Below are 53,298 nucleotides of genomic sequence, written 5' to 3'. Positions count from 1 at the left end.
TTATTCTACTGAAGGATGAATTTTCTGACAAGAGTATTCTTTTTTTCGCAGTTTACTCCAAATTCTATAAAAAACAAGCACTTAAAGTATTCATTATTATCACCATTCTTAAGATTTATTTTAGTTCAAAAAATTAAGAAATGCGACACAATATTGTAATCAAAAATGCCTTATCCTTACCAAAATATTAGGTTTGTCTTCATAGATTTACACTTTTATTTTACGGTTTCTTGACATCTGCGAAAGCCTATTGATTTACCTTTATTTATGCATTAATATGCATACACGGAAAGGAGTCCATATACCAATGATAGGATGTCAAAACAAAAAATTTTTCCAGTTTAAAAATACAATTTCGGAGAATTCCTCCGTCGAAATAGATCAAACTATAGAACTTACAAATCAGATTTCAGAAACAGAAGACATTTCAAAAACAGAAGTCGTTTCAGAAAACCCATTTCAAACTCCGGTAAGTTCCAGGCATAAATTCATGGCCAAGTTTCTCATGGCCATTTCTGTTGCCTTCCTGCTTTCCGCTATTCCAACATTTTCCGTAGGCTTTACCAAAGGAACTTCCAGGGATGCCTGGTGGTACGATTTAGGAAATGAAAATTATTTACGCTCTACATGGCAATGGATTGATACCGACAATGACGGCGTTGCTGAGTGCTATTACTTTGATGCCAATGGTTGGATGTATACCAATACCACCACTCCCGACGGCTATACCGTAGATGAGAATGGCGCTTGGACTGTAGATTCCGTTGTACAAACAAGGGATGTGCAGAAAGAATATACGGAAGAGGACGATACTACTTCCGTTCAAGACAGTTCCTCCTACAAGCAAGAAACATTGGATAGAATCAACCAATTCAGAGCAGGGCAAAACTTACACGCCTTAGAAGAAAGTGAACGCTTAAGCTCTATTGCAGATATCAGAGCCAAGGAATGTGCTGCAAGCTTTTCCCATACAAGACCCCAGGGGGGCTCCATTTTGGATGAAGCGGATGTGTACGGAGAAATTCTTGCCCACAACAACGAAACTCCTGACAGAACCGTAAATGCCTGGATATCCAGCGCCGGACATAATCACATTATGAGTAAGGGAGAATTTCAGCACTTTGGTGCCGGCTATTATATGGACGAAAAAGGAAACGATTACTGGGTAGTCTTGTTTGGATATTAAACATCCTAGGAATAAATGTTTCCAGAAAGGGACTTCAAAAATCAATATAATTTTCTAAGCAATATAGGTCTAAATTTGGGGCACGCTCTCGCTAGCTTCGCCACGTATCGGATACTAAGCGAAAAACTGCGATTCTCTTGTTTTTCGCAAGTACCGACGGGCTCAGACTACCCCTTATTTAGACCTATATTGCCGAAAATCTATTTATTATTTTACAGTCCCTTTTGCATATAAACATTATTCCAGTACTTATAATAACCATACCGGAACAATAAAGTTTTCCTGATTAAAGGCTGATAACTCCATTTTCATACAGATAACGGCGCCTTTTCCTCTATTCAAGCCGGTCTTTTCCAGAACAGAAAAACTTCTCAGAATTTCCGGAGCAGGATTTGCAGACTTTTTGATTTCAATGGGATTCAGTTCTCCGTTTTGTTCCAATATAATATCTATTTCTCTGGCATCCTTATCTCTGTAATAATACATAAAGGGTGCTTTTCCACTATTTAGATAACTTTTCCTAATTTCAGATACCACATAGTTTTCTAAAATTGCCCCGTTCATGGCACCATTTTCCAAAGTTTCCGGACTGCTCCATTTTGTCAGATAGGCAACTAAGCCAGTATCATAAAAATAGTATTTAGGAGTTTTCACAAGTCGCTTTAGCATATTGTTGGAGAAGGGATGAAGATAAAATATGATCCCCAAGGTTTCCAAAATCCCCATCCAGTCCTTCGCCTGCTTTAAATTAATATCCGCATCTCTGGCTATTTCGTTGACATTCAACATTTGACTGCATCTGGCAGCCACAGCTGTAAGAAAACGTAAAAACTTTAGGGAATCAATAGCATCGGAGAGATTTCGTACGTCTCTTTCAATATAGGTACTTAGATAGCTACCATAAAAAATACTGTTGTTACTTACTTCATTACTCACAATAGCAGGCATTGATCCCTGAAATATTCTGCGAAAAATCTCTTGCAAATCTGCGCTTGTTCTTCCTTCCTTTCGCTCCGTTAAATGCTTTAGATCCAGCTGAAAAGGACTATCTTCGCCCCCATAGATCTCCGTCTGAGATAAAGAAGAAAGAGATAGTACCGCCACCCTTCCCGCTAAAGACTCCTGTACTCCCTTCATTAAGTCAAAAATTTGAGAACCTGTGAGCCAAAAATCGCCCTTTCTATGCTCTTTATCCACAATCAGTTTAATCATGCTGAATAATTCCGGAGCATATTGGACTTCATCGATAAGGACAGGCGGCTTATGCAACTGTAAAAACATCTCCGGATCATTCTTAGCCAGTGCTCTTTCCTGTAAGTCATCTAAAGTCACATAGTTTCTATCTGTACCTTCCATTAGTTTTTTTAACATGGTAGTTTTCCCCACCTGTCTGGGACCGGATATTAAGACAACCGGATACTCCTTGCTGACTTGCAAAACGACTTTTTCTAAGCTTCTTTTGATATAAGGCATACTCTCCTCCTATTCCGCGACAAAGATAGTTTTTCTATATAAAAATATTATCTTGATATTTTATCTAGATATCTTTTCTTGATGTCTTTTTTCGAAGTATTTTTTTGATGTATTTTCGGCTATTTGTTACTTCAATTCTATTTTAGCCGATATTAAGCGAATAAACAAGGAGCTGTAGAAATCAAAAGCTTTTTTATTGCCCTCGGCGAAAAGCTATGATTCTTACAGCCCCTTGTTTATTTTACTTTTAAAATACTTTTATAACTCCCTATCTGTCCATTATTGTGGGGGACTCAAACCTTCTCTGTCCACTGATATGGGTACAGTAAAATTCAAGCTTTTGAATGGCTTTGCAGAAAAGCGATATCCACAATTAGAATCGACTTATTCCGTACTGATACCGATCTGTACCTTCTCATCCTGTGTCAATGTTCTTCCCGCAAGAATCTTATCCACCTCTGTAGAAACCTCCTCATCGCTCAGGATATGGTACACCGCCGCAGTCATATAGTCCTGAACTCCGGAGTTGTCCGTTGCGGTAATGGTATTAAAGCTCTGATCCACCATAATCACATTTCCCTCCGGCGAGATATGGCCATTGACAAGATAGCGCTTTACAGAAGGGGTAAAGCTCATCATCAGGTGTCCCGTGGCAAAATCCACCACATAGGCCTTTCGCTCCGTATCATTATTTCGAATTAGAAGAAGCAGATTTTCCTTTTCATTATACAGATTTACATCATCGAAGCTTACCGGCGTCTGGGTGAGCGCTTCATCCATGTCCAGACTCTTAAGACCGGTCTTACTGCTCCAAATAAAGGCCGTATTGTTCTGTATGCCTTTTAGGATGATTTCCTCCTCTTGATGCTTAAGGTTCAGTACCTCCCCCGGAATGTCCTCTAAATGCTGCTTATTTTCCAAATCGTACAGAGAGGCCGTTCCTGAAAAACGGTTAACAAGAATTATATTGTCGTCTTCGGAAACCAAGATATTCAAGGAAGAATCCGTAATTTCCGGGATAGTATCCAGCAGGCTTAAATCCTCTACGCTATAGATCTTTAATCCTTCCTTCTTATCCTGCAAATAGATTTTCTTTCCATCATCGGAAAAGCGAAGAGCCGGATAGGCAGAAGGGATTTCCACGGTTTTGGATTCCTTACTTTCCACATTGTAAAGTACCAGTCCGGGATTTCCGCTATCCATTTGCCCGACATAGGCATAGTATTTTCCATCGTTGGACAGGACGTTTTGTTTTGTACTGGTCATCAAGCCATAAATCACCGTGTTCTCATTGGTGATGGTTTTCCCGGTCTTCCCGTTATCCGTGGAGAGCAGGAAATCCGTCCCGTTAAAGAGAAGAAGCTTGGAGGAATCATTGGAGGATGCAATAATTCTGCCCTGCACCGGCTCCGAGGAAATTCTGGACTTGGTATCAATAATCTTAATGCTTTGGCCTTCATGGGAATTGGTCAAAATCTTGCTGCCATCCCTTAAGAAGTATATTTCAGAAGGTGCTATCCCCCCCAGATACAGCCTGTCATCCGTAATCACCTTATCCTTCCAAATGGAGTAAATCCCTGCTTCTCCAAAGCCTGCAACCATGTTTTGTTCTGTATTATACGCAAAATATTTTAAATCCAAGTCACCAAAAGATACTTCATCTATACTTTCTCCGGTTTCTCCATTGAGAATCAGGATCTTGCCATAGCTGTTTATAGCAATTTTTTCCCCATTCTCACTTTCCACTAAGGGCTTATTCAAGGTAGTTGCAGTGCTGATCTTCTCACTGAAGAGAACTTGATGATCCTCCAAAGAAATTTTTTGAAGCTCGTCATCCGTTAACAAAATAATAGACTTCCCGTCATTGGAATAAAAGGCGGATTTGTAAGGAAGCATAAAATTGGATCCATCGAGAGAAGTTCTTCCTATCCGATCAATAGTAGAAATAACACTGCCATCCTTAAGGCGTCTCCTTGTCAGTTGATTTTCATCATTGTTGCCTAAAGTGATCAGCACCTCTGAACCATCACTCTTAATATCCGCATATTTTACCGTTTCCTGGATAGAAAATGTACTAAGCTGTTGCCAGGTATTGGCATCAAAAACGTAAAAGTCCGCAGAAGTATTGGTAAAGCTTACATAGAAAAACTGTGAATTATCCCCGGAAAAACGCCCCAGCATAGGGACTCCAGGAATCTCCAGCTTTGCCTTCTCCTCTCCGCTTTCTACGTCATAGACAATGATACTATTGTCGAAAGCAGCGGAAACCAACAGCTTATCATCCTTGGAAAATGTTAAAAGCTTTACCTGTTGGCTATGTCCCGGTAATCTCTTGATAATTTCTCCATTTTCCACCTTGGCAATAGCGGTTTCATCATTTCCTAAACCGAAGGCCACCAGCTTTTCATCATTGCTGAGAGCCATAAAAGTCAACTTATTTTTTGTAGAAATGGAAGTCAAAGTCGAAGCACCGCTGTGATAAATCACATCATTGAAAATGCTCATCTTCTCAGATTGGAGCTGCGGATACGCTTTCATGCCCTTTCCAATAGGCTTCATCGCTTCCTTCGCCACTAAAGCGGCCTTTAAGTAATCCCCTTCCTTGGCCATATCTTGGGAGCTTTTCATTAAAATACCGGCATTGGACTGCACCGCCTCCTGTCTGGCCTGCTCTGCCTTTTGGTAGGCATTAAACATAAAGATACCAAAGAGCAGGAAGATTGTGCCGGAAAGAGAGGATATGGTCAGAATAAGCCTATTCTTCCTCTCCTTATCCCTCTGCTTAAGGTCTCCAAAGGTACAACCTAAGATGGTTGCCATAATACGGTACTTTTCGGTTTTCAGCAAATGAAGGGCCTGCTTTGTCAGGTTTTGCAGCTTAGCGCTGTCCTTCTTCTGAACTTCCTCATAGCCGGGAAAATTCTTATGTAAAACTTCATCCGGACGGATGTCCGCCGCCAATACATCCGCAAGACTCTGATCCGCCCCTCTTTTTAATTGTTTCAAGGGTGCAGGAAAGGCTTCATCCGGCTCTCCTTCAATCAGCACCGGAATAATGCGCTCATCTCCGTGAAGCTGTCTGAAGGTACGAATTTCCTTCTCACACCACTCGGACAGGGGCGTTCTCTTGGAACAAAGAACAATCAGATAGCGACTTTCCGCCAAGGCCTCTTCAATGGAGCTGCTTAGGTCTCTTGCCGCAAGCTCCTCTCTGTCACGGAAGACTCGGAAGGTGGTTTTCTTCCCCTCCTTATTAAATTCCTTGGGAGGCTTAAAACTTTCAATCATCTGATGCAGCTGCTTCGCAATACTCTGATCCGGCTCCACATGACGGTAACTGATAAAGGCATCAAACTTATATTCCTTTTCCTTAAACTCCTTCGCCGCCTTTTCCATTTCCTCTGCATCATCATCTTTTCTGTAGTTTTGCAGCTTTTCTTCCTCAACGATTGGAGCATTTTGTTCCAATTCTTTTTCCATTCTTACCCCTCTTTTCTGTATGGTTTATTTAATTCTGATAGTACCCCAGAGGTCTCGTCCTCTTATTCCTCTTCTCGAAAGAGGGTAAAGACAGAGAGCAAGTCATATTCCGGATGACAAATGTCAAACTTCTCCCCGATAACCTCTCCCCAATCCTCGATTAGGCAGGGATGAGTCTTTAGATTTTCATCCTTCTTTTCTCCGTAGCGGAAGTTCATGGCATAGTAGCTGTTACACCATCTCTTATGCTCCAGTCTGGAAAGAAAATCCAATAATGGGTTTTCGGAAAGGAATCGTCTAAAGTTTTGTTGAAACTCTTCTTTTCTATTTTCTCCCCCAAGCTTTTGGGCTTCCTGAAGCTTTTTAAACTCTTCCAGCTTTTCCGATAAATAGGCAGAAATCTCCTGTTCCGATTTCCCGAAAAGTACTCTACGAATAATTTCCTCTTTGATACCGGCGTGTGTGGCAGACTGTCTGGAGGAGTTCTTCTTTACATAAGACAACTCATTCCAAGCTGTTCCCTCTCCCATACCGGCTGCTCTCGAGGCCTTATTGTAAGCCTCATTAAACTGCTTTGCCCGATTGTCCAGAGCTTCCCGAATCAATATCTCCCCGGTCATAATCTCCGAAAGATCCCCGAAAACCTTGATCTTATCCTTGCTTTTGGGAAGCACATGGGTCAAATCTACATTGGAAATATTCCTAAGAACCTTTGGAACCTGCCCGAAGTACCGATTCATCAGCTTAAGCGCCTTTAGGCTCTTCACCACATCCTCCTGCATCAGGAAAATAAGACTTGGACTTTCTTCCTTTCCCAGTCCCTTAAGATAATTTTGTAAATTCCTTTGTTCATGGCCTAAGTCTATGCATTCTATCTCCAAAGCTCTTAGCAAGCCTTCCCTTTCCGGAGCGTTTAAATCCAAAAGCTCCTGCATTCTTTGGGAAGCATTTTCCTCTAAAATGCTGATTTTCGGATTTCTCGCTAAGGAAGTGGTGGCATCGTTGGCCAGCTGCTTCAGTAACGGCAGGGTCAAATCATTTACGGAAAAAAGCAATACATGGAGAGGCTTGATGCTGTTCTCTATGGAGTCCACTGCATGATGACTGTTCTCTGTGGAATCCGTCATATGATGACTGTCCTCTATGGAATCCGCTATTTGGCTATCCTCTGAAATCCCCTCCAGACTTTTTAAAATACTACGCTTCACAGCGGGCTCAGCCAAAAGCATCCGTACGGTCAAATCCTTTTGGTTAAAATGCACCGTGTCTATCTTCTTGAGAAGCTCTTCCCCCTTTCTTTCCTCGGAAAGCAGCTCTTCCATATAGCCCACCACCGTATTGGAACTACAGTTGGCATAGCAAGTAATAGGTCTTCTCGGTTTAATGCGCTTAATCACATTGGCATAGAGGGCATAGTTTTCCAAATCATTGTCAGAGCAGAAAAAGATATACTTGGCATGATGGATATGCAAAGCCGAAAAAAGCTCCCTAATTTCATTTTCATCGCAATGCTCAAAATCAATCTGATAGGTGGCAATCCCCTTCTTCTCATATTTGTTTTTCAAACGGTCATCCAAAAAATTCTTGGTAATCAAAGAAATCTTATAGGGCGTCCTCTCCTTCATCAGATTGCCAATCAAAGTCTCCCCCATCTCCGTGTTTTCAAAAATCAGTACATGATACATACTGGTTCTGTTCAGAAGCATATTTTTCACATGGAGTAAAATGTTGGAAATCTGGGTAAAGATGAAGGCGGAAGTAAGAATCGGCGCCATCCACTTGGCAAACTCATAAAAAATGCTGGATTTTTCCTCCGCAGAAATGGGAGAAACGAATAAGAACAGCTTGATTGTGCCGTATAAAACCGCGGAAAGAAGCTGCAAAGGGTCGGAAATCTTGGCACTGTAATAGGTATAAAGGGTTTGAAGTCCGAAAATCACGGTAATAACAAACAACGCCAGTACGATTTTCTTTTTATAGTAAGTTCTATTTTCCTGCATAGTTCCATCCTTATAAAATAAAATTTGTTAGCTTTTTTTAATGGTTATTATCGCAATTTTTACTGAAACTTGCAAGGAGTATTGCATAAAAGGGATGGTAAATTAAATATGAAAACGCATTTACGCAGGATAGGTCTCAAAGCGAGGCACGCTCTCGCTGACTTCGCCCTTTGTCATAGTGAAGGACTATAATTATATAAGATACGCTTTGATGCAGCCTATCCCTGTAAGTGGGGCACGCTTTCGCTAACCTCGCCTCGTAGCGGATACGACTGCTGCCTCCGAGAAAATGAAATAATTATAAAGTCTCTTCCCTTTCTATTTCATTTATTTATCTCCCTGCTATAATAAATTTTATACAATTTAATTTCAAACATCTTTTAACATTGAAATGGAGGTCATTATGAGTTTTAGAAATATTACTGTTGCAGGTGGTGGAGTTTTAGGATCCCAAATTGCTTTTCAAACTGCATTTTCCGGATTTTCCGTAAAGATTTGGCTAAGAAGTGAGGACTCTATCCAGAGAACCAAGCCCAAGCTGGAAAGACTTTACACGATTTATAAGAACGAGCTGACAGAGGCAAAAAAGAACCTGGGAAAGGGACTGAGCTTCTCCAGAGGTTTGATTCCTGATTCTTCCTCCGTGACAGAGGCGGATATCGACAAGCTTTTGGAAAATGTGGAAAGAGCCCACAAAGAAATACAACTTACCACCGATTTTGCCGTTGCCTGCAAAGACGCAGATTTCATTATCGAAAGCATGGCGGAAAATCCTGAGGCAAAGAGGGAATTCTATAAAGCTATCGATCCTTTCCTTTCAGAAAATACTATCATCGCCACAAATTCTTCCAGCATGGTGCCCAGCCAGTTTAGAGACTGCCTCTCCAGACCGGAAAACTATCTGGCTATCCATTTTGCCAACAATATCTGGAAGAGTAATACGGCAGAAATCATGGGACATGACGGCACCTCCAAGGAGGCTTATGAGGCGGTAGCAAACTTCGCTTCAGAAATTAAAATGATTCCCCTTCGTTTGCATAAGGAACAGCCCGGTTATATCCTTAACTCCATGCTGATTCCCTTCTTAAGTGCAGGAGAAATGCTTTTGGCCAAGGAAGTGGCAGACCCTGCCACCATTGACCTGACTTGGAGACTGGGCACCGGCTCTCCCCTTGGCCCTTTCCAGATTCTGGATATCGTAGGCTTAAATACTGCTTTAAATATTGTATCCAATAATCCCCAGTCCCAGGATCCTGAAAGCGTTCCCGGAAAGATTAAGGCTATCTTGGAAAAGTATGTTGCAGAAGGTAAAATCGGTGTAAATGCAGGGGAAGGATTTTATAAGTATAAATAACTTTTGATTTGAAGATTGTTTTGCAAAATTTTAATTCAAAGCTTGTTTTTCAAACTTTTTTAAAGCTTATTTTTCAAATTCTTTTCTCTAAAAAATATAGAAAATAGCTCCGCTTTGGGATATTTTTTCCCAAAAACGAAGCTATTTTTTCTTTATTATATTCTCTCAAGCTCATAAGCCTGATAGGAATCCACCTTGCCTCCGTCATACATGGATACCATGTAGTGACTTCCGTTTATATCGATAATCCGACCTTCCGTCTGGCTATATCGTACCAAGACCGGATCTCCAATATAAAATTTCTCCGGCTTTTTTCCGGTAAAAAGCCTAGATAGCCGAAAGAGTTTCAGAAGACTATTCAGTCCTAATATCTTAAAAAGCAAAACAACAGGAAATGCCACAATCCCAAAAAGTACAGGCAAAAGGGAGATGCCGGATCCTTCCGTACTATCATTGGAAGACAAGGTATTGCGCTCATGGACTGATTTTTTCGTCCATGCCTTTTTAAAAGTATTTTTTCCTTTTCCGGACTTTATCTTCTTATACTCTCCGTCCACTTCATAGAAACCGTTTTTTTCACAAAGTTCTCGGTGCACTCGAGGGCTCAGTACATCCTCCAGATCCCCCATATCCTCTCCGGAAAATTGCAGTTTCGAAGCCAGAGCAGCCCGATCTATCACCGCCTTGGATACCACGCCATCTAAGTCAAGTAAATCCTCCGCGTTAAGAGAAATCTTTCGATTCACCATGGAATGAAGCAGCATATCCAAGGTGTCCTGATCTACGATTCCTTCAAATCCCAATATTTCATCTGCACTTATGCTTTCTCCATTATTCAGGGCATAGTCTATCATTTGACAAATCATCTCTTTAGACACCAAGCCTTCAAAGCTCACAATATCCTCAAAGGGAAATTTCGCTCCTAAGGACATCGCTTTTTTAATCAGCTTCGCATTTAATTCCTGATCCTTGATGAGTTCGGCAATATCAGAAATCTCCCAAGCTTCTCCAATCGTTTTCAAAGAAGAAATTCTTTGGCTCAAAGTGGATTTGCTCCAGTTTTCAGCCCTTTCATAAAAATCATCCCATTCCATAAGCAGCTACCTTTTTTCGTACAATACAGATATTTTGAAAACCAATACTGTTTTACGTCCAAGTAACGGCAAAGGTTTCTTATTCCACTTTCAGCTCTATTCCCATTTCCAAGGCACGCTCCTGATAGACTTCGTTAATCTCCGATGTCACCACCAGTCGCTTCTTGGCATATTTCCCCCCAAAACGATTCGCTACAGTATCCAGTTCATAAAGGGCATGCAGGCACTGCTGGGGAGAAAGCTTTCCGCTCTTGCAGGAAATAAAGCTGGGGATATAGCCCTGAAGAGACAAAACATCGATTTCATTTAAAACATCAATTCCGGAAGGTCCTTCCAGCACCCCATCCCAATCCAGATGCACTCCTACCCGACACTCATCACTATGCTCCTTTTCCTGTAAATAACTATAGAGCTCCAAGATGCTACCTCCATCCCAAAGATATCCTTTAATAGCCTTGTTTTTAAAGCGAAATTGGTATTTTCCCTCGGAATGTTTTAAATCAAGAATCGCTCCTGCCCGAGCCAAATCCTCCATGATTTGATAAAACTTATGGGCAGACTTTAGCTTATTGGAAGAATCCGCCAATGCCTTCAGCACCGTACTTTCTTTTCGATACACTCTCCCCTCTTCATCAGGGTTCATGTTTTCTCTTAAAAACTCGGAAAAGGGATTCCAATGCTCCGAATGAAGCTTCATCACCTTCCGGATTTTTAAAATGTCTTCTCGACTCTCCTCGTCCGGAACATCTTTAATATCTTTTTGTAATTTGTAGTTAATGACACCGCCATGCATTTCAATCAGTTTGTCCAAAGTCATGGGAACAGGTCGTTTGGTCGCAATGCTACTGATACTTAGGTGTTGTTTCTCATTGGGAGACGCTAAAGCTGAGTCATCAGCATTCCAATTATCTTTGTTGATAGCCTCTGTATTCCTTTCATCGTAATGCAAAGATTCCGCATTCAATTCCAAAAGCTTTCCCTTGTATATGTCGTACATGTGCATGGGAGTTTCGTACTCTCGGGACAGCATCCCAAAGGCCACAAGCATCAGGCTTTCTCCCCCGGTAATATCGAAAAAGAGCTTGGCATTTTTGCTAAGTTCCAACTCGATTTCCTTTCGCATGGTTTGTAAAACCGACTGCAAATTGCTTCCCGACAATGGCAGAAAGATAATGCTTTGTACAGCACAGTATTTTCTCAGAAAATTCTCCGTCCTTTCCTTCTGAGAAATAATGTCCTCATGATTTCCGAAAAATACCAGCCTATCCACCTGAAAGTTCATTGCGGTAATGACATTTTCAATAGGCTCTCGGCTAAGAAATTCAAAAACAACTACCATGCTGTCGCTCCTTATGCTTATATTTCTATTCCATTATTTCTCTGGCCTTTGGAAGCCACTCTCCCCTTGCTTTTTCCTCGGTATCCTCCCGTTCATCATAGGCATCATAGGGTGCCATGGGGTCATGGGGCTTTTGCTTCTTTAAGGAGTTACAAATCTGATCCTTATGCCGAAACGCAAATTCCAAATCATCTGTCCAGCCGGTATGTCCGCTAATAATTTTCGGAGAAATTCCTCTCTCCTTCAAGATCTTTTCCAGCTTCACAAGGGAGCTTTTTGCCAGTTCATTATCCTCTGCCAAAGAATTTAAGAAGCTATAGCCCCCATCCGGTCCAAACCAGATGGTATCTCCTGTGAAAAGATAGGCATCATCAATTAGATACACCAGATGCCCGAAGGTATGCCCCGGCACCAGGATAGCTTCCACTTTGATGTCTTCGATATAGAAAACTTCTCCATCTTTCAGGAGTCTTTTCTCATTGTCCGTCTTCACCATGGGAATCTTATAATGCCCAAAGAGGACTCTTCTTCGAGCCTCTCCGGTCAAATATTTATTCTCTATCTCTCCAAGGTAGATCTTGGCATTTTGAAAAAGGCCCCCGCTATCCCTTTCCACCGCCCCCACATGATCCGTGTCCAAATGGGTAAGAAGGATATGCTGAATGGAAGCCGGCTCTATGTCTAACCACTTCATCTTCTCCGCCAGACGCTCATAGTTATAGCCCGCATCAATCATGACAGTCTTGCCATTTTTCGTATAGAAAAAGACATTTGCCACCCACTCCCTTACAACACTTACTCTTTCATCAATACGCCCGGTGTTTAAGGGCTTGAAAATTTCCTTTCCCCGATAGGAAAATGACATCAATACCTTCTGAAATTTAGAAGCAAATTTTGACATAGGAAACCTCCTATAATGCTAACTTTTCCTCCAGTCCGCAATCTGTAACTTTGCAAAGGGCTCCGTCCCTAAGCAAAAAGACAACTCTGGCTTTCGCCTTATCTCCAATCTTATCATACAGTCTTCCGGCACTCATGGACTCTCCCTTCACTGTATAAGGGCTGTTTGCCACATAGCCAATCTTCCCTAGGCCCTTCAGCTTCACCAAAATGGCCTCGGAATCGAATTTATTGTCCGGTTCCTTTTCCAGCTTTAGCTTCATGCCCTCCTTCAAAAACTCCGTACCAAAATAATGATTGCATCCCGTAATTGTAAAATACATCTCTTCCATGGCAAATACCATCCTTTCTATTTCAGCAATGGGATTTATGCTTCGCTTACTCTAAAATGTATTTTACGCAGGATAGAGTCCGTTAAAACTGACTAGATTATGGTTTATACCCCCTCATAGTTATCTTTTGAAATTTCTTAGATTGTTTTTAATTGTACTCCCCTGCACCTAGCTAAGCAAGCTAAACTCAGTAGCGACTACAAAGTACATATTGTTCCTTCTTCCATCCTCCTAATAGAACATAATTGACAAGTCTACTCTTTAAAAGTACTATCAGACTAAGACTGTCTAAAGCATATATGGCAAACAATTAATAAGCCGGAATAATCTGTTTAGAGGTGTTAAATGACAAATCGGGAATATAAAGAACTTCTCCGGGAGAATTATAAATCCTAGAAAGAAGAGAAAATTGGCGTACGAATCCTTTCAAAAGAGGAAGTCGAAGAACTTAAAAAGAAAGGGATTATTAAAGATAAAAGGGAGAAAAATGAATTATACAGTGAATTTATTATGGGATCCTGATGCAAGTGTATGGGTAGCTACTAGCGACGATATAAAAGGACTTGTCCTCGAAAGCGGGTCGCTTGATGTACTCATTGAGAGGGTACGCATGACTGTCCCAGACCTATTAAAATTAAATAATCAGCCATTAGAGCACGCAAAAATTGTCTTTTTGACTGAAAGAGTGGAAGAAGTTTGTGCGTAATGGCTGAGTATGAAAAGAGAGAGTAAGAAAATTATTAGCCGAAAACGGATGTTTCCTTGTTCGCCACGGTAAGGGCGACCATGATATTTGGCATAGTCCTATAAATAACAACAATTTCACGGTTGACGGAAAAATAAAATCCAGGCACACAGCAAACGCAATTCTAAAGCAGAGCGGCATAGATTATCATTTTTAAAGCGTAAGAGAAAAAACGTATTTTAGAGGGCGGAGACGGAGCGGTAGCATAGCAAGGAAGCCATGCACAGCATGAAAGCCAAAAAGAAAAAGCTAGGGCGGTATACCCTAGCTTTTATAGTGTTTAAAAATATTTAATCCTCTTTCTTTTCCATGCCTGCTGCCTTTGCATACTCAACCATATAAGCAGAAAGAACGCTTGCTTGCGATACGCCATTACTTTCGCAGGCTTCTCGAAAAGCTGCTATTATTGTGTCATATGTTCTAAAGGTATACGCCTTAAGACCTACTTTTTTTGCCATCTATTCTGTGCAGAATATTTATCCTTGTATTCCATACTTCCCCTCTTTTCTTTTGAAAATATATTTATAAATCAAGCATTCTTCATCTTGCCTTCCCGTCAAAATTCTTTACTGAGAAGAAAATCTCGTATATTCAAATGTTTTATGCCATTACGGCTCATATCAAATTCATCCAAAGAAAGGACATACTTAGGATAATGATCCCGAACCGAATCGTAGATGCCAAATTCTCGTTCAATAGTCTCAGAACCCGCAAGAAGATAAGCCACTTGAATATACAATTTGTCTTTATTTTTTGATGCTATAAAATCAATTTCCTTCTCCCCATTTTTTCCAATTGTAACTGTATAGCCTCGTCTAAGCAATTCCATACAGACAATATTTTCAAGAACTTGGTCGATATTTCTCGTGTTCGTTCCTAAAATAGATTCCCGAAGTCCATGATCTACCGAATAATACTTTTCATTTGCACTAAGTATTTTCTTTCCCTGAATATCTTCCCGCCTAAGTTTTATAAAAAGGTAGGCATCACAGCATGCTTTTATATAATTCAAAATAGTTTCAGTAGAAACCTTCCGATTTTCCTGCTTTAAATAATTGGATATACTTTTTGCACTGAAGCTATGTCCTACATTGTCTAAAAGATAGAGAATCATCCTTTCCAACAATTCCACATCTCGAATGTTATTCCGCTGAACCACATCCTTTAAGAGCACTGAATTAAAGATATCTCTAAGATATTGCATAGAAGCATCTTTATCATAGCGAAGATTCACTAGAAAAGGCATCCCTCCTATTTCCAGATAATTCTTGAATTCTTCTGTAACGGAAAACTCTTCATTTTCCTGTTTTATAGATTCCAGATATTCTTCGAAGGAAAAGGGGAAAACCACAAATTCTACATAACGTCCACCAAGATATGTTGCCAGCTCTCCGGAAAGAAGCTTTGCATTGGAGCCGGTGATATAGATATCGCAATCAAAATCTACACGGACAGAATTAATGCATTTTTCCCATTGCTCCACTTCTTGAATTTCATCAAAAAATAAATACACCTTTCCCTGAATTGATGAAATCCTTTTTTTCAGTTCTTGGTACAAGGAACTCGCTGTGCAGAAATCAGCATTTTCCATGGACTCAAAATTGAAGCTGATAAACTGTGACTCTGTAACGCCTTGTCTTAGAATTTCCGCTTGAATAAGTCGGAGCATAAAAGACTTTCCCGACCGACGAATTCCGGTAAGAACTTTAATGACATCCTTTCCGATAAACGGTTTAATCTTATTGATATATCTCTCACGTTGAATCATTTTGGGGCCTCCTCTTGGCTTTGCAGAAAACACGAGACTATTATACTTGATATTTAAAACAAAAAGAAGATTTTTGTTCGATATAACTGACAAAAATCTTCTTTTGTAATATAACTAATATATATACTGTCCATTCTTATTAGGAATTGTAGTTAATCTTACTCTAAGTATCTACATTTCTTTAATTACTTATATAAATCCCTATGCTTCTCACCATACTTAAGTAATTCAGCTTCAATTTTATCTAGTTCTTTAATCTCTTTTTCAATTTTCTCATAAATTCTGCTTTCTACAAATTCTTTTTTTACATTTAATAAAAATCTTGTATCTAAAAACAAATGAGACAAAGTAACTAGTAATCCACCAATGTCCAACGATTTAGCATTTTGCGTACAGTATGAAAAAATCAAATTACTACTTGTTCCTATAGTATTGGCTATGAGTAATATTTTTCTTGTTCTTACTTCATATAAATCTCTTGTGCCATCTTTCTGAGGATTATAATATAATCCATGAACTAAACTTATAAGCATGTCCATTACTATCGATACAATTGCTGACTTTCCTACTATTTTCATATCTCGAGCAAAACACAATGCATCATAATGATTTGTATAAAGTTTACTAGCAAAATCTGGTGAAAAAGTCTCTAGAATCGGAACAGGTAATCCCATCTTCGTATTTATGTCCGATTTAAGATGCTGCCCCTCTGTAAAAACAGCTGCCGGCAGATTCATTGGATGTTCCCTAGCTATATCATAACTGTCTTTAAACATTTTAAACGTAGAAACTCTTTCTGGTAAAATCATCATTTTAGGTTTTCTTTGAACTTTATATGACCTTATTCCAGCTAATTTAACGAGCTCCGCCCATTTGTTATCACTCTGAACCACTGCTCCTGGAGATATTGTAATCACATCAGTTAAGATATTTGCTGTACCAAATACCCATCCCAATATAGGATCATGTCCCAGCGTATATAATCGATGAGCCCCGCCATGCAAATTAATTTCTGGAATATTCCCCGTTCCAGCAGTAATATCGTACGGAACTGTCTGATATAACAACTCCATCCATTTTCCAGTAGAGTTTTTTTCTAATTTTTTATCTCTATATGCATCGTTTGCCTCTTTATGTGCTTTTTCTATAGATTTATCATTATGATCCAGTCTATTATCAGGATTAAAACTATCTCCATATCCCATTTTCTCAGCTACAACTGGGAACAATAACCCTTTTGCGACTTCTAATGCAATTGCTATTGCAAGAAATTTCAAATCTGTTTTATTTACTATGCTCGTTTGTTTGGCAAACTCAGTGTCAACTTCTTCTTCAAGCTTCCTATACTCTTGTTCTCCAAGAAGAGATAAAAATGGATCTTCATTATCATCTACACCTATTTCTTTAGTATATTGTGAAACCCTATCAAAATAGTCTTCCCAATTATTATTAGTAACTACTTCCTTTGTTCTTCTAATATCATAAGTTGTAGAAGAAGTTAAATTTTGTACACTCTCTAAATAATCATCAAAATATTCATCTATTGATTTTTTTGTATCATTAGATAATTCTTGGCTTTCAACTATAGTTAATAGTTCCTCTAATTCTGAAATAAGGTCTTTTCCTTCAGCATAAATATCTGCTTGCATTTTCTCGAGAGTATCTAATCCATCCTTTATTTCTTGAGCTTCTGCTTGTATATCAAATATTTGTGATTGCTGAACTTTCTCTGCCTGACCGAACTCAAATAGTACTTTTTCATTTAATTTTGCTACTTTATTTTTTTTCACGGCCCCCCCTATTCGACATTCTTTAGCTGTTAGAAATAAGCTTCACACATTCTTCCTCTTGTTTTACAATTCCATTTGTAGATTTAATTCTTTTTAAAAGTAATTTAATTGCACTATATTCTTGCTGTATTTTATCCCCTTCCTGAAGTGCTTTTTCTAATCTATCGGCTAAATAGTTCATATCACCAATCAAGATATTTACCGCTTTCTGATTATTTGAAATTACTTCTTGCAAAATTAATTCTCGTTTTTTATTAATAGCATTCTGACTTGTTTCGTCTTTCTCAAAGAATCCCTCATAAGACTTTAATCCATAAATAGAACCTGAACAGAACAGATATAATGTTGGCACATAGCCAGAAGTATCTTTAATAGATTTTATAAATTTTCCCCACGAGTCCTTTAGTTTTCCCATATCCGCATCTTTAGATTGCATACTTATATTTAAAAGCACAGCCTTCTCCATAGTAGTAATCTGCTCACGATTAAGTAAGCAATGCTCCATCAAACTTCCAATAAATCCGTCTTCTTCCCATCTTCTTCCAGGAGTCTGAATTGTATGAATATATAAAACATCCTGCATCAAACAATATTTTACAGCATCCCAGTATCCAGTCTGATTTTCTGTATTCTTTTTCAGTGATGAAAGTAAATATCCTGTTTTTATTCGATTTGAAAAATCATTCATATATTTACGCAGAATAGCTCTCGTATCACCATTAATCTCCATTCTTACTGATATTTTGGTGATAGCATTATATTCGTTTGCATCAATCATTTCATCATTCAAATATACATAATTGCATAGGATTTGTAGATAGAGCAATTTTATTTCTTCTGGCAACTGCGAAGAGAGCACTCCTTGATTACTAGTAGTAAAAACAACATCAGTTTGGTTTTGAGTAAATTCAATAATTCTATTAAAAACTGAAGAAATAGTGGAAAGATTTATGCCATCTATACAGCCATCAAGAACATACTCTTTGTTCATGGTTTTGAAGTAAATTTTATCGGGTGAAAATACTCCACCAGATTCTGCCTTTATAGCCTTTATCTCAGTAAAAGGTACTTGTTGTAATCCACCTTGCAAAAAATTATCAAAATAAAATGTATCACCAGTTAAAAAAAAGAATCCTGTTCCTGTATATGACATGACTAGAATCTGTTTAGCAATACTTTCTCTAAGAGTTGCTCCATACTTTTTTTGAATAGTATTTATATGTTTTTCACTTATATCAGGTGCAATCTCAATTGTTCTTCGACTATTCTTTAAATGTCTAGCTTCTTCCTTAATTAAGTTTTCAACATTCATAATTCACTCCTCTATAATTCGTCATAGTCAATTTCTGCAACATGATTTACACTTTGATTTTCATCGTTATTTCTTCCGTATAATTTTTTCAGATAAGCTGTTGGCGTAAAAACGCTTTCATTCATTTCATTAATAAAGGTAGATGAAAATAATGCCGGAACATCTTTATTTGCTTTTTGAGTTCCTCTTACTAACCAAGTATTTAGTAAATCACCATCAGGTGTAGAATGAGTCATTTTGAGTTGAGGACAATTAACTTCATGTAACATTTTTGTTACTGTTGAACCACCTGGATGATCCAATATATAAAGCTTAAATGGTTCAAACCAATCATCGTTCTGTAAAATATGCTGCTGCTCAATCTGCTTCGCGAAATTATTTGTTATAGTTTTAAAATTAGTAGAGTATTGTTTGTTAACATAATTAGGCAATTTTTTTAGCCACATATCATCACTCATAAATCCTAACCAATAACAATTTTTTGAGAGTTCCTCCATCAATAAAGCATCATTAGTATGTATGAACTTTTCGGTTTGGGTTTTGTGGTTGATTTGAGCAGTTTCTTTTTGGTCCTTATCATGCCGTTCAACTTGATCTCCTACATATTTCCCTGCCTTTCCAAGAACTCTAACTATTGCATATCCAACCAAACAAATTGCAACAAACCCTAATGCATAAGTCCATAGTCCACATACAGACAATACAATTATTAGTCCAATAATTAATATTAACGGTAATAACCCTCCTACCTGTTCTGCTAACCAAGCTATAACTCCTATTATAATCAATCCAATAATGATGTATGGCATTGTGCTCCCCCCTATTTTGGTCTCTGTATATCAAACTTGATTTTTTCTCCAATTTTTGAATTTGTTTCAGACACAAATCTATCCTTAGGTAGTTTTCTTTTTGCCTCCTTTAATATCTTTGCTCCGCTACAGTCTTCAAAAAACATGGTTATCTCAAAATTATATGTAGCCTTTTCACCTAAATTTGTAATCTGACATTCTCCACCAAGATATATTAATCCTTCATCCTCTGCTAATTTTATTTGTCTATCAGTATATTCACTAACAATATCCAAATATGTATCTAGACTATATTTTCCACTTTTTGATTCTTTACAAAATTTTATTGATTCCCATAATTCAGTCCATATTGAATTATCCTGCCCTTTTGTCATTCAATCCTCCTTAGCAAGCAAGCGCCTCATCTAATTCTCTTGTATCATCCACCTCAAATTCATCATCAAGTGTTCTGTATTTAGGTGGAACATTCTCTAATTCTATTTCTTTTGTGACAGTTGTCTCATTCCACTCTCCAAGTTCCTCTTCAAGAGAATAGTTCTTTGTTCCCTCTTGATATTTATTACCAACTTTTCTAAAGAAATGAGATGCACCTAGCACCACGCCTCTAACTTTTATAGCTATTTTCTCAATGACTTTTTTCATCATGTCTATTGCTTTTTGAAAGAATTGCGTTAACGCATTTTTCACCTTAACTATGGCACTCTTGATTTTTTCTTTTGTGATATAAAAAAAATCCTTAATCTTTTCCTTAATATTCCTAAATATTCCCATCTATTTTTTCTCCTCTATTAATTTGGCTTAAAGCATATTCTTTACTTACTCTTCTTGTTGATATTTCAAAATTATCGTTTACTGCGTTTTTAGCTCTCATAATCTCTTCTAAAATACTATGCAACAATTCATATGTTACACATGGAGATTCTTTAGATACAATATCAATTACGACTTTCAATATAGCCGTAGATATATCGGAGCCAGTGACACCTTCTACTTCACTTATTTTATCTATAATTATTTTTCTATTGTCACATGGAACCGACTCTAGTAAATAATGATTCCATAAAGAAAACCTTATATCCTTATTAGGTAATTCAAATTTAACATGACAAAAAATCCTTCTCATAAATGCCGAATCAAAATTTTGAATATAGTTAGTGGTAAAAAATATAATTCCATCGTAATCATCCAGTATTTTTAACAGCGTATTACGAGTCTGATTGACACTAACATCAGTAGCGCTATGCATTGCTGTAACGCGCCTTGATAAAAGAGCATCTGCCTCATCAAATAAGATGACTGCATCATTTTTTTTAGCAAAGCTAAACAAGGCTACGAGATTTTTGGATGTTTCTCCAACATATTTTGATTCTATTTCAGCATAGCTTACTATTATGATCTTTTTATTAAGCATCTTAACTATTGCATGGGCAGTCATTGTTTTGCCAGTACCCGATTCTCCATATAAATTCACGCTTAAATTATGTTGTCTAATAACTGACTGAAGATTCCACTCTTTAAATATTATGTCATAGTATTTAATATAGGACACTATTCTATCTATTTCTTTTTTTACTATTTCTGGCAGGATAACTTCAGACAAATCATATTTCGGTTCAGTTATATAAAAATCCTCTTTATGCTCTTTTTTTATACTCTTTGAGGTTTTATCTACTCTTTCTTCCGAATTTTCCATAATTGGTATCTTGTTAATTGGCATGAGCCTCCTCCATTGTTCTAAACATTTTACGATATCAACATAATATAGTTCATCAGCCTATTTTAAAATCTAATTATTTCTATATTGTCGCATGTATTAGTCATTACTTTATTGTGTTTTTTACACTCATAAGAATCTCTTAATTTCGTACCCCATATTCTCTTTCATATTTACATAAGTCCCGTACATCCCTGCGTAATAATTTCGAATATTCTATTAATACAACATAGTTATACCTTCAATTACCTCTTAAAACAAATAAGCACCACGAAGCTACAAACTCCATGGCGTTTCCTCTAATAATTTGCCTTGGCTTACTAATGACCTTTTTTCTTATTTTTTCAAGTATAATCTCATATATGAACAATTTCAATTAAATTATGATATTTTTACATAATATTCCCCTATGTGTATTTAATTATTATTTTGTTTTCTATTCCTAGCAATTCACACTGCTAATACCCCTGTACTTCAAGAATAAAATAAAGTGTAAATTACACGCATTTCTACTACTTAATATTATTTTGTTTTTTCGTACCTCTTATACATCGTCTAACCACCCTCAGACATATAGTTTATGGGTGATAATCTTATTTAAATTCCAAACCCTAATTTCGAAACAATTTTTATTAGAATTTTTATGTTTCTATTTCTTTTATCGACAATATTTCAATTTTCAATATACAGAACGATTTTATTAAATATTTTTTATTATTTTTATTAATATCACCCAACATCTCGAATATTTTTAAGATAATTTACACTAATTTCTCCTGCCAGCTTCCCATTCTCAATCAAGGACTTAAGCTGCAATCTTCCAGCTACTCCATCGGACATCCGATCTATTGCTTCATTGGCTGCCGGATGAAAATACTCGCCCCTTTCCTGTGCCTTTAGTCCTGCTTCCAAGGCCTGCTACAGAATAGCCCTGTTATCGATTTCTTCCTCTCCAAGGGAAACTAAGCCGTTGGTTAGTAAAGCGGTTTCTATGAAATATTCCGCCCTAACTCCCTCCTATACAATGGATGGTTAAATCACCTTCAATATTCTCCTATCCTTCCAAATCCCCAATCGCTCACAGGGCTTTTCAGCATCCGAAGGCTTCGAAGAAAAAAACAAAAATGCATGGCCTTCTTTCTTCCATTTTTCTATATAGGCATAAAGCTCTGTCTCCTCCTCTTGCCCCAGATGGACTTCCCATAAAGCAAAGACTCTGGCTCCGGCAATCATCCCTTTCATGATTTCCACTAAGATTCTCTGCTTTTCTCCCAAAGTTTCCACCGGTACTTGATAGGGAATTTCTTTGAAAGCTTCCGGAAACAATTCTTTATACCTAGTAATTAATTCTTTGTTTCGAAGGAGAAAATGAGGATATTCCGGCTGATATACAAAAAGGTTAGAAAGCACAGTCTGCCCCTCGATCAAGGAACTGCCATCCCCTGCCATCCAGATTTTTGGAACAGTTTTCATCTTGTTCTCATAGGACTTTACACAACCGTAATACAACTCTTTCTCCGCATTAAAGGCTAAAATCAAGTCTTTGGGAATAGGCTGACCCAAAGACAAAAACATCAGGCTTTCTCCTGAAAAAAGCTGAAAGGAAAGATTTTCTACAGAAAAGCTATTCCCTTCGGAAAGATATAGCTCTAAAGCAAAGAGGAGTTCCTCTTTTTCCGGCTCCTTGCTATTGATGGTTTTAATAATTAAAGCATTTTCTTCTTCAGACAAAAGATCCAGGCTTTCACTAATAAAGCTTTCCTCTTCTTGCTTTATGGAAAGTTCTCTGGGAAGTACCATACACACATCCGTTCCGGCATTTTCTAAGGACTGCAAATATAAACCGTATTCCCGCCCGTAGAGCAAATGGATTCTCTCCTGAATATTCAAGAGCGAAACCCCCATGCCGGCCTTACCTATTCCGGTATTTCCCAAAACACCTCCTTGAAATCCTCTACGGATATTCCGAAGGTCCTCATTTAATTGTCTTAGCTTTTTCTCTTCTATACCAATGCCATTATCAGAGACTCGAATATAAACATGCTGATTACTTCGGCTAATAGAAATCTCTACTTTCCCCGCAGTTTCTCTTTCTTCGAAACCATGCACAATACTATTTTCCAAGACAGGTTGCAGTAAAATTCTTGGCACTTTTAGCGATAACAAATCTTCTTGTACCTTAACTTCCAGTTCCAGTTTTTTTGAAAAACGAAATCGTTGAATTTGAAAATATACTTCTGCATTGTCCAGTTCTTCTTTTAAAGATACAAAGTTGTCCTCCTGAGAAATGGTATAGCGATAGAAATCTCCCAAAAGCTCTGCCATGCTTGCCACGGATTCCAAACCGTTTAAAAGGCTTTCCGAACGGATATTTTCCAGAATATTATAGAGAAAATGAGGATTCATCTGGTTTTGCAGGTTTTGTATATAGGCCAACTTCTCTCCTTCCTCTATAATTCGATTGGCACTAAGAATCTCCGAAATATAATGGTATTCTTCATGGCTTTCCTCTGTCAGATAAACCGGCAGTTCCTGCAATTCCTGCACTTCGCTATAGCCCTCCAAGACTCTTCGAAGAGTAGAACGATAGCTTTTATAAGGTCTAAGGATACCATAATAAAAATAACTAATTGTCAATATACAAAGAAATAAGAACCCCAGAAGAAGCAGTTTTATTCCCGTCTGAAAGAAGCTGCCTCCTGTGGCAAGCAGGAGGTAAATAATAAAAATCGATAACAAAAATAAAGCCAGCGTTAGAGCATACAACCAAAGAAGGCGAGAGGATAAGGAACTCTCGCTCTTCTTCTCTGTTCCCACTAGACCTTTTCTCTCTTCTACCTTATATTCTGTCTTCTTCGCTTCGATTTTCATGTAAGGAATTCCTATAGTCCTTGGGATTCATCCCCATTTTCTCAAAGAAACATTTGGAAAAATACTTTGTGTCATAATAAAACAGTTGGGAGGCTATCTCCGTAATGCTTAAATTGGTCTCTGCCAAAAGTTGCTTGGCTCTTTCCATCCGAAGACCGGATATATATTTATTTACCCCAAGGGAAAGTTCCTTCTTAAACTGTGTGCTTAAATATGAGGCACTAACCTTACAATGTTCTGCCACTTCTTCAAGACCAATATCCTCTTCAAAACATTGGTCAATAAACTTTTTCGATAAAGAAACCAAATGAGAGTAAGATGCATCCAAAAGCAAATCTTCCATAACTTTTTTCTCTAGAGAAGATTCTGACAGACTTTTTTCTCTTAAAATCCCTTGATGCATTATTGTTTCTTCTGCTTTTTCTTCTATAATTTCCTCAATAGACTCTTTTTCTTTTAACTCTTCCTTGATTTTCCGAATGCTTTCCTGTAGCTCTTTTTTCTTAATCGGTTTTAAAAGATAGTCCGACACCCCTGCCTGTATTCCCTCCTTGGCATAGGAAAAATCCGAGTACGCAGAAATAATAATAACTTTTGTGCGAAGTTTCTTTCTTGCAATTTCTTTGGCAATGTGCAGCCCTGAAAAAACGGGCATCTTAATATCCGTAATCAAAAGCTCAGGAAGTTCTTTCTCCACCCGTTCTAATGCCTCTTTTCCCGTCTTTGCAAAAGGAAGACATTCCATGCCTTCCTCTTGAAAGTTTCCCAAAAACTTAATTAACTCACAAATCCGTTCCTCATCATCTGCTATCAAGACTCTCATCACTGTTTCCTTAACCTTTGTTGTCTAACTAATACGCTTATTCTCCACCAGCATGAACTTCCATAGCTACGGAAAGTGCCGCAAAATCTCCGATATTATCACTGAGTTCTGATTTTTCTATTTTACACAAGTTTACACTTTCTGTAAAACATTCTTCCCGAATTACTGCCTCTACTTTTTCTTTAAATAAAGCTTCGCATCGCTCATAAATACTGCCTATCACGATACATTCCGGATTTAGAATGTCGATTAACAAGGCAAGGCCTCTTCCCAAATAATAGGCAGAACGGTCAAATACCGACTTGGCAAAGGGAGAACCGGCTTTTACTAAAGAAGCCAGATTTTTCACAGTGAAATCTATAATGCCTTTGTCCTGTTCTTCCAAGCTTCCCTCATCTTCTCTTTCCTTATACATCCTCCTTGCCATTTCTTTAATGCCATTTCCGGAACAAAAGCCCTCAAAAGATCCCTCTTTCCCATATCCATAAGAACCACCCTTGGAAAGACGTATATGCCCTACTTCTCCGGCCATTCCGGAACTTCCCCGATATAGACTTCCATTCAAAATCAGTCCTGCTCCCATACCTGTTCCAAAGGTCAAAAAAATCATATTCTTTGTGCCCTTTCCTGCGCCAAACTTCCACTCACAAAGAGCGCAGGCATTGGCATCATTTTCCAAAAAAGAAGGAACTTGAAATCTATCCTCTAAAATACGTTTTATAGGAATCTCATCATAGCCGGGAAGATTTGGCGGCGATAGAATCAGTCCTTTTTCTTCATCCAATGGCCCACCGCAACTAACTCCTGTGGATTGAATCTTGATATTTTTTTCTAAAAGGAAAGATTCTCCTATGTTACAGAGGCATTCTATCGTTTTCAAAGGACTTCGATTTCCCGAAAAGGTGGAAATTGCCTCTCTTTTAAAAATTTCTATAGAACCTCCCGCATCTCTTCCCAAAATTACAGCAGATTTTGTTCCTCCTAAATCAAAACCCAAATAATACTTTTCCATACCTTCCTCTTCTTTTCCTCTGTGCGTGCAAGAAAAGCGGCTTCAGATTACTCTAAAAGCCGCCCTTTCTATGTCATTTTTAACGCTTACTTTAGGTTATCCTTGTTTAGTACAGATACTCCGGTATCTACCGTCTCACCCTTTAAGTCTTTTCCATTCAGAGATTCTACTAATGCATCCACACCCATCTTACCCATTACGTCCGGGTTCTGTGCCATGGTGCAAAGAAGATATCCATCCTGAATTAAGCTCTTAATATTATCGGACTTATCAAAACCTACACCAACAATCTTATTGTCGCCGGAAGCCTTAATTGCATTTCCGATTCCTACAGTTGAACCTTCATTTCCTCCAAAAATTCCTACAACGCCTTTAGTAATATAGTTTTCCGCAATGGTCTGTGCCTTTGCAGCATCTCCATCACAATACTGCGTTTCTTCAATGGTAAAATCCGATCCTTCAAATGCTTCACGGAATCCGTTGTCACGGTCTACTGTAGACTGAGTAGAAGCATTGGTACTGATTACACCGATATTTCCCTTGGTAATCCCTTGTGCTTCCAAAGCTTTTTTCATCTCTTCTCCGGCAGTCTTTCCACCCTGTTTGTTGTTGGTTGCAAAGCTTGCTTCGGCATCTACATTGGCAGGAGAATCCACATAAACAATTTTGATTCCCTGTGCTTGTGCTTCCTTTAAAGAAGCAGAAATCGCATCCGGTCCGTTTGCTGCAATCATAATTCCGTCTACGCCGCCTGCAACGGCATTGTTTACACACTCAATCTGCTTGGAGTCATCCTTGGTATCTGGAGACATAAACTTTACTTCCACACCAACGAGCTTTGCTTCCGCCTGAGCGCCTTCATTCAAGGTTACCCAGTGCTGATCAAGGGAATCCATAGTAATAAGAGCCAGTTTATAAGGCTTATCAGCCTTTATCGTTGTCTCTCCGCTGTTCTCCGCCTTCTCCTCCGTAGCCTTTTCCTCTCCTGCAGCAGTAGTCCCCTCTGTCATTGTAGCAGTAGTTTCTGTAGCCTCCTGCTTATCCGAACTGCAGCCGAAGAGCATTGCAGCAGATAAAATAGTTGCAAGCAAGATAAGTTTCTTTTTCATAATGTTTTCCTCTCTTTCTATAACAGGGCAATCCTCATTTACTTCTTGTTCTTCTTGGAAAATACATTTCCGCTTCGAACCAAGACATCCATAAGTACTGCCAGAACCACAATAACACCAATGACAATTCGCTGAATACCAACCTGCGCTCCAACCATGTTCAAACCATTTTCCAAGGTCTGCCAAAGCAACGCCCCCTGGAAGGTCCCCAGTAAGAGACCGGAACCTCCTAAGGGAGATACTCCTCCTATTACTCCTGCAGCAACACCGTACATTTCGTACATATTTCCGGCTTCCATATTTCCCATTCCAGCCTGTGCACAGAGGATGAATCCAACAATCACCGAGCAAAATGCTGAAATCAGATAAGTTTTCTTAACAACGGAAACAATATCCACCCCGGAAAGTCTGGAAGCTTCTTTATTGGAGCCAACAGCATAAATATGTCTGCCAACCTTGGTTTTTCCCAAGATAAAACTAAAAATCAGGAAAATCAAAAAGGCAATCCAGAAGGTCGTATAAATTCCCAGAATCTTTCCATAGTAAAAAGCATCCTGAAATAACTTTCCCTGAGACTTTCCTAAAGCACTGGCAATGTTATCCGTGTTTCGGTTTCCGTTGACCAGATAAGCAATTCCTCTTGCCACAAACATGGTTCCCAAAGTGGCAATAAAAGGAGGCATCTGGAACTTTCCTACCAGTTCTCCGTTAATGTAGCCAATGACCAGCCCAATAATAAGACTAACCAATAATGCCACTACTATGGGAACACCTCTGGTCATTAGGCTTGCGGTTACCATGGCACTCATCCCCACCACCGAACCGATGGATAAGTCAATGTTTCCGGTAATCATCACAAAGCTTTGCCCGATCCCTATGAGCAAATACTTCGCCATGGAACGAAGGAGATTTAAGTTGTTTTGTAAAGAAAAGACTTTGTCATTGATACATCCGAAAACAACGTAAATGATTACTAGCCCCACAAAGGCAGTAATTGCTCCTCTCATTCCTCTGATTCTAAGTATTTCTTTTACTTTGTTTTTCATTTTCACTCCCCGCAAAACAGATATTTTTTAAGCCTAATACTCCCGCTTTTCTTAGCAAAGCCCTTTTCTCCGTAACGGATTATCCCGCTTATACCTTTTCTACATACTTTGTTGCAAACTTCAAAATATTTTCCTGATTTGCCTCTTCCCGACTTAATTCCCCTGTGATTCTCCCATCACAGAATATCAAGATGCGATCGGACATTCCCAACACCTCTTCCATTTCCGAAGAGATAAAGAGAACCCCTACCCCTTTCTTTTTCAGTTCATTCATGATTTGATAGATTTCTACCTTGGCTCCGATATCGATTCCTCTGGTCGGTTCATCGAAGAGAATCACTTTCGGATTTCGAACAAGCCATTTTCCGAGAACCACTTTCTGCTGATTTCCTCCGGAAAGATTCTTGGAAATCATTTCCCGGTCCTGAGCCTTAACATTCAAGCTTTTTATGGTATCCTCACTGATTTTTAGTTCTAAATCTTTGGAAAGAACACCTAACGAATTTTTCATGCTGTCCAAGTTGGGGAGAGAAATATTTTCTCGTATGCTTAAATCCGTACAAAGTCCGTCTTTTCTTCTGTCTTCCGGAATCAAAGCCATTCCCAGCTCTATACTATCCTTAGGTGTATTTGTCTTGACTTCCTCTCCAAAAAGGTAGATTTTCCCGGAGGTCTTTTCATCTACTCCGAATAGAGCTCTAGTCATCTCTGTCCTTCCGGCTCCCATCAGACCTGCAATACCCAGAATTTCACCTTCATGGAGGGCAAAGGAAATATCTCTTACTTTTGGGCCTGCATTTAAGCTCTCTACCCTAAGGATTTCTTTTCCCTTTTCGCATTGAATTCGAGGGAATTTGTCCTGTATTTCTCTTCCCACCATGTGGCGGATAATGTCATCAATGGAAAAATCTTTTAAGTCGCCGGAGGTAACATTTTCCCCGTCTCGTAATATACTGACCTTGTCCACAATCGCCCGAAGCTCATCCAGTCTATGGGAAATGTAGATAATTCCTCTCCCCTCATCCCTTAGCTTTCGAATTACCCGGAAAAGATCCTCTATTTCCTTTCTGCTTAAGGCGGATGTCGGCTCATCCATGATGAGAACCTTAGCATCTTGAGAAAGAGCCTTGGCTATCTCCACCATCTGTTGCTCCGATACCTTTAAGTCCCCTGCTAACTCCGTAGACTTCATGCTGATGCCCAAATCATCCAAAATCTTCTGGGCTTCCTCATCCATCTTTTTATGATTCAGACTTAACCCTTCCATCACTTCTCTACCCAGGAAGATATTTTCACTCACGCTTAAATCATTACACAGGTTCATCTCCTGATGAATAATGGCAACACCCTTATTCTGTGCTTCTTTCGGATTTTGAAAATGGCAAAGCTCTCCGTCTAAATAGATTTCTCCCTCATCTTTACTGTAGATTCCACTCAGAATCTTCATTAAAGTGGATTTTCCTGCACCGTTTTCTCCTAAGAGCGCCAAAATCTCTCCATGGCTTAATTCCAAATTCACGCCCTTCAAAACCTTGGTGCCGGAAAAAGACTTGGCAATATTTTTCATTTGAACCAAACTGTTCCCCATATTCGCCTCTTTTTCACAATCTAAAATATCCCTTTTCTTTCATTCTAAAAGATTTAAAAAGAAAGAAAAGGGAGAATATTTTTAGAATTCGGGGGAAAATTTTTATGCTTTATGCATCCTCTCATACACCTCTGCCACGGAATGCTCTTTCAGTTCTGCTTCAAACTCTTTCTGCACGGTCAAAAGCCGTTCTAGCTTTTCGCAAAATTATGCTTGCTAATCGTTGAGAGCTTTTATTAGCAACTGGCAAATAATCCGTCTATCTTTTCTCTCTCCACAAAAAATAAGAGAATTATGAAAAAGGGCAAAAGCTTGAATACACTTTTTCAATAAAGCAGTCTCTTTAAAAATCTTGCCATAATTCCTCCCAGCAAAAATCCCTCTTTACTGCCTTAGCAGCAAAGAGGGTAATATGACCTTATATATTAGTTAACCAGTAAGCTAGATACTATTTAAAGTAAAGCTTCAAAGTTTTGATTTCAAATGGCTTGATTTCTACGCAAATATTGTTTCCTGTATCCAGAATTTCTTCCTCTTGCTCCTCTAAAAGATTACATAAATAAGCCTTCTTTATCGGTGCATGGAAACTCAAATTGGCTTTTCCTCTTCTTCCATGGAACTCGTACAGTCTCAGGATATCAGCTTCCTCATGCTCTGCTTTTTTCAAGCACTCTAGCTGTATATTCTTCTCTTCTACTTGTACGAAAGAGAAAGTATCTGTATTTCCCAAAGCAGAATTTAAAGCCGATGCATTGCCTGCACTTTCGCTAAATAAGAAGCTTTCTGCCGGATTGTTTAAAGCATAAACATAAGAAATCATATCACTATCCTTCCAGCTTCCCTGATGTGGGAAAATGCTGTAGGAAAAATGATGAATTTCTTTATCCGCCATAGGATTTGGATATAAGGGAGATTTCAGTAAGCTAAGCCCTATGGTTGATTCTCTTACACTAATGCCAAACTTAGAGTCATTTAAAATAGCTACACCAAACCCATCTTCGCCTAAGTCCATCCACTTATGATGGCAGACTTCAAATTTAGCTTTATCCCAGGAAGTATTTGCATGAGTAGGGCGTTTTACATTTCCATACTGAATGTCGAAGCTTGCCTCTCTCGTTTGAATATCGAAGGAGAAGAAGTTCTTTAACAGTAAAAGATGCTCCTTCCAATCCACCTCATAGTCTAAATCTACCTTAGGATGATTCTTGTACAGACGAATCCATTGTTTAATTCGAGAAGACAAAAATTTCTTTTCAATACACAAGCTAAAGCGTAGTGGGCCTTCCTCTACTACTTCCATAGAAAGAAGCTCTGAAACCTCATAAGGCTTCTCACTATAATAGTCATTGATATCCCAGGCATCATAGTTATGCGGTCTATCTTCAAACACGCGTAAGACATTACCATGACTTCCCTTTGCCAACAATTCTCTATTTTCTCTTAAATCCACAAAAGAGACAAATTCTCCTCTTGCATTAAGTTCAATTTCAAAGAAAGGATTCGAAATATATAAGCAGCCTCCATTTCTCTTTTCCCAAAGGAAAGTTTTCGTATCTTCTTCGCCCTGATTTTTCTTGACTTTTTCCACTTCCTGTGAAGTGCCTTCTTTTAGTGTAAATTTAGAAAATCCAAAACCGGGAAGAGAGGGTAAATCCAAAAGATAATCACCTTGTTCTCCTTTTTGCAATAGATACTCTACTTCTCCCAAGCTAACAATAGGATTCTCATATCCGGGTAATGGCAAGGAGATCAGTTCTCCTCGTCGATTTTGCTTAGGATTCCATAGCAACAGACTTGCATCACAGGTCTGTTTTGCTCTTTCGGAATCAGCATTCCCAAGAATTCCATTTTCCCAGCTTCCGGCACAATCCACATCACTTTGGAAGTCTCTCTGTAACCAAGCACTGGAAAGCTCTTTTAGACCGTTTTTCTCTGATACTGCATCGTTTCCTAATAAGTCCAGAAGAGCCTCTTTCTTTAACTCTTCCAGCTCAAAGAACAGTTTATGATACTCCTTCTTAGAATCTTCATATACTTCATAGATACTGGATCCCGGTAAAATATCATGGAACTGGTTTCGAAGAAGAATAAGCCATAGCTCATGCAATCTTTCTCTTGGATAGGAAGGATTGTTTTGCAGAGACAAAAGTTCTGTTAGGGCTTGTAAAGCCTCCATGTTTTCTAATGCAAATTCTCCTCGTCTATTCCATTTTTTATTTCTTGCCATCGTCGTATAAGTACCACGATGATACTCTAAATATAATTCTCCACACCATACGGGAATATCTTTTTTCTCGCAAAGTTCTTTATGAAGCCTATCGTAAAAAGACAGTGCAGTCCCCTGTTGTGTACGCGGAAGCCCGGGGATTCCTTGTTTCATTCTGATATCCTTTTCCAGCATTTCCTTTGTAGGGCCACCACCACCGTCTCCATATCCGAAGCTGCATAAAACTTCTTTATTTAGCTCCTTGTCGCTATATCTTTTCCAAGAGCCTTTTACCTGGGATGGATTCAAGTCTGCATTGTAAGTGGTATAAAAATCTTGACCTGATCCACCTTCTACTTCCGGCTTTTTATAGTCTCTACTGGGGATGAAATGGGTTAAACAACGACTTCCATCAATTCCTTCCCACAAAAAACTGTCATGAGGCATTCTATTCGTCTCATTCCAACTGATTTTAGTCGTCATAAAATAAGGCACGCCACATTTTTGCATAATCTGAGGAAGCGCTGCAGAATAACCAAAAACATCCGGAAGCCATAAAATCTTATTATCTTTTCCAAACTCTTCTTTAAAAAACTTTTTACCATACAGAAATTGTCTGGTCAAAGCTTCACCACCGGAAAGATTGCAGTCCGCTTCCACAAACATACCGCCTTCTACTTCCCAACGCCCTTCTTTTACTCTTTGCTTAATTTCTTCATAGATTTCCGGAGCATTTTTCTTCACATACATATAGAGCTGGGGCTGAGAGGACATAAAAATATAATCCGGATAATGCCTCATTAACTCCAATACAGTGGAAAAACTCCTTACAGCCTTATCTTCTGTTACCGCCAATGTCCATAGCCAAGCACAGTCAATATGCGTATGCCCTACAGACAGTACCACAGGGAATTTTTCTTTATTACAATATGTTTCATAAAACTCTTTCTGAAAGTACTCAATTGCTCTTTCTACACTTTCATAAAAAGCAGGACTGTCCTCTACTCTAAAATCCACAAGATTAATGGCATCATTAATCTTCTGCAATATAGTAATGTACTCTTCTGAATCCTCTTCCAAAAGCAACATGGTATCATAAGGCACGCTTAAGTCATAATACAGCTTTTCCACTCTTGGCTCTAAAATCCGGAAAGCCCCCATCATTTTCAAAGAATAGTTTTGGTCTCCGGTAAAGCAGGTTAAAAAGATTTTATACTCATCTCCTGCCTTAGCATTTTCACTCAGAATGCATTCTCTATGATTTACATCCAAGCCCTGTCTTAAAACCCCATTCACATAAAGAGAGAATTGGGGATTCAATGCGTCCCAAGCCCCCTCTTTTCCTGTCTCCAAAGAAAAGACCACCGTTTTCCCGGAAAAGCTTTCCGGAACAGTCCAAGTCGTATAAAAAGAAAAATAAGCTCTATGTCCTCCAAAAATCTCCTCTCGCTTCAAAGTAAAAAACTGATCCAAGGGAAGATTATTTCTTTCTTCTTCTGAATAACGATAATCTTCATTTTTTCCATACCAATATGGAATCTCTTCCGTTTTGGTATAAATCTGCTCTTTGAGATATTCTAAAAATTTCCCTATTCTCTCTTTAATAAATCCCATATCCAACTCCTTCTATCCCTTATCTCCACCATTCATGGTAAAGCCCTTCGACATAACTTTTTGAGACAATATATATAAGAAAATGGCAGGCAAGGAATATAGTAAACTATATGCAGAAAGAGCCCCATATTCTATAGCCCCATGTTTTCCAAAATATTGAAATAAAATCACCGACGCAGGTTGTTTTGCTTCTGAATTCAAAAGGATATAGGGAATAAAAAAGTTTCCCCAAGCCCCTGAAAAACTGTAAATAAATACTACACAAATCCCCGAAAACATTAGTGGCGCCACCACATGGAGCATAGATTGCACTGAATCTGCTCCATCTACAAAAGCAGCCTCTTCCAAGCTTTTGGGTATACCATCCATAAAGTTCTTCATCATCCAAACCCCATAGGGTATGCCGGATGCTGTCAAATACAAAATCACTCCGGGAATACTGTCTAATAGATGAAAACGAACAAAAATCTTATAAACCGGCACAATAACAGCAATCATAGGTAATGATGTCATAAATAAAATGGCATACAGCAAAGGCTTCTTATAGGATAGGTCATAGCGAGATAGCGGGTATGCTGCCATTAAGGATAAAATACATACCAGGCTGGCCTGTGCTACGGAAATATAAAGTCCAATTCCAAATCCTCGTAAATTTCTTCCATTTTGTATTACCGTGAGATAGTTATTAAATGTCCACTGGTCAGGCCACTTTAGGGCCTGTCTTGCATGTACATTAAATGAACTTAAAACCAGCCATAACATAGGCATTAAGAAGAGTATGGCAATGAGTGCCAAAATTAGATAATAAATCCAAGTTTTGTTTCTCATCCTTCCCTCCTTTCAGCAAGAGTAGTTTTTACTTTCCCAAATTTTCTCCTGCTCTTTTTTTCTCTTTCGTAAAACAGGAAGCTGTATCCTATACTACATACACCACCCAGTAGTAAAATCAAAATTCCTATCGCTGTTCCCTTACCCAGCTGAAAATTTTTCATTCCTGCATTGTACATATAGATAGAAAGTGTCGTAGTTTTATTACCCGGCCCGCCACCGGTCATGGCCCAAATCAAACCAAATACTCCCAAAGTAGAGAATGTATTCAGCATGGTATTCATACCGATTGTCTGCTTCATACAAGGTATAAGAAGATGCCACAGAACCTGAAGACGATTCGCTCCGTCAACTCGCGCCGCCTCCTCCATATCTCTGGGAACATGATCCAATGCGGACTGAAAATTCAGCATAGAAAACGCAGTTCCATGCCAAATATTAGCCAGTATAACGGTCAGCATAGGGAAACCGAAAATCCAGGAAATTATCGGCAAATGTAATGTCTTCAAAATCGTATTTGCTGTACCTTCCATATCGAAGAAGGCTAACATACAAAGGGAAACCACTATTTCCGGCATTACCCAACCGCACAAGATGCAAGGTCCCACTATACGCCGAAATGTTGCAGAGCATTCTCTCATGCAGTACGCCAAGATAAATCCCACAAACTGTTGTCCTAATAGGGAGCCGGCAAGAAAGAACAAGGTGTTTTTTATCACGGATAATGCTACTTTATCTTTGAAGAGCCTAATGTAATTCGAAATCCCCACGATATCATAGTTTTTTGCCGTAGCTCCAGTTAGCGCCATATTGGTAAAAGAGAAAAAAATAGTAAGAAAAACGGGAACAACGAAAAACAATAGCAAAAGTGCCATAGCCGGTATCAGCAAAATTGACTGCCTGCACTCTCTTAAAAATCTGTTTGTTTTCATCCTTGCCCCCGTTCTTCTCACTTTAATAAGCCTGATGATCCCTATTTAATTGACTTAATTTTTTTAACTCATTAACTACATTACATCGTTTTTTATTACATTACTTCTTTACTACATTGTCATCTCCGACAATGCTTGCTGTATTGGCTGCATACTGAGAAATTGCATCATCGATAGATGTTCCCGTAACAACAGATTCAACCATTTCCTGAATACCGGTAGAAACAGAAGAATATAAATCATTCTGAGGACGGTAGCCTGCTGTATCCAAAAGTTTTGTTCCAAATTCAAAGAATGGCTGTGCCTTATACTCTTCCTTCTCAGCAATGTCTTTTCTTGTACAAATGTCACCTTCAAAAAGCACAAGATCCAAATAGTTCTTTTCGCTCATCATATGTTTTACAAAGTCAAAGGTAGCATCCTTATTATCTCCATTTTCCGGTAAAGATAGAGCCCAACCTCCTGATAAAGTAACAGTTCCAGGAGCCTGCCCCTTACTTGTTGGCATTGCAGCAAGTCCACATTCTTTTTCATAATTCTTCCAAGGAGCTGCTCCCTCTTCCTTCCACGGAGCAGTAATCCAAAGACCATCTAATAGGATACCCAACTTGCCGGAAGGTAAATATTCTCTTTCGGCATTTAAACCGCCCTGTCCAGTAAGAACCAAGTCCAAGGAAGGTCCATATCCTTTTTTATAAATATTCTGAATAAACTCTAGGGAATCCTTAATGCCCTGAGACTCTACAATCCACTTCCCATCTTCATCTAGAAGCTTTTCTCCTGTTCCATACAGAAGCATTTCATAGGTCTGCATGGATGTAGCTTCTCCTGTAGCCTTTCCTGAATTACACCAAAATGGAATTACATCCGGGTCACTGTCCTTGATCTTTTGGCAGGCGGATAAAATATCCTCCCAGGACTTTGGTTCCCAGTCTTCTCCCGCCTGAATAACTCCGGCTTTCTCTAATACACCTCGATTATAGAAAAGCCCTCTTGTATCCGTACAATAAGGCACACCATAGCACACTCCCTCAACAGAGGTAATACTTTGCATAGACTCATAATACTGATCCCACTCATCATATTCCTTAAGATAGGAAGTAAGGTCGGTTAAATATCCTGCTGCTGCATCATTTGGTAACTGGAAAGTATCTTCGCATACCAAATCCGGGCAAGTACTGGGGTCAGCGAGCTGTAAAGCAATCTTTGTGAAGTAATCTCCTTCAGATGCAGTAATGGGAGCAATGTCCAACTCTACCTCATCCTTATGTTCCCATGTTTCATAAGCCGCTGTCACCCAGCGATACAGACCCATCTTTTCTTTAGCGGTTCCATTGTCCCTGTACGTGAAGGTAATTTTTCCGGAAAATCCATCTTTTTTTCCTTCTTGTTTATCAGCTGCTTTAGCTGCCTCTGTAGCGGTCTGACTATTCTCTTTTGCCTCTTCCTTGTTCGCCCCACCGCCACAGGCAGTCAGCAGGCAAAGCCCCATCCCCAGACCAAAAATCCATTTCTTCATTGTGTTCTCCTTTCTTCTTGCATGTGAATGTATTTTTTAAGTGTGTTACATAACAGAGCAATAGGATTATTTGCACAATCTAATGTTTTTTAGTTATTAAGCATATTTTATTGTTTTTATTTTCTAATTTTATAGTCGTAATTTTATCATTTCCTTATAAATCAGTCAATTATTTTGGAACATTTCATTGTATTTATTGGTTTTTTATTTAAATTGTTGTGTATATTGTTTAATCTCGAAAATGTTTTATAATGAAAGGTTAGTACTAAAAATGATGCATAACATATTTACTTTTTCTCTATAAAAAAGTAATACAGAACCATTCCGCATTACAAAAAAAAGAATGTAACCAAAACGCTACATTCTTTTTGAGTAAATTTGTTCTACAGTAATCCCTTCTTATCTTTACCCCTTCCCCATCCTCTCATATACCTCTGCCACGGAATGCTCTTTCAGTTCTTCTTCAAACTTTTTCTGCACTTCCAAAAGACTCTCATCCAAAATCCTATGAATATTTTTTCCCACGGGGCAGTTGGGGTTAGGCTTCTCATGGAAGTTGAAAAGCTCTCCCTGCCCACTGGTTTCCACCGCATTTAAGATGTGTAAGGCAATGGTAAATTTGGTTGAAACTTGCATAACTACTCCAGAAAAATTTCTATTATGCTTTTCGCTGATTACTTGTAATTTACAATCTGCTCCAGAGTACAGAGCATTGTATTATTTCCGCTTGCTTCTGCTATGATTTTCTCATCAAATCCGCTTTCCGAAAATAACGCATAATAGAACTTCGATTCTTTTTTCAGGGAAGAAAGTTTTGCCAGCGTATCCAAATATTCCGAATAAGAAAATGGACTTGTTTTCAATTTACATTCTCCCAGCAAGTACTGCTTGGCATCGGCACTGATACAAAGAAGATCAATTTCAGACTCTGCTATACGGACTCCTTTAGGCATGGACTCATCACGAACTGTCGTCTTTCCCATCCACCTCCCCATTTTGGCATAACGGAAAGGCAGAGCATTCTTTTTCTGCATTTCTCGAACAAACTCATGGCAGACAGACTCAAAAGTAATGGAGGCAAATCGCTGAAGCATAGGCTTAACTAAATATTCATAGACACCATCCACGTCCCCATCTTCCAGCTGAGAAAAATTCGTAAAGCAAAACGCATACCAGAAGCGAAAATAATTATCCGTCAGACGATAAATTCCTCTATTGGAATTCCCATGTTCTTTTATTCCCGCATCCACTGAAAATTCTCGTTCCACAATGCCCAATTCCATCAGGTTCTTAAGGTACACGCTAGTCTTGGAAATATCCTCTACAAGAGACTTTTGGCTAATAGCATTCAGCTTGGTATTTCCCAAGGCAACCGCCTCAATAATGGAATTATAAATCGGAGTTTCTCTCAACTCCTGATGGAGCAAAAACTCCACCTCACTATATAAAATACAACCCTTCGTCAAAATGTTTCTTTTTATATTTTCCTCAAGAGATAAATTCGAATTCCACTGACATAAATAATGTGGTATACCGCCAAGAATAGCATAAGACAATAACTTATCTTTTGCAGAATAATTCGGAAAGAATTTAGCCGCATCATAAAAACCCATTTCCTGCATTTTGTAGATTCCTGTAGCCCTGCCATAGAGAGGATTTTTTTCTGCCAGTAATTCCTTTTCCATAAAACTCATGGCACTTCCGCACAAAACCAGCATTACATTCTTATCTCTAAGCTCCATATCCCATAAGTTTTGTAGTATAGAAGGTATACTTTTATTTCCATGACACATATAGGGGAACTCATCAATAATCAGTAATTTTTTCTCCTCTCCATAAGGAAGCTCCAAAATGGAGCGAAATGCTGTTTCCCAATCATGAAATGTAGAGATATAGTTTTTTGCCGGAATTTCCTCTCGTAACATACAGTTCGAAAAATTTCTGAGCTGCACAGCATCTGTTGTTTCAGTACAGGAAAAAAAGACGTGGGGCTTTCCTTTACAAAACTCTCGTAAAGTTTCCGTCTTACCAACACGTCTTCTACCATATAAAACAATCAGCTGTCCGCCATTTTCATTATATTTGTTATTGAAAAAAATTAACTCATTTTGCCTTCCAATAAACAAAGCACTTTACCTCCCGCCAACGCAAAATATCTAATCCAGATTTACTAAATCACGATTTGATATTATTATAGCGATTATAAAAAGGATGGGCAAGATATAAAAAAATAGAAATTAGCAAAACTGATAGTTTTATCCTTTACACCTTCTCCCCTTCCTCCTTTGTCTTTCCCATTACCTGACTAATGGCCGCATGACTGCCGGTTTGCATCTGGCTAAGCAGTGCCTGTCCGCTACTCTGTAGTTGACTGATTACTGTCTGCCCGCCACTTTTAATCTGGGAAACGGCGGCTTCCTTACTGCTCTCTATCAACTTGCTTAAAGCATTCATAATTTCTTTTTTCTTATCTTCCGGAAGCTTTCCCATTTCTTTCCAGATAGTTTCCATGTTTTTCATTAAATTCCCGGAGAACTCTATAAAGGTCTCCGATTTTGTACTTTCAATCAGGGAAAATGCTGTAGTGCAAAGGGATTCTCTGGTTTCATCGTCCATGCTTTCCAGCCAGCTTCCCAAGGTAGTTTTCGTGTACTCACTAAGCTCATCCAGTTCTGAAGAGACTAGGGAATCTTTTTCCGCTTCCCAGGTCATGGCATCATGCTGCAAAATGCCCTTTGCCGTACTGTGAATCACATGTTGCTCTGCGGGATTGGAAAGCAACTGCCCGATAATGGAGCTTTGAGGTGCAACGGTAAGAATTTTAGGCAGTATCTCCTGAAACTCTGGAGACTGAATAATCTCCTCTCGAAAGCCCGGGCCGTCATTATTATAAACTTGCACAATGCGTTCCTTGTGCTCTGGTTCACAAAAGGCAGCCGCATACATGGCGAAGTTCCCTCCCTTCGAGTGTCCTCCCAGAATAAACTTTCCCTCTAAAGCTTTAGCCACCTTGTTGAAATAGCTCACCGCTTCCTTGGAGCCTGCGGTTTCCGATTGGCAACTCATAAGAAAATCTTCTCTCCAACCGGTAATGGTCTCGTCTGTCCCTCGGAAAGAAACATAGTGAGTGCCATCCGGAAGTAAAAAGCAAAGGGCGGCAAATTGCTTTACCGTATCCTTGTCAAAATCCTTTACATAATATCCGACCTTTGTATCCTGAAAACGAGGCCCCTCCATCATCTTTTGTAGCAATAGCGGTGCTCGCTCCGTGAACTGTCCTGCGGTCTTGATTTCTTCCATGGAATGCTTTTCACAAAAATGCTCATACTGCTCCTTTAAATCGAAAAAGCCATCCCCTTTTTCCAGCAACTTCCCAAATTCTATATAAGACAAATAGGAAAATATAACATTGTCCACCTCGTTAAAGGGGGACAGCGATAGGGGAACATCATTTCTCCATGCCAAGTAATCCAGTAATTCCATGCTTTACACTCCTTTTTTTACTTTACCAACTCTATATTTAGCCGATTCCCAATACTTTCGCAAGCTCCTTCGCTTTTTTAACCGCGGTAGATTTAGCACTGCAGTTTGCCATTTCCAAAAGACCGGGCCACAGGGCGTCCTCTTTCGAAATAGATCCTCTTTTAGCAGCTTCCCTTAAATACGCTGCATAATAGATGCAAATATCTAAAATTCTGTTGATCCAGGCAGGCGGTTTTCCTGTTTCCACCGTTTTCGATCCCGCATCTTTTATACATTCCCAAAGCATACCCCAGCAAATGCTTAGAAGCTCACTCTCCTTTTCCACGATGCGTACAAGCTTTGCAGGACTGATTTCTTCATAGCTTAAGAGCAGTCTTGTAATTTCCCTCACTGTCTTTAAAGATAATGTACCGGCTTGGACCAATTCTTTAAACAAACTCTTTGCCCCGTAGATGCTATCTCCATCTTGAGCCAAAAGTGCTACTACAAAGCTTAAAAACAGTTTGGAATAGGGCGTAGCCTCCCCTTCCAGAGGAGCGTTGTTTCCTCCGCGCCAGTTTCTACACTCGCTGACTACAATCTTCCCTTTTTCCTTATCATAATGAAGCCATACTTCTTTTTCAGCGTCTATTTTGCCGTTTCGGTCTCCCCTACGGTCTACCTTAGTTCCTGAAACCTGCCCCTCATGAGCTAAACCATATAACCATCCGGCAATAACCACTTGATAGGAACAGTCTGAATCCTCCGGTAAATCCAAGTCGAATTGAAAAACTTTTTCGTTTTTTCGAAGTTCCAGTCCTTTTACCCGAAAAGTAACATGGTCTTCTATAAGTTCTTTTCCCTCCGGTAAAGGAAGCCATCCTTTCTCAAAATCAGCAGGGGGCTTTACGGAAGCTATTGTTTTACTCTTTGATGTATTGTCTATAGTTCCTTGATTCTCTCTTAAGCCTTTATCATTGATTAAGCTTATATCTTCATTTAAAGCCGCATGATCTTTTCGGCCGGAGTTTTCTCTTAATCCTGCGTTTTTATCACTCTGTATCTGCTCTATCTCTATGGAAACCAATTTCTCAAGGATTTCCTTTGCATAGCTTACGGCCTTCGAGGAGCCGATTTTTCCTGCCAAAATGCGGATAGCCTTCATTTCCAGTGCTTCTTTCGAGGCAAGATTTTTTTCTACCGCAAATATCACCTCATCCAGATAATCTCTTAAAAACTTTACAATCTCCGCAGTTCCGGCCAAGAATCTGGGCGAGTTTAAGGATTGCTCCACTGTGTCGCAGGCTGCCTGCCATAGCAAACTCAGCATCCCCTCATTTGCCAAAAAGTCCATGGCAGCAGCAAGATTTGCCAGGTTGGACAGTTCTCCGCCACTCCAATCCAGATAGGAAATATCCGCTAGCCCCGGAAGCAGAAGGCCTCTCTCCCAGGCTTCTCGATTTGCTTTTAGTGCCTCCTCCGCATTTTCATCGCTGAGCCTTCCGAATACTGCAATCCAGTTCATGAGAGCCCCCTTACTTAGGGGCTTTCTCCTTCTTGCCAGCTGTCGCATAATGATGCCTTGTCCATGGTAAACTTCGAAATCTCTATGCACCGCCGTAAGGGAATAATCTCCCCAATTCGGGAAAATCGAAAACAGTGCGTTATGACTGTAAGACAGTCTATAAGGTAGTGCCTTAATGCTTTCCGGCATGTTCAATTCTACCTTCCAATAGGGCGTTTCTCCCGGGAAGAAGTCCGGCTCTACATAGGGGTCATGCAAATAAGCTGCAATCAACTCCCCCAGTAAAATGTCCTTTCCCTCTTCATCCTGCAAAAATTCTCCGGAGGGAAGCTGGATTTTTAAGTCAAGCTCCTGTAGCTTTTCCACACATTTGCTTCTTTCTTCCTTGCATTTGCTTATATCTTCCTGTGAAAATGTCTCCATATCCAACCGTGTCAACGCAAGCTGTAAATCCGGCTCCGATACATAAGAGAATTTTTCCGCTCGGTACAGACTTAGCCGCTCCAGGAAATCCTCTACGGAAATGCTTAAGTCTTCAAAGCTTGGGGTGCTCAGTAAGCAGGGCCATTGTCCCATGGTATGAAAAAGTAGCTCTCTTCGCATCGTTAAGAGATCCCGATATTGAATCTTTACAATTTCTTTCTCCCCCTGCCAAAACCTTTGCCGGCTTTCCTCCACCGGCTTGATTTCTATTCCTCTTGCCCATTTCCCCAGCGTCCATAAAGTGCCGGAATCGCTGTTGGGTATTCCCAGAAGACTCATTTTGGCTTCTTCAGGATTTTTGTATGCGATTTGATTTGCCAAGGCAAGGAACTGTTCAAAAAGAAGATCTTCCACGCACTCCTTTCTATCGGAAAGCAGGGCAACCATGTCGGTTAAGCTTTCCGCCGTTTCCTCTCCCAAGCTAAATCTTGGAACTTTCCAAAGCTTGGGGCATTCTCTCCACAAGCCCCGCAATTCTTTTGTACTCTCTTCCTGTTCCAACACTAGCCCCCAGGACAGAGCCAATTTTTCTGCAAGACCGGCAATACTCTTATCCTCATCCTGCAAATACAGGGAAAGCCATTCAGCAAAATCATTGGCAGATTTTGGCTTCTCTCGTTTTAAAAGCGAATTTAAAAGCATCTTCTTCGTTTTCTTGACCTTAGCGGAAGTACAAGAAATAAGTACCGGATAAAGAAGTTCCTCGGAAATATTTTCTATAAGAACGGGAGCAATTCGCTCTAAAAGAGGGCTTTCCCCCAGTCCCAGTAGCGGAATAAGATTTTCCGCTCGTTCAAGGAAATCCTTTTCTGTACAGCCAAGCTTATCCAAAAGCTCTACCCATGCTTTTCTGTCGCCGGGTCTTTTCGCAATATAAAGCGCATCAAAGATATACTCTTTTGCCGCTTCTTTACTAAGCAAATGATTCTCTACTCCAAAGAAAAGCAAATCGGGAAAGGGTCCCGTTCCTGGCATATTTAGGGAAATTCCCTTTTCGATATGCTCTATAAATCTTCCAAGAATTTCTTCCTTCTCCAAAGTAAAGCTATCATCAAATAGATAATCTTTTTTTGTCTCCAGCAATATCACAGAAGAAGCGGCTGCCCAGTCCTTCATATACTCCACGGATTCCGGAATAGGGAGATTCATCCTGTGGAGAAGTTTCAGGCAGAGCATACCAAGGACGGAGAGGGAATGCTCCCATGCCCTCCTATTGCCGCTTTCGGCAGCGGAAATGAAATGCGCTGCATAGTTCTCACCTCTAGCCATAATTGCCTGAAGAGCAGTCTCATCTCCCCGGCCTATCACATTTGCCGCCCTCTTCGCCTCCACACCGATACGAATGGCAAAGACAGCAAGCTTTTTAAGGTCAACATCTTCAACATCTATAACCGGAGCAAAGCCGTAGCGGTTCTCGGATAATTGTTTGACCTGTACCCATTCACCGGATTTTAGCCCATCCCTAGCAATAGCTTGCTCTTCCTTCGTTCCTATCCCGAGGGATAAAATATTTTCATATTCTGTTTCCTCATACCCTAAAGAACGATAGATTTCAACAGCTCTTTCCAGTTTGCTTGCCATAGTAAACTCCTTTATCTGCTTGCCTACTATATTTTAATCTTTTGACCATATTTCCTGCCTGCTTAGAATTACAGTCCCTGTCTTAATTTTACTGCCAAAATGTGCTTGCAAGGCCCCCTGCTGTTTCGATGCTTTAAATACCACGTACAAGTGCATTTTGCATTTTCCACTCCGGATCCTTCCGGGTAAATCACTCTGTAGTTTGTCTCCCCCGACTTCACATACCAAAGGGAATCCTCCACAAAGACAGTGTCCTCCATGAGCTTTTTTGCCGCCACAAGTCTCGGATTGTCCTTTAAGACTCTATCCGGGTCATCAGGAAGCTCTCTATGGAAAAATGCATTTTCATGAACATCAAAGCCCAGTTTTCCGGAAACAGCCAGAAGCTCCATAGCATCATGAATATTATTCTTATCCACGCCTAAGGATGCAGAGATTTTTTCAAGTTCAATTCTTGACTCAAAATTCAGTTCATTATCAATTCTGTCGGCACATTCCAAAGTCTCTAAGTCTGAAAGTGCTTCCAGCAAAGCCCCTTCTCCAGAATAGCCTTCATAGCTCTTAGCTGTAAGGCTCAGGGTAATGCTCGCACCACTCATGCATACCTCTATCATCATTTGCCCGGGAGCAGACCCTTCCGGAGCATAAAAGTTAATCCTGTTCGCATGGCTCATGAGACGCTTCAGCCCGCTAAGCCGATGAAGACCGCTAATATATACGCTGTCTTTTTCTTCCCTATTCTTCAATATTGCACCGGTTTTTGTGGGGCATAGCCATCCGGATTGTTCCCTACCGGTAACAGGAGGAAGCCCTGCAATAAAGGCCTTTGCCGGCATTCCTTCCAGGTGAAATTTGTATTTCATTTTTTGATGAAGCACGGCGCAATTTCCCAAAGCTCGAATCCAGCGATCCGGCATTTGCACGGGGCGCTCTATCAGGATATCCGTAAGCAAGGTTCCATCCGAAAGCTTCTTACTGTGTAAGCTCTTCCAGCCCTCATCGCCGATAAGAAACTTTAATCTATCTCCCTGTTTGATTTTACAAAGGGCTTGTCTTAGTTTGACGCCTATATCCACATTGGTAGTACCGTAAAGGATTTCTCCATCCAAAGCACTTTGGAATATATCCAGCCTTGCATAAACACCGTTACAAGCCGAAAAGCATTCCGCTCTAAGCCTATCCCCCTGGGCAGAAAGTACCGGATCCTTCTTCGCTGCAGGCACATACTGAAAATATCTTGTGCTCACAATATCTGCAAGGGCCAAAAGCCCTCCCGCGATAATCGCAGGATTCACGATTTCTCCATGAAAAAACAAGGGATTTTCCTCTATCCCTTTGGGGGTGAGGGCCGGCGCTATGGATAAAGCTAAATTGCCGTCATACAGGCCGGATATGCTTTTAAATTCTCTCATACGATGCTCCTATCATGACAAATAGAGGGGCTGTCTAGTTATTTTATCCCACAAGGATATTTTCATCCCTGAGGAAATGCTCTATCCCCACATACTGGATTCCATTATCATCTTTCCAAGGTTTTAAATAGTCTTTGACCACAACCATCTTTTTAAAAGAATCCGGTATTCTGAGAAGAGATGCGATTTCCTGCTTTTTCTTTTCCGGATCTGCAATGCTTAGTGCCGACTGAATGTAGTACCTGTCATTTCCCCTATTAAGCACAAAATCCACTTCTAACTGTTTCCGTACTTTTTTATTCTCTTCCATAGTTGCAATCTCTACGACTCCAACATCTACATCAAAGCCTCGCCGTATCAAATCATTATAGAGAACATTCTCCATCAAATGTGTTTCCTCGATTTGTCTAAATCCAAGTCTGGCATTCCGTAACCCTAAGTCAGTGTAATAGTATTTGGACGGTGTCTTAATATACTTTTTTCCCTTCACATCATAACGCTTTGCCTTTTGAAGCAGATAGGAATCCTCAAAGTAATGCAAATATCTATCAATGGTATCCGGTGCAAGGGATATATTTCTTTCACTCTTAAAGGTATTGGACAGTTTCCCGGGATTTGTCAATGAACCAATCCCGGATGCCAGGATATCAAGAAGTATAGCCAGTACCTCTTCGTCGTTCTTGATCTTATTTCTCTCCATGATGTCCTTAAGATAAGTTCTTTCAAATAGATCTCGAAGATATTTACTTTTCCGTTCATGCGTATCCATTTCCAAAATCATCGGCATTCCGCCGTAGGTGTAATACTCTTGCCAGGCCTCCCGCTTATCTCCTTCATAAGCATCATAAAACTCAGCAAAAGAAAGGGGAAACACTCTAATTTCATCTCCTCTATCCCTAAACTGTGTAAGCACATCTGACGAAAGCATTTTAGAGTTACTGCCGGTCACATAGACATCCACATTTTTTATCTTCAAGAGACCCAGAACCACATCTACAAAACTAATCTTTGCTTCTTGATTGTCCACATATGGATTCTTTACTTCGGAAACCAGCTGTATCTCATCTATAAATACATAAAAAACCTTTTTTGCATCTGTAATTTGGCTTCTAATATATTCATCCAAATGAAGTGGATCTCGATATTTCATATTTCGCAAATCATCCAACTGTATCCCTATAATCTGTTCCTGAACAACTCCTTCGTCTAAGAGATGCTGACGAAACAAGTCAAAAAGAAGGACTGACTTGCCACTTCGTCTAAGACCGGTAATAATCTTAACTCTTCCGTTCTCTTTTAATCTCATCAGCTCATTAACATATTGTTTTCTTGGTAGCATATCTATCTCCATGATTTTTTTGCAGATTGGAACATTTTTTTCATCTATATAAAACAGATTATATTCTAAATTGAACTTCAATCAAGATGTTTATACGATTTTTTTGTTCCAATCTGCATTTTTTTCATACAGAAAAATCCCAAAACAATTGAATATGTAATGACGCATATTCCTGCTATCTGTTTTTTACTTTCCTGATTCTTTAAACATAGAGGAAAATCGCCTTTTTTACGCAAATCCCCACTTAAAGAAAGCTAAATTCAGCGCAAATCCCCATTCGTAAAAGTGTGTTTTCTACGCAAATCCCCATTTAATATCCATAAATCGGAAGAACCTGCTAAAGATTAAATTCCGGGATATTTGCATCCGAGTCGTCTATAAAGTCGAATACACAGCCACTGTGATGAAAATCATCGTTATTTCCGCACGAGCAGACGAGCAGGTATATATAGAGGCTACCAAACGGAGAACGAAGCACGAACTGTAATCTAAATATTGTTATGACCAAAAGAAGGACTGCAAAAAATTGCAGTCCTTCTTCATGTGAAAGTATTTTGATTCACAACATTCAAAAACTCTTACAAATTTGCTATTCAACTTATCCTTAGCATTTTTATTTCTTCAAAATTTCATTAACGTTTTCCTTGGTATACACTACATTCGTTGCAATAACTTCCTTAGGAACAGACTGTCCGTAAATCAAATTTGAGCAAAGGTCTGCAGAAATCTTACCCTGATCCTCAGTTCCCTGGGAAACTGTTCCTGTCATACCACCGTTAACAATGGCATTCAATCCATCAGAGGTAGCATCTACACCATAAACTTTAATCTTATCTGTAAGTCCTGCCTCCTTAACTGCCTGCGCTGCACCAACTGCCATGCCGTCATTCTGAGCTACAACAGCCTGAATGTCGGAGGATGTAAGCCAGTTCTCAGTAAGGGTTAATGCCTTTGCAGTATCCCAGTCCGCACTGTCTGATGCAATTACCTTCACATCCGGATACCCTGCAAGAACAGAATCAAAGCCTTTAGAACGTCCAACCTGTCCGTCTGATCCCATTGGGCCGAGAAGCTCAACAATATTTCCCTTTCCGTCAAGGTCTTCCATAACCTTCTTCATTAATGCAGCACCTGTAGATTCATTATCTGCTCCAACAAATGTATCTGCAGCATTCTGATCACTGATTCTCTGGTTTAATATAACAACTTTTACACCGGCCTTCTCCGCATCCTTTACCGCTTTCACGATGCCGTCTGTAGATACCGGCTCGATGATGATTCCGTCTACGCCGAGTGTTACTGCCTGTTCAATCTGACTCACCTGTGTTGCTACGTCATTCTTTCCATCATAGATTTTGAAGGAATCTCCTGTGTAGCCAAGCTCTTCCGCTTCTTTTTGTACGGAAGAGGATAAAGTCTTTACAAACTCATTAGTCATGTGAGACATAAAGAGTGCCATAGACTTCTTTTCCTCATTTTTCGCCCCGCTAAACTGTTCTGCTTTAGCATCCTTTACAACATCAGAAACTTCCTGTTTTTCTGTCGAAGCCTCCTTGCCCGCTGCTGTAGTTGCCTCAGCTTCTGCCTTTGTTTCCGCTGCAGTAGTGGTTTTACTGTCGGAAGCTCCTCCACAAGCGGTCATCATCAATGACACGGCAAGAAATAAGCCTACAATAATTCTTTTCTTCATAATTTCCTCCTTAAAAATATAGTGTTTATGCGCTCGTCTTTTTACCTCTTAAATCAAGATATACAGCGACCGCAATAATGATTCCTTTGATAATTTGTTGGAAGTTGGATGAAACCCCTAAAATATCTAATCCGTTACTAATCAATGCCAAAAGTAATGCACCGATAATGGTTCCATACCATTTTCCCGAACCACCGGACATACTTACTCCGCCGATAACTACTGCAGCAATGGCATCCATTTCATAGCCTACACCAACCGTGGGGGAGCCTTGCATGGTTCTGGATGCAATCAGTAAGCCTGCAATACCGGAAAACACTCCGCAAATAATATAAACTCGAAGCAACATACTTTTTACATTGATTCCGGAAACTTTTGCCGTAATACTGTTTCCGCCGATAGCATAAACATGACGTCCAAATACAGTTTTGTTTAAGATAAATCCACTAAATACGGCAATGAGTAAAAAGTAAAGTACCAAAATCGGAATCACATTTGCAATAGAAATCCCTGCAATGCCTTCAAACTGTTCCTGTAATCCAAATACCGGAGAGCCCCCACTGAGGATCAATGCTGCACCTCGCACAATGGACATGGTTGCCAGCGTAATAATAAAGGGCGGTAATTCTGCATAGGCAGCCCCAAAACCGTTGATAAGTCCAATCAGTGCCCCGGTTCCCAATGCCCCTAGAATCGGAAGAATGATAGGAATGCCTTGCATTTGAGCCAGATAGGCTGCAACAACGCCTGACAATGCGACAACAGATCCTGCAGAAAGATCGATGCCTCCGGCAATAATAACAAACATCATTCCGCATGCCAAAACGCCATTAATAGAGGCTTGCTTTACCACATTGATTAAGTTTCTGGGTTTAGCAAAAGCATTAGGAGAAAGTATCATCAGAATAATTACCAGCACTATAAAAACAACAAATATGCCGTAATTCTTGAAGTTTATTTTTTTGCGATTCATTGTGTCATTCCTCCTTTTCTTGCAGATGCAAGCCTCATGATTGCTTCCTGGTTAAACTCATCTTTGTTCAACTCTCCGGTAATATATCCTTCAGACATTACATAGAGACGATCACAAATTCCCATCAATTCCGGCATTTCTGAAGAAATCACAATAATCGCTTTCTTTTGTTCCGACAGAACATTGATCAGTTCATAAATTTCATGTTTCGCACCAACGTCTATTCCTCTGGTAGGTTCATCAAAGATAAGAATTTCCGGCTCTCCTAAAAGCCACTTTGCTAGAACCACCTTCTGTTGATTTCCCCCACTTAGATTTCCTACAAACTCATCCCCATTTGGTGTTTTAATACGTAGCTTCTTGATGTATTCCTCAGTAACTTCCCCTTCTTTTTTATCCTGAATGATGCCATGTTTACTTATTTTTTCCGCCAGAGACACCATTGTTACATTTTCTTTTATACTTCCAATCAAATTTAATCCTGATCGCTTGCGATCTTCCGTAGCAAATGCAATCTTATGACGAATAGCATCTTTGGGATTATGAATTTCTATTTCTGCTCCATTAATGCGAAGCTTCCCCTTTTCCCTTGGGGAAACTCCAAAGAGTGCTTCCATTGTCTCACTTCGACCGGAACCTACTAAACCGGCAAATCCCACAACCTCGCCTTCTCTTATCTGAAAGCTAACATCCTTTACATATTTTCCACTTGCAAGATTTTCGACTTCAAATAACACCTTGCCAGGATGATTGGTTTTCTTCGGATAAACATCCTGAAGCTCTCTACCCACCATTGCACGGATCAAATCTTCCTCTGTAAAGTTTTTGGTCTCATCTACACGTATCAGGTGACCGTCACGAAGTACTGCGATTTTGTCTGAAATTTTGAAGATTTCATCCATCTTATGAGAAATATAAATAATCAAAACACCGGCTTTTTTCAGCTTTTCTATCTGTTCAAAAAGAATTGTAGCCTCTGCTTCCGTAATTGCCGAAGTAGGCTCATCCATAATAATCACTTTTGCATGAACAGAAATCGCTTTTACTATTTCAATCAATTGCATTTGGGCAACAGAGAGATTTCTCATCAAGTCTTTTGCATCAATTTTAATCCCTACAGAATCCAAAAATGCCTGTGCCTGTTTCCGTTGTTCATCCATATCAACGCGAGCAGGAATCCCCTTCTTTTTGATTTCTCTTCCCAGAAAAATGTTTTCAGAAACCTCCATATCCAATAGTACATTCAGTTCCTGATGAATCATGACAATTCCCTTATCCATAGCAGCCTTGGGACTTTGAAATTGCTCTTTATTTCCCTCCAGAAAGATTTCTCCACGATCTGCTTGGGCAATTCCCATCAGAATTTTCATCAGAGTAGATTTTCCGGCTCCATTTTCTCCCATAAGTGCCAGAACTTCACCACCTTCTGCACTAAAGGAAATATCGTCCAGTACTTTTACCCCCGGATAATCTTTACTGATATTTCGCATTTCTAAAAGATGACTCATATATTTACCTCACAGCTAGTTCCTAATCATCTACTTTCATGCATCCAAGAAAAGTTTCCCCATCATTTCTTCCAAATACAATGCATATCAATAAAATATATTTAACTTAATTGTGTATATTATGGATATAACATGGGCTATTTTTGATAATATTATTGTTATGTTTTGGATTATAATTCCTTGTAATGAGACAGTCAATGCCGACTATCATATTCGTGATTTTACATACATCTCCATGGTTATAATTATTTATTATTACCCAATTAATTTATATTAATAATTAACTATTTCAAATAAAGCCACCATAGCTTTTTATATTCCATCACTTGAACAACCGCATACGTTTACTTTGGCCAAACAAATTAATTTATAATTTTGTAGTAAAAATACATAAATATCAATTTAATGTGTAGATACTTCAAGGAGCTTATTATGATACTTTACTATCAAGATTGCATTGATAAATACTGTAGTGATTACAGGCTAAAAAAGGACTTTTTGACGAAAAGCTTTTAAAGGAAAAAAGTATAAAATAATTCGCTGATGCATAAAATTGCCTGAGAAACAAGAAACAATTATTCTGCCCAATTCTCAATTCTCAGAGCACTCACTCTGGAAAATTCTTTCACGTTATTCGTTACAACTGTATATTCAAGAGACTGCGCATGACCTGCAATCATCATATCGAGAGGATCTATAGGTGTTCCTTTCTTCTCCAAATCTGCTCTAATCTTCCCATAACAATCAGCCGCCTCCACATCAAAACCCAGAATCTCCACATTCGCTAGAAACATGGAGAGTGCCAATCTATTCTTCTCCACAGCTGCACTCTTTTCTACACCATGCACCAACTCGGCGTATGTGACCGATGATATACACACATCCTCAGGATGAATAGTCTGTATTTTTCGAAATACCTTTTCCGGCTTATGCTTTATTACATAAATGCAAATGTTGGTGTCAAGCATATACCTCATAGCTCGTCACGCTCCTGTACTATATCTGTTGTTCTTCCGTCCGCCATGAAATCATCTGAGAACATATCTATTGCTTTCATAAATGAATCCCACTTGTTTTGTTTAGGAAGCAGAATAACAATATCACCTATCTTATTTACCACTACCTCATCTGATGAAAACCGGCACTCTTTAGGAAGTCTGATTGCCTGACTTCTTCCATTTTTAAAAACCTTTGCAGTCATCATATCTATCACCTTCCTTTTTCTTGTAATATGCACAAAAATATATACCATGATATATACTAAGTCAAGAAAAGCCTTTCTACATATCCTATTTTTGTGTTTTTTCTTATATCTCTTTTCTTTTTAAGTAAATCGTACAATGGTACCCCTATAATCTTTCCCTGCACAATCTCTTCGGCTAAGTGCTGCTCTAGAAACAAGAACTTTAGATGATTTTTTTGTTCCAATCTGCATTTTTTTCATCCAGAAGAATACCTGTTGCATGAAAATCTTTCATAAATCTCTCTAACTAATACAAACAGAAGTATGAAATGGTGTAAATACAGTCTTCCTGTTCGATATTGTTTTTTGAAAATAGAATTCCATGTCTGATACCCGAATAATGATTTAAAGAAAAATCTACTGCCTCGCTTCCGACAATGCACATAACATCGATTTATTGTAATTACTTTTTATCGTCATTTAATAATGTTCAACTTGATTCTCATCTTTAACATGCCTATACTAGAGACAAACGGAGGTAATTACTATGGCATATACAGCAGATATTCTCGACAGTCTTGTTCCTATTACACAGTTTAACCGCGGTCAGGCTTCCAGGATTTTTGATCGTCTTCATACCGAAAGCCAGCTCATTGTTTTAAAAAACAACCAGCCGGCGGCTATTATCCTGTCTCCATCTGAATTTCAACGTCTGAGTGAAATCGAAGAAGACTATACTTTGCTCCTTGAGGCAACAAGACGCCTTAAAGAAGATTCTTCTTCCACGTCTTCCCGAGAAGAAGTGATGTCTGAACTTAATATCAGTGAGTCAGAGCTTGCTGCCGCAGGGGATGTAGTGATTGAATGAGCTGGCAAGTCGAATATTTGGAAGAGGCCAAAAAGGATCTGAAAAAGCTGGATCGAAGTGCTCAAATTATCGTTATCTCCGCACGAGCAGACGAGCAGGTATATATAGAGGCTACCAAACGGAGAACGAAGCACGAACTGTAAGCTACATATTGTTATGACCAAAAGAGGGACTGCAAAAAATTGCAGTCCCTCTTCATGTGAAAGTATTTTGATTCACAACATTCAAAAACTCTTACAAATGTGCTATTCAACTTATCCTTAGCATTTTTATTTCTTCAAAATTTCATTAACGTTTTCCTTGGTATACACTACATTCGTTTCAATAACTTCCTTAGGAACAGACTGTCCGTAAATCAAATTAGAGCAAAGGTCTGCAGAAATCTTATCCTGATCCTCAGTTCCCTGGGAAACTGTTCCTGTCCGTCTGA

43 protein-coding genes and 1 pseudogene (1 of these 44 running past the window's edge) are annotated in these 53,298 nt (G+C 39.3%); 6 read left to right on the top strand and 38 right to left on the bottom strand.

The window, feature by feature from the left end; translation table 11 throughout:
• The first annotated feature begins 490 nt into the window (after window positions 1-490).
• Window positions 491-1,186, top strand: a complete 696-nt coding sequence (locus HNQ46_RS00690) for a CAP domain-containing protein (protein WP_243155791.1) — start codon at window positions 491-493, stop codon at window positions 1,184-1,186.
• 249 nt (window positions 1,187-1,435) lie between these two features.
• On the opposite strand, the gene HNQ46_RS00685 is transcribed toward HNQ46_RS00690, so the two are convergent.
• From HNQ46_RS00685 to HNQ46_RS00675, 3 genes are all read right to left on the bottom strand, one after another.
• A complete protein-coding gene (locus HNQ46_RS00685) occupies window positions 1,436-2,659 on the bottom strand; it encodes an ATP-binding protein (protein ID WP_183681634.1) in 1,224 nt (407 codons plus the stop codon).
• A gap of 384 nt (window positions 2,660-3,043) precedes the next feature.
• Window positions 3,044-6,139: a toll/interleukin-1 receptor domain-containing protein gene (locus HNQ46_RS00680; protein ID WP_183681631.1), complete on the bottom strand. Its 3,096-nt coding sequence runs from the start codon at window positions 6,137-6,139 to the stop codon at window positions 3,044-3,046.
• 62 nt (window positions 6,140-6,201) lie between these two features.
• Entirely contained in the window at window positions 6,202-8,139 is a 1,938-nt protein-coding gene (locus tag HNQ46_RS00675) for a hypothetical protein (RefSeq protein WP_183681628.1), read from the bottom strand.
• A 403-nt stretch (window positions 8,140-8,542) separates the two neighbouring features.
• Here HNQ46_RS00675 and HNQ46_RS00670 point away from each other — a divergent pair, with 403 nt between their 5' ends.
• Window positions 8,543-9,493, top strand: a complete 951-nt coding sequence (locus tag HNQ46_RS00670) for a 3-hydroxyacyl-CoA dehydrogenase (protein WP_183681625.1) — start codon at window positions 8,543-8,545, stop codon at window positions 9,491-9,493.
• Between the two features lie 155 nt (window positions 9,494-9,648).
• Here HNQ46_RS00670 and HNQ46_RS00665 read toward each other — a convergent pair whose 3' ends face one another.
• The 4 genes from HNQ46_RS00665 to HNQ46_RS00650 form a co-directional block, all read right to left on the bottom strand.
• Complete coding sequence (locus HNQ46_RS00665; protein WP_183681622.1) at window positions 9,649-10,587, bottom strand: hypothetical protein; 939 nt, start codon at window positions 10,585-10,587, stop codon at window positions 9,649-9,651.
• Window positions 10,588-10,666: 79 nt separating this feature from the next.
• Complete coding sequence (locus HNQ46_RS00660; RefSeq protein ID WP_183681619.1) at window positions 10,667-11,926, bottom strand: PDDEXK family nuclease; 1,260 nt, start codon at window positions 11,924-11,926, stop codon at window positions 10,667-10,669.
• Window positions 11,927-11,951: 25 nt separating this feature from the next.
• Entirely contained in the window at window positions 11,952-12,827 is an 876-nt protein-coding gene (locus HNQ46_RS00655) for an MBL fold metallo-hydrolase (RefSeq protein ID WP_183681616.1), read from the bottom strand.
• Window positions 12,828-12,837: 10 nt separating this feature from the next.
• On the bottom strand, window positions 12,838-13,158 hold the full coding sequence (locus tag HNQ46_RS00650) for an HIRAN domain-containing protein (protein ID WP_183681613.1): 321 nt from the start codon (window positions 13,156-13,158) through the stop codon (window positions 12,838-12,840).
• A gap of 487 nt (window positions 13,159-13,645) precedes the next feature.
• Here HNQ46_RS00650 and HNQ46_RS00645 point away from each other — a divergent pair, with 487 nt between their 5' ends.
• Window positions 13,646-13,864: a DUF1902 domain-containing protein gene (locus HNQ46_RS00645; protein WP_183681610.1), complete on the top strand. Its 219-nt coding sequence runs from the start codon at window positions 13,646-13,648 to the stop codon at window positions 13,862-13,864.
• Window positions 13,865-13,895: 31 nt separating this feature from the next.
• Window positions 13,896-14,060: pseudogene (locus HNQ46_RS12265) on the top strand (type II toxin-antitoxin system HicA family toxin); the annotation flags it as partial.
• 133 nt (window positions 14,061-14,193) lie between these two features.
• Here HNQ46_RS12265 and HNQ46_RS00635 read toward each other — a convergent pair.
• From HNQ46_RS00635 to vapB, 30 genes are all read right to left on the bottom strand, one after another.
• Window positions 14,194-14,361, bottom strand: a complete 168-nt coding sequence (locus HNQ46_RS00635) for a hypothetical protein (protein ID WP_183681607.1) — start codon at window positions 14,359-14,361, stop codon at window positions 14,194-14,196.
• Between the two features lie 98 nt (window positions 14,362-14,459).
• Complete coding sequence (locus tag HNQ46_RS00630) at window positions 14,460-15,671, bottom strand: ATP-binding protein (protein WP_183681604.1); 1,212 nt, start codon at window positions 15,669-15,671, stop codon at window positions 14,460-14,462.
• Window positions 15,672-15,856: 185 nt separating this feature from the next.
• Window positions 15,857-17,461, bottom strand: coding sequence for a hypothetical protein (locus HNQ46_RS00625; protein ID WP_183681601.1), 1,605 nt, complete (start codon window positions 17,459-17,461; stop codon window positions 15,857-15,859).
• A 22-nt stretch (window positions 17,462-17,483) separates the two neighbouring features.
• Window positions 17,484-18,773 (bottom strand): hypothetical protein, encoded by a 1,290-nt coding sequence (locus tag HNQ46_RS00620; protein ID WP_183681599.1) that lies wholly within the window; start codon window positions 18,771-18,773, stop codon window positions 17,484-17,486.
• Window positions 18,774-18,784: 11 nt separating this feature from the next.
• Window positions 18,785-19,582 carry a hypothetical protein gene (locus HNQ46_RS00615; protein WP_183681595.1) on the bottom strand — a complete coding sequence of 266 codons (798 nt, stop codon included), beginning with the start codon at window positions 19,580-19,582 and terminating at the stop codon, window positions 18,785-18,787.
• A gap of 11 nt (window positions 19,583-19,593) precedes the next feature.
• The gene (locus HNQ46_RS00610; protein ID WP_183681592.1) at window positions 19,594-19,956 is read right to left on the bottom strand and encodes a hypothetical protein; all 363 of its coding nucleotides are present in this window, start codon (window positions 19,954-19,956) and stop codon (window positions 19,594-19,596) included.
• Window positions 19,957-19,966: 10 nt separating this feature from the next.
• The gene (locus HNQ46_RS00605) at window positions 19,967-20,353 is read right to left on the bottom strand and encodes a hypothetical protein (RefSeq protein ID WP_183681589.1); all 387 of its coding nucleotides are present in this window, start codon (window positions 20,351-20,353) and stop codon (window positions 19,967-19,969) included.
• Window positions 20,340-21,299: an ATP-binding protein gene (locus tag HNQ46_RS00600; protein ID WP_183681586.1), complete on the bottom strand. Its 960-nt coding sequence runs from the start codon at window positions 21,297-21,299 to the stop codon at window positions 20,340-20,342. The genes HNQ46_RS00605 and HNQ46_RS00600 overlap by 14 nt, the downstream gene beginning before the upstream one ends.
• A 726-nt stretch (window positions 21,300-22,025) precedes the next feature.
• On the bottom strand, window positions 22,026-22,208 hold the full coding sequence (locus HNQ46_RS00595; RefSeq protein WP_183681584.1) for a hypothetical protein: 183 nt from the start codon (window positions 22,206-22,208) through the stop codon (window positions 22,026-22,028).
• Window positions 22,209-22,328: 120 nt separating this feature from the next.
• Window positions 22,329-24,167 carry a histidine kinase gene (locus tag HNQ46_RS00590; RefSeq protein ID WP_183681581.1) on the bottom strand — a complete coding sequence of 613 codons (1,839 nt, stop codon included), beginning with the start codon at window positions 24,165-24,167 and terminating at the stop codon, window positions 22,329-22,331.
• Complete coding sequence (locus HNQ46_RS00585; protein WP_183681578.1) at window positions 24,136-24,990, bottom strand: response regulator transcription factor; 855 nt, start codon at window positions 24,988-24,990, stop codon at window positions 24,136-24,138. Before HNQ46_RS00585 ends, HNQ46_RS00590 begins: the two co-directional genes overlap by 32 nt.
• A 37-nt stretch (window positions 24,991-25,027) precedes the next feature.
• Window positions 25,028-26,002, bottom strand: coding sequence for an ROK family protein (locus HNQ46_RS00580; RefSeq protein WP_183681575.1), 975 nt, complete (start codon window positions 26,000-26,002; stop codon window positions 25,028-25,030).
• Window positions 26,003-26,088: 86 nt separating this feature from the next.
• Window positions 26,089-27,111, bottom strand: coding sequence for an ABC transporter substrate-binding protein (locus tag HNQ46_RS00575; protein ID WP_183681572.1), 1,023 nt, complete (start codon window positions 27,109-27,111; stop codon window positions 26,089-26,091).
• 38 nt (window positions 27,112-27,149) lie between these two features.
• Complete coding sequence (locus HNQ46_RS00570; protein WP_183681570.1) at window positions 27,150-28,157, bottom strand: ABC transporter permease; 1,008 nt, start codon at window positions 28,155-28,157, stop codon at window positions 27,150-27,152.
• Window positions 28,158-28,245: 88 nt separating this feature from the next.
• On the bottom strand, window positions 28,246-29,745 hold the full coding sequence (locus HNQ46_RS00565; protein WP_183681567.1) for a sugar ABC transporter ATP-binding protein: 1,500 nt from the start codon (window positions 29,743-29,745) through the stop codon (window positions 28,246-28,248).
• A gap of 448 nt (window positions 29,746-30,193) precedes the next feature.
• Window positions 30,194-33,565 carry an alpha-mannosidase gene (locus HNQ46_RS00560; protein WP_183681564.1) on the bottom strand — a complete coding sequence of 1,124 codons (3,372 nt, stop codon included), beginning with the start codon at window positions 33,563-33,565 and terminating at the stop codon, window positions 30,194-30,196.
• 12 nt (window positions 33,566-33,577) lie between these two features.
• A complete protein-coding gene (locus HNQ46_RS00555; protein ID WP_183681561.1) occupies window positions 33,578-34,393 on the bottom strand; it encodes a carbohydrate ABC transporter permease in 816 nt (271 codons plus the stop codon).
• On the bottom strand, window positions 34,390-35,325 hold the full coding sequence (locus HNQ46_RS00550; RefSeq protein ID WP_183681558.1) for a carbohydrate ABC transporter permease: 936 nt from the start codon (window positions 35,323-35,325) through the stop codon (window positions 34,390-34,392). The genes HNQ46_RS00555 and HNQ46_RS00550 overlap by 4 nt, the downstream gene beginning before the upstream one ends.
• A 100-nt stretch (window positions 35,326-35,425) precedes the next feature.
• Window positions 35,426-36,844, bottom strand: a complete 1,419-nt coding sequence (locus HNQ46_RS00545; RefSeq protein WP_183681555.1) for an extracellular solute-binding protein — start codon at window positions 36,842-36,844, stop codon at window positions 35,426-35,428.
• 405 nt (window positions 36,845-37,249) lie between these two features.
• Window positions 37,250-37,480, bottom strand: coding sequence for an Rrf2 family transcriptional regulator (locus HNQ46_RS00540; protein WP_183681553.1), 231 nt, complete (start codon window positions 37,478-37,480; stop codon window positions 37,250-37,252).
• Window positions 37,481-37,518: 38 nt separating this feature from the next.
• Window positions 37,519-38,970 carry an ATP-binding protein gene (locus tag HNQ46_RS00535; RefSeq protein WP_183681550.1) on the bottom strand — a complete coding sequence of 484 codons (1,452 nt, stop codon included), beginning with the start codon at window positions 38,968-38,970 and terminating at the stop codon, window positions 37,519-37,521.
• Between the two features lie 136 nt (window positions 38,971-39,106).
• Window positions 39,107-40,327, bottom strand: a complete 1,221-nt coding sequence (locus HNQ46_RS00530) for an Mbeg1-like protein (protein ID WP_183681546.1) — start codon at window positions 40,325-40,327, stop codon at window positions 39,107-39,109.
• Between the two features lie 37 nt (window positions 40,328-40,364).
• Complete coding sequence (locus tag HNQ46_RS00525; protein ID WP_183681543.1) at window positions 40,365-43,895, bottom strand: PRTRC system protein E; 3,531 nt, start codon at window positions 43,893-43,895, stop codon at window positions 40,365-40,367.
• Window positions 43,896-43,963: 68 nt separating this feature from the next.
• Window positions 43,964-45,307, bottom strand: a complete 1,344-nt coding sequence (locus HNQ46_RS00520; protein ID WP_183681540.1) for an SWIM zinc finger family protein — start codon at window positions 45,305-45,307, stop codon at window positions 43,964-43,966.
• A gap of 43 nt (window positions 45,308-45,350) precedes the next feature.
• Window positions 45,351-46,658 carry an ATP-binding protein gene (locus HNQ46_RS00515; protein WP_183681537.1) on the bottom strand — a complete coding sequence of 436 codons (1,308 nt, stop codon included), beginning with the start codon at window positions 46,656-46,658 and terminating at the stop codon, window positions 45,351-45,353.
• Between the two features lie 601 nt (window positions 46,659-47,259).
• Window positions 47,260-48,336, bottom strand: a complete 1,077-nt coding sequence (locus HNQ46_RS00510; RefSeq protein WP_243155790.1) for a sugar ABC transporter substrate-binding protein — start codon at window positions 48,334-48,336, stop codon at window positions 47,260-47,262.
• Between the two features lie 25 nt (window positions 48,337-48,361).
• Window positions 48,362-49,309, bottom strand: a complete 948-nt coding sequence (locus HNQ46_RS00505) for an ABC transporter permease (RefSeq protein WP_183681534.1) — start codon at window positions 49,307-49,309, stop codon at window positions 48,362-48,364.
• Window positions 49,306-50,817, bottom strand: coding sequence for a sugar ABC transporter ATP-binding protein (locus HNQ46_RS00500; protein WP_183681531.1), 1,512 nt, complete (start codon window positions 50,815-50,817; stop codon window positions 49,306-49,308). Before HNQ46_RS00500 ends, HNQ46_RS00505 begins: the two co-directional genes overlap by 4 nt.
• 575 nt (window positions 50,818-51,392) lie before the next feature.
• On the bottom strand, window positions 51,393-51,794 hold the full coding sequence (gene vapC, locus HNQ46_RS00495; protein WP_183681528.1) for a type II toxin-antitoxin system tRNA(fMet)-specific endonuclease VapC: 402 nt from the start codon (window positions 51,792-51,794) through the stop codon (window positions 51,393-51,395).
• Window positions 51,791-52,021 (bottom strand): type II toxin-antitoxin system antitoxin VapB, encoded by a 231-nt coding sequence (vapB, locus tag HNQ46_RS00490; RefSeq protein ID WP_183681525.1) that lies wholly within the window; start codon window positions 52,019-52,021, stop codon window positions 51,791-51,793. Before vapB ends, vapC begins: the two co-directional genes overlap by 4 nt.
• Window positions 52,022-52,547: 526 nt before the next feature.
• Between vapB and HNQ46_RS00485 the strand changes: the two genes are divergently transcribed.
• Both HNQ46_RS00485 and HNQ46_RS00480 read left to right on the top strand, forming a co-directional pair.
• A complete protein-coding gene (locus HNQ46_RS00485) occupies window positions 52,548-52,868 on the top strand; it encodes a type II toxin-antitoxin system Phd/YefM family antitoxin (protein ID WP_183681522.1) in 321 nt (106 codons plus the stop codon).
• A complete protein-coding gene (locus HNQ46_RS00480; protein ID WP_183681519.1) occupies window positions 52,865-53,011 on the top strand; it encodes a response regulator in 147 nt (48 codons plus the stop codon). The genes HNQ46_RS00485 and HNQ46_RS00480 overlap by 4 nt, the downstream gene beginning before the upstream one ends.
• 212 nt (window positions 53,012-53,223) lie before the next feature.
• On the opposite strand, the gene HNQ46_RS00475 is transcribed toward HNQ46_RS00480, so the two are convergent.
• A protein-coding gene (locus tag HNQ46_RS00475) for a hypothetical protein (RefSeq protein WP_183681516.1) crosses the window boundary here: on the bottom strand, window positions 53,224-53,298 show its 3' portion. It continues 66 nt past the right edge of the window; only the last 75 of its 141 coding nucleotides appear in the window; the start codon falls outside the window, past its right edge; its stop codon occupies window positions 53,224-53,226.

It is taken from the genome of Oribacterium sinus (assembly GCF_014202695.1).
Classification (GTDB): Bacteria; Bacillota; Clostridia; order Lachnospirales; family Lachnospiraceae; genus Oribacterium; species Oribacterium sinus.
This window is presented reverse-complemented; position numbering and strand designations above follow the sequence as displayed.

What these genes read in the sequence shown, in the direction of transcription:
- HNQ46_RS00690 (WP_243155791.1), top strand. Translation starts at nt 491, where the DNA reads ATGGCCAAGTTTCTCATGGCCATTTCTGTTGCCTTCCTGCTTTCCGCT.
- HNQ46_RS00685 (WP_183681634.1), bottom strand. Translation starts at nt 2,659, where the DNA reads ATGCCTTATATCAAAAGAAGCTTAGAAAAAGTCGTTTTGCAAGTCAGC.
- HNQ46_RS00680 (WP_183681631.1), bottom strand. Translation starts at nt 6,139, where the DNA reads ATGGAAAAAGAATTGGAACAAAATGCTCCAATCGTTGAGGAAGAAAAG.
- HNQ46_RS00675 (WP_183681628.1), bottom strand. Translation starts at nt 8,139, where the DNA reads ATGCAGGAAAATAGAACTTACTATAAAAAGAAAATCGTACTGGCGTTG.
- HNQ46_RS00670 (WP_183681625.1), top strand. Translation starts at nt 8,543, where the DNA reads ATGAGTTTTAGAAATATTACTGTTGCAGGTGGTGGAGTTTTAGGATCC.
- HNQ46_RS00665 (WP_183681622.1), bottom strand. Translation starts at nt 10,587, where the DNA reads ATGGAATGGGATGATTTTTATGAAAGGGCTGAAAACTGGAGCAAATCC.
- HNQ46_RS00660 (WP_183681619.1), bottom strand. Translation starts at nt 11,926, where the DNA reads ATGGTAGTTGTTTTTGAATTTCTTAGCCGAGAGCCTATTGAAAATGTC.
- HNQ46_RS00655 (WP_183681616.1), bottom strand. Translation starts at nt 12,827, where the DNA reads ATGTCAAAATTTGCTTCTAAATTTCAGAAGGTATTGATGTCATTTTCC.
- HNQ46_RS00650 (WP_183681613.1), bottom strand. Translation starts at nt 13,158, where the DNA reads ATGGAAGAGATGTATTTTACAATTACGGGATGCAATCATTATTTTGGT.
- HNQ46_RS00645 (WP_183681610.1), top strand. Translation starts at nt 13,646, where the DNA reads ATGAATTATACAGTGAATTTATTATGGGATCCTGATGCAAGTGTATGG.
- HNQ46_RS00635 (WP_183681607.1), bottom strand. Translation starts at nt 14,361, where the DNA reads ATGGCAAAAAAAGTAGGTCTTAAGGCGTATACCTTTAGAACATATGAC.
- HNQ46_RS00630 (WP_183681604.1), bottom strand. Translation starts at nt 15,671, where the DNA reads ATGATTCAACGTGAGAGATATATCAATAAGATTAAACCGTTTATCGGA.
- HNQ46_RS00620 (WP_183681599.1), bottom strand. Translation starts at nt 18,773, where the DNA reads ATGAATGTTGAAAACTTAATTAAGGAAGAAGCTAGACATTTAAAGAAT.
- HNQ46_RS00615 (WP_183681595.1), bottom strand. Translation starts at nt 19,582, where the DNA reads ATGCCATACATCATTATTGGATTGATTATAATAGGAGTTATAGCTTGG.
- HNQ46_RS00610 (WP_183681592.1), bottom strand. Translation starts at nt 19,956, where the DNA reads ATGACAAAAGGGCAGGATAATTCAATATGGACTGAATTATGGGAATCA.
- HNQ46_RS00605 (WP_183681589.1), bottom strand. Translation starts at nt 20,353, where the DNA reads ATGGGAATATTTAGGAATATTAAGGAAAAGATTAAGGATTTTTTTTAT.
- HNQ46_RS00600 (WP_183681586.1), bottom strand. Translation starts at nt 21,299, where the DNA reads ATGCCAATTAACAAGATACCAATTATGGAAAATTCGGAAGAAAGAGTA.
- HNQ46_RS00590 (WP_183681581.1), bottom strand. Translation starts at nt 24,167, where the DNA reads ATGAAAATCGAAGCGAAGAAGACAGAATATAAGGTAGAAGAGAGAAAA.
- HNQ46_RS00585 (WP_183681578.1), bottom strand. Translation starts at nt 24,990, where the DNA reads ATGAGAGTCTTGATAGCAGATGATGAGGAACGGATTTGTGAGTTAATT.
- HNQ46_RS00580 (WP_183681575.1), bottom strand. Translation starts at nt 26,002, where the DNA reads ATGGAAAAGTATTATTTGGGTTTTGATTTAGGAGGAACAAAATCTGCT.
- HNQ46_RS00575 (WP_183681572.1), bottom strand. Translation starts at nt 27,111, where the DNA reads ATGAAAAAGAAACTTATCTTGCTTGCAACTATTTTATCTGCTGCAATG.
- HNQ46_RS00570 (WP_183681570.1), bottom strand. Translation starts at nt 28,157, where the DNA reads ATGAAAAACAAAGTAAAAGAAATACTTAGAATCAGAGGAATGAGAGGA.
- HNQ46_RS00565 (WP_183681567.1), bottom strand. Translation starts at nt 29,745, where the DNA reads ATGGGGAACAGTTTGGTTCAAATGAAAAATATTGCCAAGTCTTTTTCC.
- HNQ46_RS00560 (WP_183681564.1), bottom strand. Translation starts at nt 33,565, where the DNA reads ATGGGATTTATTAAAGAGAGAATAGGGAAATTTTTAGAATATCTCAAA.
- HNQ46_RS00555 (WP_183681561.1), bottom strand. Translation starts at nt 34,393, where the DNA reads ATGAGAAACAAAACTTGGATTTATTATCTAATTTTGGCACTCATTGCC.
- HNQ46_RS00550 (WP_183681558.1), bottom strand. Translation starts at nt 35,325, where the DNA reads ATGAAAACAAACAGATTTTTAAGAGAGTGCAGGCAGTCAATTTTGCTG.
- HNQ46_RS00545 (WP_183681555.1), bottom strand. Translation starts at nt 36,844, where the DNA reads ATGAAGAAATGGATTTTTGGTCTGGGGATGGGGCTTTGCCTGCTGACT.
- HNQ46_RS00540 (WP_183681553.1), bottom strand. Translation starts at nt 37,480, where the DNA reads ATGCAAGTTTCAACCAAATTTACCATTGCCTTACACATCTTAAATGCG.
- HNQ46_RS00530 (WP_183681546.1), bottom strand. Translation starts at nt 40,327, where the DNA reads ATGGAATTACTGGATTACTTGGCATGGAGAAATGATGTTCCCCTATCG.
- HNQ46_RS00525 (WP_183681543.1), bottom strand. Translation starts at nt 43,895, where the DNA reads ATGGCAAGCAAACTGGAAAGAGCTGTTGAAATCTATCGTTCTTTAGGG.
- HNQ46_RS00520 (WP_183681540.1), bottom strand. Translation starts at nt 45,307, where the DNA reads ATGAGAGAATTTAAAAGCATATCCGGCCTGTATGACGGCAATTTAGCT.
- HNQ46_RS00515 (WP_183681537.1), bottom strand. Translation starts at nt 46,658, where the DNA reads ATGGAGATAGATATGCTACCAAGAAAACAATATGTTAATGAGCTGATG.
- HNQ46_RS00510 (WP_243155790.1), bottom strand. Translation starts at nt 48,336, where the DNA reads ATGAAGAAAAGAATTATTGTAGGCTTATTTCTTGCCGTGTCATTGATG.
- HNQ46_RS00505 (WP_183681534.1), bottom strand. Translation starts at nt 49,309, where the DNA reads ATGAATCGCAAAAAAATAAACTTCAAGAATTACGGCATATTTGTTGTT.
- HNQ46_RS00500 (WP_183681531.1), bottom strand. Translation starts at nt 50,817, where the DNA reads ATGAGTCATCTTTTAGAAATGCGAAATATCAGTAAAGATTATCCGGGG.
- vapC (WP_183681528.1), bottom strand. Translation starts at nt 51,794, where the DNA reads ATGAGGTATATGCTTGACACCAACATTTGCATTTATGTAATAAAGCAT.
- vapB (WP_183681525.1), bottom strand. Translation starts at nt 52,021, where the DNA reads ATGATGACTGCAAAGGTTTTTAAAAATGGAAGAAGTCAGGCAATCAGA.
- HNQ46_RS00485 (WP_183681522.1), top strand. Translation starts at nt 52,548, where the DNA reads ATGGCATATACAGCAGATATTCTCGACAGTCTTGTTCCTATTACACAG.
- HNQ46_RS00480 (WP_183681519.1), top strand. Translation starts at nt 52,865, where the DNA reads ATGAGCTGGCAAGTCGAATATTTGGAAGAGGCCAAAAAGGATCTGAAA.